At 45.2% G+C, this 57,671-nt stretch carries 37 protein-coding genes and 1 tRNA gene (2 of these 38 running past the window's edge); 17 read left to right on the forward strand and 21 right to left on the reverse strand.

The window, feature by feature from the left end:
* From ESB13_RS07145 to ESB13_RS07155, 3 genes are all read right to left on the reverse strand, one after another.
* Nucleotides 1–1,230, reverse strand: partial view of a SusC/RagA family TonB-linked outer membrane protein gene (locus tag ESB13_RS07145; protein WP_164974119.1) — the 5' end (the start) only. Its footprint begins 2,070 nt before the window's first position; only the first 1,230 of its 3,300 coding nucleotides appear in the window; the start codon lies at nt 1,228–1,230; the stop codon falls past the left edge of the window.
* A gap of 223 nt (nt 1,231–1,453) precedes the next feature.
* Nucleotides 1,454–2,674 carry a FecR family protein gene (locus ESB13_RS07150; protein ID WP_129002324.1) on the reverse strand — a complete coding sequence of 407 codons (1,221 nt, stop codon included), beginning with the start codon at nt 2,672–2,674 and terminating at the stop codon, nt 1,454–1,456.
* Between the two features lie 66 nt (nt 2,675–2,740).
* Nucleotides 2,741–3,328, reverse strand: coding sequence for an RNA polymerase sigma-70 factor (locus ESB13_RS07155; protein ID WP_129002325.1), 588 nt, complete (start codon nt 3,326–3,328; stop codon nt 2,741–2,743).
* Between the two features lie 170 nt (nt 3,329–3,498).
* On the opposite strand from ESB13_RS07155, the gene ESB13_RS07160 reads away from it, so the two are divergent.
* Complete coding sequence (locus ESB13_RS07160; protein ID WP_129002326.1) at nt 3,499–4,092, forward strand: Crp/Fnr family transcriptional regulator; 594 nt, start codon at nt 3,499–3,501, stop codon at nt 4,090–4,092.
* Between the two features lie 61 nt (nt 4,093–4,153).
* Nucleotides 4,154–4,969, forward strand: a complete 816-nt coding sequence (locus tag ESB13_RS07165) for a sterol desaturase family protein (RefSeq protein ID WP_129002327.1) — start codon at nt 4,154–4,156, stop codon at nt 4,967–4,969.
* A 653-nt stretch (nt 4,970–5,622) separates the two neighbouring features.
* Here ESB13_RS07165 and ESB13_RS07170 read toward each other — a convergent pair.
* The 5 genes from ESB13_RS07170 to ESB13_RS07190 form a co-directional block, all read right to left on the reverse strand.
* A complete protein-coding gene (locus ESB13_RS07170; RefSeq protein WP_129002328.1) occupies nt 5,623–6,000 on the reverse strand; it encodes a DoxX family protein in 378 nt (125 codons plus the stop codon).
* A gap of 224 nt (nt 6,001–6,224) precedes the next feature.
* Nucleotides 6,225–8,192: a tail fiber domain-containing protein gene (locus ESB13_RS07175; RefSeq protein WP_164974120.1), complete on the reverse strand. Its 1,968-nt coding sequence runs from the start codon at nt 8,190–8,192 to the stop codon at nt 6,225–6,227.
* A gap of 14 nt (nt 8,193–8,206) precedes the next feature.
* Nucleotides 8,207–10,135, reverse strand: coding sequence for a tail fiber domain-containing protein (locus ESB13_RS07180; RefSeq protein ID WP_164974121.1), 1,929 nt, complete (start codon nt 10,133–10,135; stop codon nt 8,207–8,209).
* A 39-nt stretch (nt 10,136–10,174) separates the two neighbouring features.
* Nucleotides 10,175–12,157 (reverse strand): tail fiber domain-containing protein, encoded by a 1,983-nt coding sequence (locus ESB13_RS07185; RefSeq protein ID WP_129002331.1) that lies wholly within the window; start codon nt 12,155–12,157, stop codon nt 10,175–10,177.
* A 256-nt stretch (nt 12,158–12,413) separates the two neighbouring features.
* A tRNA-Lys gene (locus ESB13_RS07190) sits at nt 12,414–12,486 on the reverse strand.
* Between the two features lie 197 nt (nt 12,487–12,683).
* On the opposite strand from ESB13_RS07190, the gene ESB13_RS07195 reads away from it, so the two are divergent.
* The 13 genes from ESB13_RS07195 (at nt 12,684) to ESB13_RS07255 (ending at nt 34,649) form a co-directional block, all read left to right on the forward strand.
* Nucleotides 12,684–13,310 (forward strand): TetR/AcrR family transcriptional regulator, encoded by a 627-nt coding sequence (locus ESB13_RS07195; RefSeq protein WP_246022463.1) that lies wholly within the window; start codon nt 12,684–12,686, stop codon nt 13,308–13,310.
* Nucleotides 13,311–13,363: 53 nt separating this feature from the next.
* On the forward strand, nt 13,364–14,623 hold the full coding sequence (locus ESB13_RS07200) for a TolC family protein (protein WP_129002332.1): 1,260 nt from the start codon (nt 13,364–13,366) through the stop codon (nt 14,621–14,623).
* Nucleotides 14,624–14,650: 27 nt separating this feature from the next.
* Nucleotides 14,651–15,553 (forward strand): HlyD family secretion protein, encoded by a 903-nt coding sequence (locus ESB13_RS07205; RefSeq protein WP_129002333.1) that lies wholly within the window; start codon nt 14,651–14,653, stop codon nt 15,551–15,553.
* A 2-nt stretch (nt 15,554–15,555) separates the two neighbouring features.
* Nucleotides 15,556–16,470, forward strand: a complete 915-nt coding sequence (locus tag ESB13_RS07210) for an ABC transporter ATP-binding protein (protein WP_129002334.1) — start codon at nt 15,556–15,558, stop codon at nt 16,468–16,470.
* A complete protein-coding gene (locus ESB13_RS07215; RefSeq protein WP_129002335.1) occupies nt 16,467–17,213 on the forward strand; it encodes an ABC transporter ATP-binding protein in 747 nt (248 codons plus the stop codon). The genes ESB13_RS07210 and ESB13_RS07215 overlap by 4 nt, the downstream gene beginning before the upstream one ends.
* 1 nt (nt 17,214) lies before the next feature.
* Nucleotides 17,215–18,321, forward strand: a complete 1,107-nt coding sequence (locus tag ESB13_RS07220; protein WP_129002336.1) for an ABC transporter permease — start codon at nt 17,215–17,217, stop codon at nt 18,319–18,321.
* The gene (locus ESB13_RS07225) at nt 18,318–19,439 is read left to right on the forward strand and encodes an ABC transporter permease (RefSeq protein WP_129002337.1); all 1,122 of its coding nucleotides are present in this window, start codon (nt 18,318–18,320) and stop codon (nt 19,437–19,439) included. Before ESB13_RS07220 ends, ESB13_RS07225 begins: the two co-directional genes overlap by 4 nt.
* Nucleotides 19,440–19,926: 487 nt before the next feature.
* Nucleotides 19,927–21,249, forward strand: coding sequence for a glycoside hydrolase family 28 protein (locus ESB13_RS07230; protein ID WP_129002338.1), 1,323 nt, complete (start codon nt 19,927–19,929; stop codon nt 21,247–21,249).
* Nucleotides 21,250–21,256: 7 nt separating this feature from the next.
* Nucleotides 21,257–23,413 carry a hypothetical protein gene (locus ESB13_RS07235; RefSeq protein ID WP_246022464.1) on the forward strand — a complete coding sequence of 719 codons (2,157 nt, stop codon included), beginning with the start codon at nt 21,257–21,259 and terminating at the stop codon, nt 23,411–23,413.
* A gap of 120 nt (nt 23,414–23,533) precedes the next feature.
* Complete coding sequence (locus tag ESB13_RS07240) at nt 23,534–27,973, forward strand: hybrid sensor histidine kinase/response regulator transcription factor (protein WP_129002339.1); 4,440 nt, start codon at nt 23,534–23,536, stop codon at nt 27,971–27,973.
* 359 nt (nt 27,974–28,332) lie between these two features.
* Nucleotides 28,333–31,560, forward strand: a complete 3,228-nt coding sequence (locus tag ESB13_RS07245) for a SusC/RagA family TonB-linked outer membrane protein (protein ID WP_220399561.1) — start codon at nt 28,333–28,335, stop codon at nt 31,558–31,560.
* A gap of 21 nt (nt 31,561–31,581) precedes the next feature.
* The gene (locus ESB13_RS07250; RefSeq protein ID WP_129002340.1) at nt 31,582–33,405 is read left to right on the forward strand and encodes a RagB/SusD family nutrient uptake outer membrane protein; all 1,824 of its coding nucleotides are present in this window, start codon (nt 31,582–31,584) and stop codon (nt 33,403–33,405) included.
* Nucleotides 33,406–33,500: 95 nt separating this feature from the next.
* The gene (locus ESB13_RS07255) at nt 33,501–34,649 is read left to right on the forward strand and encodes a glycoside hydrolase family 88/105 protein (protein ID WP_129002341.1); all 1,149 of its coding nucleotides are present in this window, start codon (nt 33,501–33,503) and stop codon (nt 34,647–34,649) included.
* 225 nt (nt 34,650–34,874) lie between these two features.
* Here the strand turns inward: ESB13_RS07255 and ESB13_RS07260 are convergent, their stop codons facing one another.
* Nucleotides 34,875–38,465 carry a DUF4450 domain-containing protein gene (locus ESB13_RS07260; RefSeq protein WP_129002342.1) on the reverse strand — a complete coding sequence of 1,197 codons (3,591 nt, stop codon included), beginning with the start codon at nt 38,463–38,465 and terminating at the stop codon, nt 34,875–34,877.
* A gap of 230 nt (nt 38,466–38,695) precedes the next feature.
* Here ESB13_RS07260 and ESB13_RS07265 point away from each other — a divergent pair, with 230 nt between their 5' ends.
* Nucleotides 38,696–39,664, forward strand: coding sequence for a phytanoyl-CoA dioxygenase family protein (locus ESB13_RS07265; protein WP_129002343.1), 969 nt, complete (start codon nt 38,696–38,698; stop codon nt 39,662–39,664).
* Between the two features lie 124 nt (nt 39,665–39,788).
* Here ESB13_RS07265 and ESB13_RS07270 read toward each other — a convergent pair whose 3' ends face one another.
* Nucleotides 39,789–40,520, reverse strand: a complete 732-nt coding sequence (locus ESB13_RS07270) for a hypothetical protein (RefSeq protein ID WP_129002344.1) — start codon at nt 40,518–40,520, stop codon at nt 39,789–39,791.
* A 432-nt stretch (nt 40,521–40,952) separates the two neighbouring features.
* Here ESB13_RS07270 and ESB13_RS07275 point away from each other — a divergent pair, with 432 nt between their 5' ends.
* Nucleotides 40,953–41,969, forward strand: coding sequence for a DUF5694 domain-containing protein (locus ESB13_RS07275; protein WP_129002345.1), 1,017 nt, complete (start codon nt 40,953–40,955; stop codon nt 41,967–41,969).
* Nucleotides 41,970–42,006: 37 nt separating this feature from the next.
* On the opposite strand, the gene ESB13_RS07280 is transcribed toward ESB13_RS07275, so the two are convergent.
* The 11 genes from ESB13_RS07280 to ESB13_RS07330 form a co-directional block, all read right to left on the reverse strand.
* The gene (locus tag ESB13_RS07280; RefSeq protein ID WP_129002346.1) at nt 42,007–42,468 is read right to left on the reverse strand and encodes an SMP-30/gluconolactonase/LRE family protein; all 462 of its coding nucleotides are present in this window, start codon (nt 42,466–42,468) and stop codon (nt 42,007–42,009) included.
* 63 nt (nt 42,469–42,531) lie between these two features.
* Entirely contained in the window at nt 42,532–43,542 is a 1,011-nt protein-coding gene (locus tag ESB13_RS07285) for a LacI family DNA-binding transcriptional regulator (protein ID WP_220399563.1), read from the reverse strand.
* 26 nt (nt 43,543–43,568) lie between these two features.
* On the reverse strand, nt 43,569–44,879 hold the full coding sequence (locus ESB13_RS07290; protein ID WP_129002348.1) for an alpha-L-fucosidase: 1,311 nt from the start codon (nt 44,877–44,879) through the stop codon (nt 43,569–43,571).
* 16 nt (nt 44,880–44,895) lie between these two features.
* A complete protein-coding gene (locus ESB13_RS07295) occupies nt 44,896–46,146 on the reverse strand; it encodes an SGNH/GDSL hydrolase family protein (protein WP_129002349.1) in 1,251 nt (416 codons plus the stop codon).
* Between the two features lie 21 nt (nt 46,147–46,167).
* Nucleotides 46,168–47,427 carry a glycoside hydrolase family 88 protein gene (locus ESB13_RS07300; protein WP_129002350.1) on the reverse strand — a complete coding sequence of 420 codons (1,260 nt, stop codon included), beginning with the start codon at nt 47,425–47,427 and terminating at the stop codon, nt 46,168–46,170.
* 8 nt (nt 47,428–47,435) lie between these two features.
* A complete protein-coding gene (locus tag ESB13_RS07305) occupies nt 47,436–48,701 on the reverse strand; it encodes a DUF2264 domain-containing protein (RefSeq protein WP_129002351.1) in 1,266 nt (421 codons plus the stop codon).
* Nucleotides 48,702–48,724: 23 nt separating this feature from the next.
* Nucleotides 48,725–50,479: a RagB/SusD family nutrient uptake outer membrane protein gene (locus tag ESB13_RS07310; RefSeq protein ID WP_129002352.1), complete on the reverse strand. Its 1,755-nt coding sequence runs from the start codon at nt 50,477–50,479 to the stop codon at nt 48,725–48,727.
* Between the two features lie 17 nt (nt 50,480–50,496).
* Nucleotides 50,497–53,970, reverse strand: coding sequence for a TonB-dependent receptor (locus tag ESB13_RS07315; RefSeq protein WP_164974122.1), 3,474 nt, complete (start codon nt 53,968–53,970; stop codon nt 50,497–50,499).
* Nucleotides 53,971–54,217: 247 nt separating this feature from the next.
* Nucleotides 54,218–55,282: a FecR family protein gene (locus ESB13_RS07320; RefSeq protein WP_129002354.1), complete on the reverse strand. Its 1,065-nt coding sequence runs from the start codon at nt 55,280–55,282 to the stop codon at nt 54,218–54,220.
* Nucleotides 55,283–55,365: 83 nt separating this feature from the next.
* Nucleotides 55,366–55,968, reverse strand: coding sequence for an RNA polymerase sigma factor (locus tag ESB13_RS07325; RefSeq protein ID WP_129002355.1), 603 nt, complete (start codon nt 55,966–55,968; stop codon nt 55,366–55,368).
* Between the two features lie 195 nt (nt 55,969–56,163).
* Nucleotides 56,164–57,671: the 3' portion of a glycoside hydrolase family 31 protein gene (locus ESB13_RS07330; protein ID WP_164974123.1), read on the reverse strand. 838 nt of this gene lie beyond the right edge of the window; 1,508 of the gene's 2,346 nt are visible here — the last part of the coding sequence; its start codon lies off the right edge, out of view — the gene reads right to left on this strand; the stop codon is at nt 56,164–56,166.

Raw genomic sequence — 57,671 nt, forward strand, 5'->3', positions numbered from 1 at the left:
CCAGTCGGTATACGCTTTCTGATCCCAGATAGTAAGATCAGGGGCATTGTCTTGTGTAGGCAGCGCCGCATCGTTGAAGAAGGCTTCCCTTCTTACCGCGAGATACTGCTCCGTATTCATCATGGGCATATAGCGTTGCACACCGGAGAATATTTTGGAGTAACTGACATTAAAGCGTGTAGGTCCTGGCTTGCCACGTTTGGTGGTAATGAGTATTACCCCGTTGGCGCCCCTGGAACCGTATAAGGCAGTGGCATCGGCATCTTTCAGCACATCTACACTTTCAATATCGAGCGGGTTTATCATATATAGCGGGTTTTCGGCAGGAGAATAGCCACCATTTACGGGTGTAGATCCTGCATAGGGGTTCACAGACATAGTAGCAATGGGCAATCCGTCTATCACATACAGGGGATTGGTAAACATATCCGGGTTCAGTACATTCCTGCCGCGCAATTCTACGGTCCTGCTTCCTGCAGTGTTGGCGGAGGAGCTGATGCGTAAACCGGGAATACGGCCAACAAGTGCATCCAGCACATTTACTACAGGTTGCCTTTCAATGTCAGCGGCTTTCACTGTAGCGATATTGGCGGTACCTGTTCTTTTATTGGTAGTACCCAAAACAGTGATCTGCACTTCGTCCAGTTTGTTCTGCGAAAGCATAAGCTCTGCACTATACGACCTGGCGGCAATGATTTCATCGGTTATTTTAACCCTGTGATCTACATAACCGATGTAGCTGATCTTGATCTGATCACCGGGATTCACGGCTACATCAACAGAGCCGTTTCCTGCGGTTAAAAAATCCTTCCGTGTGGTGAGATTGCTGACAGTAGCGCCGCCCAATGGCGTAAAGCCGGCGGTATAAACATACACGCCAATGGTTTCCGCCTTTGCCGGGGCTGCGGCCAGGGATTCGGCAATAGCAAGCGCCGCGTCCTTTTTAGACACCAGGATGTTCTTGTCAATGATCTTGTAAGTGAGGGACTGGTTTTCGAACACCTTGTTTAAAAATGCTTCCAGCCCAATACCACTGGCACGAATGGTAACCGGCTTTGCGGCCGTTAATGCTGTGGCTTTGTACATAAAAACATAATCGGTTTGCGATTCAACAGCAGCGAAAACACTTTCCAGCGAAACGTCTTTGCCGTTAAAGCTGATGTTCTGTGAAAGCCCTTTTGCCGACACCTGCAACATGGCTACAGTAAGGAGAAGAAGTGTTAGCTTCATAACTAACAAAGTTTTGGTTGAGCTACGTATACGCCCATAGGGTACCCGTATGCAGTTAAGGATTTTGTGCATAAATTTGCCAATAGACGCCTCCTCATAAGGGGCGAAATGTTTAAATGAATAAAAAAGCAGTCTCTTACCTGATTGTTTTACCTTCTTTGAACATCCGCCGGAAGTGTTGCAACCACTTCCGGTTTTTGTATATGCCAAGCCTCGCTACATTTTATTTTACATAGAGTATATTTCCTTTCAATTCGAAATCGACATCCATTGTTTTAAGCACTTTCAGCACGTCGGAGAGATTGGTATTACGGTGCATCTTGCCTTTGAAGATGACATGCTCCGGCTTGCCAACATATTGTACTTCTATGTTGTACCATCTCTCCAGTTGCCTCATGATACTGTGCAGATCAGCGCCATCGAAATTGAACAGACCGTTCTTCCATGCCGTTATTTTTCCTGCGTCGATCTTATCGGTTACCACCAGGGACGCGTTAGACTGCGCACCAGGTTTGCTTAAAACAGAGGTTTGTCCGGGTACCAGCACTTTATAATGGGCTGTTTTATGCTGGTGGCTATTATCGGGAACAAGTGTCACTTTTACGGCGCCTGTCAGCAATGTTGTTTGAATGGTTTGTTCATTGGCGTAGGAGTTGATGTTAAAGGAAGTGCCCAGGACTTCCAGTTTCATTTGCTCCGTTTCAACAATGAAAGGCTGCCAGCTCCTGTTGGCGACATCGAAATATACCTCGCCTGTAATTTTAACCCGGCGTTCAGCTCCTTTGAAGGCCACCGGGTATTCTATGGAAGACGCCGCATTCAGCCATACTTCTGTTGCATCGGGCAGCACCACATGAAACTGCCTTCCTTTGGGCGTAGTGATCGTGTTCCTTGCCACCTCGCCTGTAGCGGCAGTAGCATCGTATACCAGTTCGTTATTCTGCAGCGAAATCGTTGTACCGTGCTGGGTGGCAATGGTACCCGCTCCCATAGTGTCCAGTATAAGCTGGCTGCCATCGGACAGGGTAAGTATGGCGCCGTCTTTACCCGGCGGGATATCCTTCACAACGGCTTTGCCACCCGCAAGGGTAGTTATAGGCTTCTGGTTAGAGAGAAAGAAGTAAGAGGCTACTCCTAAAGCCAGTACAAACACAGCGGCCACCCATTGCCATCGACGAAACGCAGGCAGGCGGAATACTTTTTTACTGGCAGGTTTGTTGGCAAGAAAACGTTCCAGCGCCGCGGCTTCATTGAAGCGGGCCATAGACTGCACGTTTTGTTGCACCACATCGTCATTGTTCAGCTCCTCCCATAAACGCCTGTGCGCATCGCTGGCAGCTATCCAGGCATCGAGATCCGCCAGTTCACCGGGCGTAAGCTCGCCTTGCCGCAGCCTGGAAATAAGCGATGCTATGACGAAAGGATCGTTAGACAAAGGGGCCATGTACAATGCTGTTTATATTATTACAACGCGGTAAGCTTACCGTACCAAAAGAACCGGAAAAAAATTTTAATTATGGGAGGAAAGCAAGGTAAATAAGGTAATAACCATTGGCGGCAGGCGCATTCTCAGCAGCTTCATACCGCGGGCTTTCTGGTTCTTCACCGTTTGGAGGGAAAGAGATAGCTTTTCAGCTATCTGCTCGTTTTTAAGGCCTTCTATATAACTCATCCTTACTATCTTGCCGCATTGTTCAGGCAGGTTATCCATTTCGCGGTAAACAGTTCTGAAAACCTCCATTCGTATAAGTTCCAGTTCCTCCTCTGCCGTCATATCGTCCTGTTCATGAAGGAAGATTGCCTGCCGCTCCTGGCTATGCTGCACCTGCTTTAAAAAGTTAAGAGACGCGTTGCGGGTTGCCTTATATAAGAAATCTTTTAAATGCCGGAGGTTCTCGAAGGAGGATTGTTTTTGCCATAACTTTTCAAAAACGTCCTGCACAATGTCTTCGGCATGGCTGGTTTCGCCAACGATTCCTGAGGAATAATGGCACAAGACATTATAATACTCCTTGAATACATAAGAGTAATAGGATATATCGCCAGACGTTAATCCACGTAAAAGCTGCTGCTCGTTATAAGAGGTTTTTCGCGACAAGTTTGCAGTACCATTTTGCTTGAAGCGTAAAAATAATTAAAAATTCAAGCTGCCAAAATCTTAAAAAGAAAGCGCCGCCTGCTTTGTAAAAGAACCGGGCTTTACATTTTTGCACTATTTTCATCCTTTCGGCCCTCCTATTCTTTTAAACGTTTAATTGAAAACCGCAGATGCTTGACTCGGAAAAAATAGAATTCTACCTCCGGCTGTTTAAAGGAATTGATGCAGAACATCTGGAGAAAGTGATTGATGCTACACAGCAAAGAATATTGGAACCGGGTGTCATCTATATCCGGGAAGGCGAAAATAGTTCCAGGCTGGGTTATATAAAAGAAGGTATGATACGCTCCTATCACGTGAATGAAAAAGGTATTGAAACCACCGTACTTTTGAGATGGGAGGAGCAGATCGTTGCTTCCTATGATAGTATCCTTATGCAGAAACCATCGCGTTTTACCTATCACGCACTCGAAAAGACCACCTTACTGGAAGTAGAATATAGCGTCATAGAAAAGCTGCTTGAAGACAACCCGGTATTCGAGAAAGCACGGTACCACTTCGTGCTGGATATGCTTACACAGTCGCTGGAACGCATAGAGTCCTTTATTTTACAAACTCCCGAAGAACGATACCTGCAACTGATAAAAGACAAGCCAGACCTGTTGCAGCGGGTACCCGACAAACACCTGGCTACCCTACTGGGCATTACACCTGTTTCTTTAAGTCGTATCAGGAAAAGAATAACGCAAAAGCTTTCGCATTAATTATCTTTTGTAAACTTCCCTGCGGTAACCGCTGAATAATTTTGTTCTAAATAAACTTTATATGGAACAACTGATTAAAACGCTTGCCGTGCTGTTCAGCTTTACGCTCACCAGGTACCTGGTGCTGGCAGGCATCCCCTTCCTGTTTTTCTATATCCTGCTTTCCAGATCCACCGCTAAATATAAGATCCAGGATAAAAAAGCCGGCAGGAAGCATTTCCTGCGCGAGATCGTACATTCCAGTTCCTCCAGCCTGGTATTCGCCATTATTTCAGTTATTCTCCTGTTCACGCCTTTACAATCCTATACACTGGTGTATACTAACGTTCATGACTATCCGCTGTGGTGGTTACCGGTTAGCCTGGTGCCTAGTCTTGTTATACATGACACTTACTTTTACTGGATGCACCGGCTGATGCATCATAAAAAGCTATTCCGTTTTACACATAAAGTACATCACCAGTCTGTAAACCCCTCACCCTGGACAGCCTATTCTTTTCACATACTGGAAGCTATTGCAGAGGGGCTTGTTCTGGGAGTGCTGGCGTTTATTCTGCCGATGCATAAAGATGTGCTGATACTTTTTACTGTAGTTAGCTTGCTCATTAATGTTTATGGTCATCTTGGGTATGAAATTATGCCGAAGGGCCTTCGCCATTCCTTCCTGTTTGAGATCATCAATACTTCGGTGCATCACAACCTTCACCACAGCAGGTTTAAAGGCAACTACAGCCTGTATTTCCGCTGGTGGGACAGAATGATGGGGACCGAAAACCCAGACTATGTTAAGGAATATGATCGCATACAGGCGAAACGGTTTGGTAGCAAAAGTGGGAATAAAGCCGGGGCTTCCTTTCCGGTTAAGCCTTTAAAATAAGCAGCTATATCTTATGGTAGCTCTTGAGTATACCAATCGTTCGTATATAAAGCGTACTTTCTTATTCCCTGTCCGGGCGGCAACTTCATGAAGGAAAACGGGTGCTCATTGTGAGTAAACTACCGAAAAATGCCGTTACGCAACTGGACATTGTCAAGGCCTCACCGGCTGCTGCAGCCAGGAAACGGCCAACAAACAGGCAAAGAAAGCGATTGAACAATGGGCAGGCATGCAAATTGTAGCCAACCGGCCTTTACAGTACCATCGTTCGGGAATGGTTGGACAGGCAGTAGCTGCTTTTAGCCGCCTGGGGTAAACAGGTGGCAATATTTAATATAATTCTGCCACCAACAGTGATAAATTATAATCAGACTTTTTACCTTTACCTTTTAAGGGTTTAGGGTTGAAAATGGCCTCCGTTTTCCAGCGGAGGCATTCTTATGTTAGCGCGGTATTCAAAATCTCTTAGAAGCAAGGCTACTATGACTATTGTTCTATCGTCCTTACAGCTTGCTTCTATAGTGCCGCCCATCTTTCCTGTACAAACGCGACATCAATACGGTCGCAAGCCAATATTGTTACTGTGATCGTTTCCATAGAGCTAGAAGATAGCTTCCGGCTCCTGCCCAGGTAGCACCCCGGTATGGCTTACTTCAATTTTTCGGAAAGTCGGGCAGTCGCTTTACTTTATTCAATAACATAATAGCAAGCAGGAAGAAGGCAAGGGAAAAGCCAGGCTGCGACGCTTCGAGAAAGCCGTAGCCGCTATGTATCTTTGCAACCAGGGCCGAAATCATACAGATACAAAAACCTACGTAAACCCATTCCTTTATTCGCGCCGGTATGCCGGGGATCAACAGCACAATACCCCCTAGGATCTTAGCTACTGTAAGCTCTACACGAAAGTAAGGCGGGAATCCCATCCTGCCGGTAAATTCCGCCTGGTGTGTTTCTGCAAACCAGGCTGCAAAGAACATAAAGGAAGACATTAAACCAGTTAGCAGCCAGTAGTAGAATTGTTTACTTTTCATTTTTGACGTTTTGAACCAATGACGATCCAACATCAAAAAGGGGGACAATACAATTGCATTTAATTGTTTTGTTGGAAAAGTTATCAAATAACGGGTATGCTTAGTGAATTATCCGGGAAAGACGAGTGATCTCTTTCGGCAAGTAGCTTTTTGAGTACCTGATTTTATCAAAAGAGAGTGCTTTTTTGTAATGATGAATTGCTTTTGACATTTCAAGTACGCGATCATTTTGTTGTAACAGGCAGCATTTTTTCTATATTCTTTTTTTGTTCTTTAAGCAATAGCAGTTGCTGCTTCAGCTTCGCGTTGTTATGTTGAAGATCTTCAATGATTTGCTGCCTTTCCCTGATAGCTTCTGTGAGCACGGGTATAATATCGTTATAGGCAACTGTTTTGGTTTGCATGCTATCATTGGCTGTAAACACCACTTCCGGTAATACCTTTTCCACTTCCTGCGCAATGAAGCCGTAATGGCTGCGTTTATCTGTGTTCATTTTTACCTGGCGGGCAGCCTCCTGGTTCCAGTTGAACATAACGCTCCGTAAGGCCGTTATTTTATCAAGGGCATTGGTGATGGGTTGAATATCTTTTTTAAGCCTGCCATCGGACGTATTCTGATAAGGCCCTGTTGCGGCGATGTCTCCATTTACATGCAGTTTGGCAAGCGGGTTATAGATGCCGATGCCTACATTACTGGCATAGGCAGGATTGGCCGATCCCAGTATAATAGTATTGCTGTTTGTGATTTGCGCAAAGGCGCCGATAGCCGTAGCGTTACTGACTGTAGGATTGGAAGCAGTTATTCCATCGGTGTAACCTGCGTAGTAACCGAGGGCCGTGTTATAGGACCCCGTAGTAACACCGGCTAAAGCATATGCGCCCAAAGCAGTATTGAAGGAGCCAGTTGCTAAATTATAGCCTGCACGATATCCCATGACCGCGTTGTGCGATGAATTACCGGATGCATTGGCTAATGCCTGAGCGCCAACAGCAGTATTATTCGATCCGGTGGTCATGGAGCGCAAGGCATCTGTTCCTGCGGCAACGTTTGAATTACCAGTGGTGTTGGCGGCTAAACCGCGGTTGCCAACTGCTAAGCACGTATCTCCCTGCGTAATAGCCAAGGCACTATCACCGATGCTTATCTGATCATCACTGCTGGTAGCGCGGGAGAAAGCATCGTGTCCTATCATAATATTATAGTTATTACTGGTTTGTGTTAACTCCTGGCCCGCCCGTGTACCAATAGCAATATTGTATATTCCCTGGCCGGCTTTATTCAGCGCATTTAAACCAATAGCTACATTGCCGGAACCAGACGTAGCAGCAGCAGCACCTGATAATATACCAAAGTTATTAGTTCCCAGGGAATTGGTGGGTGGTAAGGATACGCCCTGCCCCATTCCATCACCGGTGGGTACCCAGGTACTACCCGTCCAAATCAGCCACAATGCCCTGCCGGCAAGAACGGTAACATTCTTTGTGTAAAAGCCGGAAGTTCCGGTATTGATCAATAATACCATTCTACCTGGTTCAGCGGACGAAGGCGCCGGAAGCCCGATATTTCTTGACACGGTTGTCTGACTTATCGCCAACACCGTGAAACTGTCTACCGTATTTACGGCATCACCAACCAGGCCATCACTGGCTAAATCAGGCAAAAATTTCACGCCAAACAAGGTAGATCCCTGATTATGCAAGGTGGCAACGGGCGCACTCGTTCTCAGGCCAAGATACCCTTTGGCACTATCTATTATCAACCGGGTAATATTATTGGTTTTCAGAACAAGCGGACGATAATCGGTGGTACCCAGGAAACTACCATTCGCCAGGCCACTATTGCCCCAAATACTCCATTCATTCCCCACTCCCTCCGGCGTCATCCAATTCCAGGCACCGTTGCTCCGCAAATAGAGACCTTTATTTAGTCCCGAAGCGGGCTGATTCTCAAAATAAATCATCGATCCGTCCTTCATGGTCTTCACCATCATGGTGGTGTCTTTGATACGGGGCAGCAGCAGCGTTTGCTTCTGGCTTTCTATCTCCAATGCAGCGGAAGAATCGAAGCGGGTGACATTGTTACCCAGTTTGAGTTGCTGACCGGTAGCTACACAAGCAAAAAAGAAGCCTGCCGCCATCAACACACACTTATAGAACAAGCGGCCCGATGTATCTATTTTTATAAAATCCATATTAATTTTCTTTATCATTTTTTTTGAAGTAACTCCGCTATGCGTTGTAGCTGTTGCTCCATACTTTTCACCTGTTGCTGCATACCGGCCTGCTTCTGTTGCAGCAAAACCAATTCAGGTTGCTGCTCTGTAATAGCCGCTGCCAGCACCGGCACCAACTCGGCATAGGCCACTGTCTTCAGCCGGTTTGCATCCTTGCCGGTGTAGACCAACTGAGGCAGTATTTTTTCAACCTCCTGTGCCATAAAACCGAAATGCGTGAGAGAATCTGTTTCCAGTTGCCTGCGTTTGGTGGCGTTAGCATTCCATTGAAAGACAATCGCCCGTAATGCTTTTATTTTCTTCATAGCCTTTGCCACAGGCCGGATATCCTGTTTCAGGCGACCATCAGAAACCGAGGAAAGCGGCCCCGTGCCCGCCAATATTCCGTTAACATGCAGCTTATATGCGGGCGTATAAGTACCCACCCCTACATTAGTAGCATACTGAGCCGGCTGCGATCCCAGCACAATCGTATTACTATTGGTGAGCTGCGCATAAGCACCGATAGCTGTAGCATTGGTAACGTTAGTGACAGTAGCCGTTGTTCCGTCAGTATAGCCGGCAGCATAACCGAACGCGGTATTGTATCCTGCCGCCACATCAAGTGTAGGTAAGGCGGAAGCTCCAAATACTGTGTTACCTGAAGAAAATACACCGGAGGCCGATTCAAAGCCCATGACTGTATTATAATCTGATGTTGTGCCTGCTACAGACAGCGCTCTTGCCCCAATTGCCGTATTATAACTACCTGTTGTAACCGTATTCAGCACATTATACCCTATGCCTGTGTTACAGTTTCCAGTGGTGTTGGAAAGCAGGGCGCCAGGGCCGATGGCAACGGAACTGTCGCCGGTGTTGTTAAGTAAGGCATTGAAACCTATTGCTATATTCTGGCTGCCACTGGTACCATTAGACAAAGCCCCGGAACCAATGGCGATATTGGCAAAAGACGCTCCATTCATGCGTAAGGCATTTGTACCGATAGCCACATTGCGTGTGCCATACACATTCCGTTGTAATGCATTCATCCCAAATGCTATATTATCCTGGCTAATGGTATTTTCGGCAGCACCCTGCATCATACCTAATGTAGCAGTCCGCACATAATGATAAGGAACTGTAAAATTGCCGGAGCCTACGCCATCACCATAAGTGAGCCACTGGCTTCCCGACCAGATAAATGCCGCAGCAGTGGCAGGATATAAAGTGGTGGTGCCCACTTTGAACGGTATACTTCCCTGGTTAATGACAATAAACACGCGACCTGCTACAGAAGATGTGGGGGCTGGCAGCGTCCGCGTAACGTTTAAGGTGTTTTGAGCAATACTAACTACAGTGAAGCTATCCACGGTATTCAATGCAGCACCCAGGATGCCGGAAGAAGAGAAATCGCCCATCTGTTTCACCCCGAATAAAGTAGCTCCCTGGTTATGCAGTGTGGCCACAGGTTGCTGCGTATTAAAACCTATATTGCCTGTTGCACTGTCTAAAAACAATCGTAACTGGTTATTTGTTTTAAACATCAGTGGCCTTAGATCCTTTGTACCTACAAAATTCAGGTTGCCGATAGTACCCGCATTACCCGTTGACTGCCACGCTCCGGACGAAGACGTAACGGAAGACAACAAGTTCCATGTGTTGGCGGAACGCAGGTAAAATCCCCTTTCGGCACTGACTGCGCTATTAAAATAGATCAGAGAACCGTCTTTCACCGTTTGCACAATAGTTCCCAGATTATTAATCCGGGGCAGCAGTAACGCCTGTTTCTCCGTTTCAATTTCCAAAGCAGCCGAAGAATCGAACCTGGTGTTATTAATGCCAATTTTTAATTGTTGCGCACACAACCTGCCTGTCATTAACAAGGCAAGGCAGAGAAACACTATATAAAATTTTAAATCCATTCGCATATGACGAGTTAACACAATTGAGATAATACTTTATTAACGGGATACCGCCCGCTTTTCCAGTTCATTAATTGCCTCCTGTAACAGGGTAACCTGATTATTCAAGTCGCTTGATTCCTGCTGCAATGCATTTATAAAAGGCTGCTGTTCCTGTATAGCCTGCGTAAGCACCGGAATTAGCGCTGTATAAGCCACTGTTTTCAACCGCAGGCTATCACTGCCGGTTTGTACCACCTCCGGAAAGCTCTTTTCCAGGTCTTGTGCCACAAAACCAAAGTGCCGGAGCGAATCCATAGTAAGCCCCCATTGCATTGCTTTATCCCTTTTCCAGCTATAAGAAACGCCTTTTACCGCCATTAACTTCTCAAGTGCCTGTACCATAGGCGGCAGTTCACGCTTCAACCGTTTATCCGACAGGTTTACAAAACTGCCGGATGCCATCACAGCACCGTTAACATGCACCTTATAAGATGGATTGTACAATCCTATGCCTACATTGCTGGTAAAACCTGTTGCCGTTGAACCTAATATTATGGCCCCCGGCGTATTTACCACTTGTGCAAGGGCCCCCATAGCTACCGAATTCACCAGTTGCCCTGAACTGGATCCGGAAGATGAGCTAACAACACCGTCATTAAAAAATGCCTTGTAACCAAGTGCAGAACAATAGGGATGGCTATTGCCAAGCGAAGGATCGAAAGCGGCAGCCCCCATGGCAGTCATACCTGCACCACGGCTATCTGTCATGCAATACCAACCTAACGCGGTTAGATTTGATGAAGCTGTGTTTCCTGAAATACATGCCCTGTAACCTGCTGCCGTGTTGTTGGCCCCACTAACCGAATAATAGAGAGCAACGGGACCTATTGCCGTATTTGCCTTAGAGGTACCCGGAATATTAAACTTTCCGACACCTACACACTCTATACCGCCGCCATTGTACAGCGCCTGACCACCAATTGCAACTTTATAGCTTCCCGTGGCAACACTTGAGCCCAATACAACACTACCTTCGGCACCGACATTAAGAGGCGATTGACCAATTCCAACATTATTCGTTCCGGTGGTATTGATATTGCGAAGTGCCGTATAACCTAGCGCTACGTTGTTATCTCCCGCTCCAAAGAACATCGCCTCCGTTCCAATGCCCAGTGTGGTTGGCTGCCGATACTGATAACTCAATGAAAAACTCGCCGAAGCTATACCGTCTGCAACAGGCCTCCAGGACGTACCATTCCAGATAAACATGATAGCCGCGCTTGCAGGTATGGCAATACCTGCCATTGTAAAACCGGCTGTACCCGAATTCACCATACAAACAATTCGTCCCGGAACATTATTTGTTGGTGCAGGTAATGTTAATATTCTTCCGGCAGTGTTCTGCGGAATACGGAACAGGGTGAAACTATCCACTGTGTTAGCTGCTGTTCCGATAGCCGCATCAGACGCAAAGTTAGAAAGCAGTCTTTCTTCCAGCACCGTACTACCCGCATTATGCAAGGTTGCACTGGGAGTGAGTGTACCTATACCGGTATAACCCGTAGTACCATCCATCACCATACGTGTGATGTTATTGGTTTTAAATAACAGTGAACGGTTATCTGTAGTTCCTAAAAAATGCTGCCCGCCATCCGTACCCGTATTACCCGTGGTATTCCAGGATGGAGAAGCGCCGGAAGCCGGCAGATAATTCCAATAATTGTTGCTGCGTAAATACAATCCCTTCCTGAGGCCACCGCCGGGTACATTATTATAATAAATCAGTGCACCATCCTTTACGGTTGTCACAATCGTATTGGTATCGTTAATGCGGGGCAGCAATAGCACCTGCCGCTGGCTTTCTATTTCCAAAGCTGCTGAAGAATCACGCTGGGTAATATTATTACCCAGCTTTACCTGCGCACTGGCGGCCGGCGCCATGCAAAGCATGACAATAGTGACATTGGCTGATAACAGCAGGGTATATAACCATTTGGAAGGCATCTTCTTTCCCCCGATAATCCCGTAAGCTTCTCGCATTAAAGCAGGTATTGTTGTAAAAATCTATTAATAAGCCAAAGTTAGGATGCTCATAGTGGGAGGGATATCAGAATAAAATCAAAAAAATGCCTGATAACTTACATTAGGCAAAGATGGCATCCAGGATGTTCAACAAGCGTTTAAAGCATGAGAAGCTCCAAATTCTCAACTTGATCCCTCGTATAGCTTAGGACGGGATACGGGAAAAATAGGTTAAGCATAAAAAAAGACCACATCGCTGTGATCTTTCTTTTCGTGATTCCGCTGGGACTCGAACCCAGGGCCCATACATTAAAAGTGTATTGCTCTACCAACTGAGCTACGAAATCATTCCCTGTCGACTTAACCAACTGTTTTTCAGCTGATTTATTTCGTTATTGGGAGTGCAAATGTATAGGGTATTTCGTTACCAGCCAAGTAAATTTTCAAATAATTCAGAAAGTACACTTTTAATTAGCTAAAAATTGCTGGCATCAGTGGGAGGCATATTTAATCAAATGATTAAATTCAATCAAACTGCTTATTTTTGTTCCGGAATTACAGGAATATGCCGCAAAAGGAAGTGAAAAATATAGCAAAAGATATTAGCACGGAAGAGAAAATAATGGAGGCGGCCCGTAAGGTGTTCACTCAAAAGGGATATGCTGCCACCAGGACGCGTGATATTGCTGAAGAAGCCGGAATTAACCTGGCCCTGCTCAACTACTATTTCCGCAGCAAGGAAAAACTGTTTCAGCAGGTGATGGGAGAAAAGCTGCAGCAACTCTTTGGTGTTATACTTTCGATAATAAACAATGAAGCGCTTTCGCTGGAAGAAAAAATTGAAACGCTGGCAGAGAATTATATCAACCTGCTGATTGAAAATCCGGAATTGCCCCTCTTTGTTCTTAGCGAGATCAGGAATAATCCTGATGAATTCAAGAATAAGGTACAGATTCAGAAGATACTCGCCCATTCATCGCTAGTAAGGCAGCTGCGGGAAAGAAAACCGGATACGGAGCCTATTCATTTTATAGTGTCGCTACTTGGGATGACTATTTTCCCTTTCATAGCAAAACCGATTGTTTTTTCAGATCACACTAATTTCAATGCGCTTATGATAGAAAGAAAGAAACTTATTACAGCCTGGTCTAAAGCCATCCTGGACAGCTAATATATTTTTTTACCTATTAATTAATCAAATGATTAAAACAGATAATCAACATCATGTGTAAACATATATTCATCGCAGCTTTTCTATGGTTGTGCCTGTTAAACAAGACGGAAGCACAATCGTTAACCATCGGGCAATGTTACCAGCTGGCTCAAAAGAACTATCCGTTAATAAAACAATATGCTATTATTGACAAGGCAAGAGACTACTCGCTATCGAATGCCTCTAAAGGTTACCTACCCCAGCTTACTGCAGGCGGACAAGCGACTTATCAGTCGGATGTTACCCAAGTTCCTATTTCGTTGCCCAATGTATCCATTCCTACCCTGAGTAAAAATCAATACAAGCTGTATGGGGAGGTTTCGCAGTCTATCACCGACCTGTTCACCGTTAAATATCAGAAAGAGCTTATTAACGCCAATACAGCGGTTGAAACGCAACAAACAGAGGTAGAATTGTATAAGCTTAAAGAGCGCATCAACCAGCTTTATTTTGGCATACTGCTTATTGATGCCCAGGTATTACAGACCGAGATCATGAACAAAGATCTGCAGTCGGGCTTAAACAGAAATAGCATCGCTATAACCAATGGCATTGCTTTAAAAAGCAGCGGTGATGTTCTTAAAGCAGAAATGCTGAAAACAGAGCAACATATTACGGAGCTGAAAGCTACCAGAAAAGGATACAGCGATATGCTTTCCTTGTTCGTCAATGCCCCTGTTAATGAATATACGCAACTGGTGAAGCCCCTGCCCGATTCACTGGTGCCGGTGATCAACCGCCCGGAATTGAGATTGTTCGCTATTCAAAAGAAAACCTTTGAAGCACAATCCAAACTTGTCAACACCAAAACGCTGCCTCATTTCAGTGCTTTTTTACAGGGAGGTTATGGCAGGCCTGCATTAAACATGCTGAACAATGACTTTGATGTGTTTTATATAGGGGGGCTGCGACTATCGTGGAACCTGACCAGTTTTTATACCTACAAACAGGAAAAGCAATTATTATCGTTAAGCCAGCATTCACTGGACATTCAGAAAGAAACCTTCCTCTTCAATACCAACGTTGTTTTGAAGCAACAGGACAATGAGCTGAAAAAGCTGCGGACGCTGATTGAAAGCGACAGGGAAATTATAAGCCTGAGAAGGAATGTAACCTTATCGGCGCAAAATCAACTGGAATATGGCATTGCTACGACAAATGATTATGTTACTTATGTTAATGCAGAGGACAGGGCGAAGCAGGACCTTATCTTACACGAAGTTCAGCTTTCACTGGCTATCTATAATTATAAAACTACTACCGGTAATTGATCATCAACAACTTCAATCAATAAGATCATGAGGCATATTTCAACAATAACATTTTTAACGGCCGCTCTTTTGTTTAGCGCTTCCTGTAGCAGGAACCAGGACAAATTTGATGCATCCGGCTCATTTGAAGCGGAAGAAACGATCATCTCGGCTGAAGCCCAGGGCGTATTGAAGGCTTTTGACATAGAGGAGGGTATGGACTTACAGGCCGGTCAGCATATAGGCTATATCGACAGTGTTCAATTGTATTTAAAGAAAAAGCAGCTGGAAGCACAGATTGTTGCGGCTATAGGCAAAAAACCCGACATCACCGTTCAGCTTTCCAGTTTGCATGAGCAATTAAAAACTGCAGAAACAGAGAAAATAAGAACCCAAAACCTGGTAAAAGGCGACGCTGCCACTCCGAAGCAACTGGATGATATTAATGCACAGGTAGTGGTGCTTAAAAAGCAAATTGAAGCACAAAGATCTTCCTTAACTATATCAAGCGAAGGCATCAACAAGGATGTTATTCCTTTACAAATACAAATAGAGCAGTTGGAAGACCAGCTAAACAAATGCACACTCATCAATCCTGTTAACGGAACAGTACTTACCAAATATGCGGAGGTCGATGAAATTGCGACAACAGGTAAGCCGCTGTATAAGATTGCAGATCTTTCGGAAATTATTCTCAGGGTTTATATCACAGGCGATCAACTGGCGCTTGTAAAGCTGAATCAAAGTGTAAAAGTTTTAACCGATGACGGCAAAGGTGCTTACAACGAAGCGCAGGGCCGTGTCAGCTGGATAAGCAGTAAAGCAGAATTCACTCCCAAAACCATACAAACCAAAGACGAGCGGGCAAACATGGTATATGCCATTAAAGTGAAAGTAAAGAATGACGGCAGGTATAAAATAGGCATGTATGGTGAGATCAAATTTCAATAACCATGGCAGACGTTGTTTTAAATAGTATTTCGAAAACTTATAACAAAGGGGCCACCAGGGCTGTAAACAATGTTTCTTTCGAAGTAAACAAAGGAGAACTCTTTGGATTAATTGGCCCCGATGGAGCAGGCAAAACAAGTATCTTCCGCATATTAACCACCCTTTTACTGCCTGATAATGGAACAGCTTCCGTAAATGGCTATGATGTAGTAAAAGACTACAAAATCATACGCCGTAATGTGGGTTATATGCCAGGCAGGTTTTCGTTATACCAGGATCTGACAGTAGAAGAAAACCTGAATTTCTTTGCTACTGTTTTCAACACGAGTATAAAGGAAAACTACGAACTGGTAAAGGATATATATGTTCAATTGGAACCCTTTAAAAGCAGGAAGGCAGGCAAACTTTCGGGAGGCATGAAGCAAAAACTGGCTTTGTGCTGCGCGTTAATCCATCGTCCAACGGTGTTATTTTTAGACGAGCCTACTACAGGCGTGGATGTTGTTTCCAGGAAAGAATTCTGGGAGATGCTGAAGCGGCTGAAACAGCAGGTTATCACTATCCTGGTTTCGACTCCCTACATGGATGAAGCAACGCTTTGTGAAAGGATCGCCTTATTACAGAACGGAGAAATATTATCTATTGATAGTCCGCAGACCATTACAGCTCAATTTTTGTCAACACTGTATGCTGTCAGATCGGACAATATGAGCAAGCTGTTACATGACCTTCGAAAGCTCTCCCTGGTTAAAAGCTGTAACGCTTTTGGCGCCTACCATCACATTGCGTTTCAAAACAATGATCCGGGATGGGCGCAGCAGCTTATCCCGCTCTTGGAAGCGCAGCAGCATACTAATATAGAAGTCAAAAGCATTGAACCCACTATCGAAGACTGTTTTATCAACCTGATGAAATGACAAACGAAATAGTAATACAAACCAATAAGCTCACCAAACGGTTCGGCGATTTTGTCGCTGCCAATGAAATCAGTTTTGAAGTTTACCGTGGTGAGATCTTTGGCTTCCTCGGCGCCAACGGCGCCGGCAAAACTACGGCAATGCGTATGTTATGCGGGCTATCGAAACCCAGCTCCGGAACAGCCACCATTGCAGGATTCGACATTTACAGGCAAACAGAGGAAATAAAGAAGAACATTGGCTATATGAGCCAGAAGTTCTCATTATACGAAGACCTCACGGTAACCGAAAATATCCGCTTTTTTGGCGGGATCTACGGCCTGTCGGATAAACAGCTGAAAGAAAAAAGTCAGGCTCTGATCAACACCCTGGGGATGCAGCATGAAGCAAAAAAAATGGTAGGCTCGTTACCGTTAGGCTGGAAACAAAAGCTTGCCTTTTCTGTTGCCATTCTTCACAATCCAGGCATCGTATTCCTGGATGAACCTACGGGTGGTGTAGATCCTGTTACGCGAAGACAGTTCTGGGACCTGATCTATGATGCAGCCGACAGGGGCATCACTGTGTTTGTTACCACACACTATATGGATGAAGCGGAATATTGCAACCGTATTTCTATGATGGTAGACGGCGAGATAAAAGCGCTGGACACCCCGGCAGGACTAAAAACGAAATACAGCGCCAGTTCTATGGACGAGGTCTTTTACAAGCTGGCAAGGGAAGCCAAACGCAAATCGGACTAACATGAAACAGTTTATCACATTTGTAAAAAAAGAGTTCCTGCATGTATTTCGCGACAGGAAAACATTATTAATACTTTTTGGGCTTCCAATTGTACAAATCGTTCTATTCGGCTTTGCTTTAACCAACGAGATCAAGCACTCCAGGATTGTAGTATGTGACTATGCCAGGGATAATGCCTCACAGCAGATCATCAACAAACTTGAAGCAGGTACTCAATTTGTGATAGAGCAATCGTTACTAAGTCACGACCAGATAGAAAGCGCTTTTAAAAGTGGCAAGATAAAGCTGGTGGTTGTATTTCCTGCCCACTTCTACAGTGATCTGCAACACTTCAACAAGGCACAACTGCAGCTTATCACCGATGCATCGGACCCCAATACCGCGAATACACTCAGCAGCTATGCCTCACGTATTGTTATGGATTACCAGAATGAGCTGGCCGGGCAACACACGATCCCTTACCGTATAAACACCGTCATAAGAATGATCTACAACCCGGAACTGAAAGCGGCGGTTAATTTTATTCCGGGCGTAATGTCGCTGATATTATTACTGGTATGTGTGCTTATGACGTCGGTTTCGATTGTAAAGGAAAAAGAGAATGGCACGATGGAAGTGCTCCTGGTATCTCCATTTAACCCTATCCTGGTCATTATTTCAAAAACAATCCCTTACCTGGTGCTGTCACTGGTGAATCTTTCGGTTATACTATTGCTAAGTGTATTTGTACTGGGGATGCCTGTCAACGGCAGTATTACACTCTTATATTTAGTAAGCACCTTATTCATTATTACCGCACTTTCGCTGGGACTTCTGATCTCGAACAGTACAGCATCGCAGCAATCGGCCATGTTAATTTCGTTGATGGGAATGCTGATCCCTTCCATCCTGTTTACCGGGTTTATGTTTCCGCTTGAAAACATGCCTTATGCTTTACAGCTCATATCGAATATTGTGCCTGCAAAATGGTATTATATCATCGTGAAATCGATCATGATAAAGGGGCTGGGATTTTCGGCCATATGGAAGGAAACACTGATTTTATCGGGAATGACAGTGATCCTGCTTTTTGTCAATATCAGGAAATTTAAAATCCGGTTAGCATGAGAACGTTACGATTTTTACTGCAAAAGGAGTTCAGACAGATCTTCCGCAATAAAGCGTTGTTGCCTATTATATTTTTTGCGCCGATCATACAATTGCTCGTACTTCCGCTGGCAGCTGATTATGAGATCAAAAATATCAACATTACCGTTGTTGATAATGATCATTCCGGTTTCTCACAAAAACTGATCTCAAAGATCGCTGCATCGGGCTATTTTAAATTAGCGGATTATGCCGGAAGTTTTAACGCAGGATTTCACCAGATGGAAAATGACAAGTCGGATCTGATCCTGGAAATACCACAGGGATTTGAACGGAACCTTGTTCGTGAGAATGAACAGAACCTGTTTATTGCCATTAACGCGATCAACGGCGTAAAAGCTAATTTGGGAGGCGCTTATCTTAACCAGATCATAGCCGACTACAATGCAGATATACGGCTTAAATGGATGCCGGCTTCCAAATTCAATCCCATGCCTGCTATCGAGGTCACCACTTCCAACTGGTTTAACCCATCTATGAATTACCGGTATTATATGGTTCCTGGCATACTGGTGATATTGGTTACGATGATAGCGTCTTACTTGTGTGCTCTCAATATTGTTAAGGAAAAAGAAGCTGGCACTATAGAACAGATTAATGTTACGCCCATCAGGAAATACCAGTTTATACTCGGAAAGTTAATTCCTTTCTGGGTGATTGGGATGTTTATTTTTAGTGTGGGCCTTTTTGGCGTTGGCTGGCTGGTGTATGGCATAGTACCGGTGGGCAACCTGGTTTTGCTTTATGGCTACCTCTCTGTTTACCTTATTGCGTTACTGGGGTTAGGTCTGCTGATCTCCACTTATTCGGAGACGCAGCAACAAGCCATGTCGGTTGCATTTTTCTTTATGATGGTGTTTATATTGATGAGCGGCTTGTTCACGCCTATCGAGAGCATGCCACGCTGGGCATATGCCATCACACAGTGCAGTCCCGTCACTTACTTTGTTGAGGTGGTACGTATGATTGTATTAAAAGGCAGCAGCTTTGAAAATATCCGGTATCACTTTCTTATCATGACCGGGTTTGCAGTATTGCTTAACAGCTGGGCGATTCTGAATTATAGAAAGACAAGCTAATAATGACCGGATTCGCTTTTATTTCAGCCGTTCAAGGAGTAAAGAGGAAAAATACCTGACGCTCCTCATTTCAGTTGAACGGATCCATGTGTCGAGGCGAGCTTTGTGCCCTGTCCAGAGTCGCTTAAAATATTCAGTTATCCGGGCCGGGACATTTTACCTGATCATCTTTTAAAAACGGTCCTATTTGCAGCCTGGACAACGTGGTATATTCTGGTTACAGCAGTTATTTACAGCGGGAATGGTACTAAATTGAACCATTTCCGGACAAACGCAAACCTTTTCCTCCCCCCCTATCGATAGTTTCGTAGTCTGGACAACCAGCAACCTGGCTCCGGAATGACCGAATAGTTTGCTTGCCCTGATGTGCCCGTAATTGCTCATTACCTGCCTTGCATCGGGTACCGGCTATAACTAATTATCCTGTTTGTTGTCAACGGTCGGACGTGTATTGAAAACACATTTTGAACATAGTTTATAGTTATATATGAGACGAGCACTAACATTATTTACACTTTGCTTGGTTACCATGGCCGGAACTTTTGGCCAGGATGGCAAGGTTACAGAGGGGCGAAAATCACCGGATCAGGCAGGCAGGCGATATGATATTATTCAAGGGGGGGCTGTTGGCGATGGCAAAACGCTTAATACGAAAGCTATCCAGCAGGTTATTGATGTATGCGCCCGCGATGGTGGCGGTACTGTTGTATTTCCAAAGGGAATATATTTAAGCGGCGCTTTGTTTTTGAAACGAGGCGTAAATGTAACGCTGGAGAAAAACGCTGTACTCAAAGGTTCGACCAATATTAACGATTATCCCAAACTAAATACCCGTATTGAGGGTCATTTTGAGCCCTGGAGAACTGCATTGCTCAATGCTGATAGTGCGGATCATTTACGCATTACGGGCGCAGGCACGCTTGACGGCAGCGGCGAGCCTTTCTGGAAAGAGTTTTACCGCAGGCGCGATGCAGACAAAAGTACGACCAACCTGAACGTAGAGCGTCCACGACTAATGTTTATCCAGCATTCCAAAGATGTAAAGGTGAGCGGTATCACTTTTCTTAATTCAGGCTTCTGGAACCTGCATCTTTTCCGTTGCGAGAATGTAGTGGTAGATTATTGCCGTTTTCAGGCGCCCTCAGGCCCCAAGCCATACCATCAGGCCCCGAGTTCGGACGGTATTGATGTTGACTGTTGCCGCGATGTGGCCATCCGTAACAGCTTTTTCTCGGTTGGTGATGATTGTATTGCCCTAAAGGGTTCAAAAGGGCCTTTTGCCATGAAAGCGCCCGACGGGCCGGTTGAGGGAGTAGAAATCAGTGACTGCATTTTTGAAGCGGGTGGTGGCATTATAACCTTTGGAAGCGAAGCCACCGTTGTCCGTAATGTAGTAATTGAACGTTGTACTACATTGGGTCCAACTATTCTGAGGCTTAAATTAAGGCCTGATACGCCTCAGCAGTATGAGAACATCAGCATCAATGATATTACCATGGTTGACGCCGGTGCTATTTTCAAGGTAACACCCTGGACCCAGTATTTTGATCTGAAGGGCCAGGCAGCTCCCAGGGCGCTGGTGCGTAATGTAAAAATCTCGAATGTTCACGGCAAAGGTTATTCACTGGGGGAAATAACAGGACATGACCAGGCTACCATCAGCGATATTGTACTGGAGCATGTAAACCTGGAACTAGCCACAACAGATCTGCTCCTGGGTAATGTTCAAAAACTGCAGTTCAAAGATGTAAAAGTGAATGGAAAAGCTTTGGCTACGCCTGATACAAAATTATCTGTCGGTAAAAAATAATGAAACTATGGCTCGTATTAAATGTTTGTCAAGAATAGCCTTGTTATGTTGGAGTGCTTCTTTTTTGCTAACCAGTCAATTACCGGCACAGTCGGTCATAGACCGCAAGGCATTGGTGGAAAGGCATAAGGTAGTAAACACCAGTGCAGATACACTTGCATCGCTAACAGTAGGCAATGGCAAATTTGCATTCACTGTGGACGCTACCGGTTTACAAACATTTCCGGTTGCCTATCAGCAAGGCGTTCCACTTGGGACACAATCGGAATGGGGATGGAATAGCTTTAAGGACACACTGGGTTATAAACGCGAAGAGGCATTGAGAGCCTATCAACTTAATGGCCGCGAGATATCGTACCTCGTTCAGCGTTCTTCTGAGGGTGGCCGCGGAAAAGAGGCAGCCGACTGGTTCCGTTCAAACCCTCACCGCCTGCAATTGGGCAACCTGGGGTTTGAGATATTGAAGAAGGATGGCACCACTATTTCAATCAACGATATTCAAAACATACGCCAGGTATTGAATCCGTGGACGGGAGAGATCAGCAGCAAATTCTCTGTAGAGGATATTCCCGTGGAAGTTATCACCTATGGTCATGGCGCTGAAGATGCCATAGCCGTAAAAGTACAATCAGCACTGATTAAAGCAGGGCGATTGAAGCTGCGGTTGCAATTTCCTTATCCGACAGCGGGCTGGGCCGATTTTGGCACCAATTACAGCAACCCGGACAAACACAGCTCCTCCATTATCAGCAGCAATGCTACCGGCGCCTGGTTGAGGCATCGTCTTCAAACGGCGGATTATTCTGTTGGACTGGGATGGAAAACAAGGGGTACGATCGTGCAAAAAGCGCAGCATGAGTTTTTGATCACACCAGATAAGGCCAGCACTACGTTTGAATTAACCTGTTTGTTTACGCCTGAAAAAAAGGCCAATAAGATCCCATCGTTTGATGCCACGCAAAACTCCAGCAGGGAAGCGTTGTTATCATTCTGGAACAAAGGCGGTGTCATTGATTTTTCCGGCAGTACCGATCCGCGTGCATCAGAATTAGAGCGGAGGGTAGTGTTATCACAATACCTGATGAAAGTGCAGGAATCAGGTTCTTATCCGCCACAGGAAACCGGGTTAACCTATAATAGCTGGTACGGCAAGGCGCATCTTGAAATGACGTACTGGCATCTCACGCATTATCCTTTATGGCAAAGAACAGAATACCTGGAAAAGATAATGGATTGGTATGCAAAGGTGGCACCCTTCGCGAAAGAAATTGCCAGCCGCCAGGGATTTGAAGGTATACGCTGGCAGAAAGTAGTGGATAACACCGGAGAGGAAGTACCTTCTTCTGTTGGCGCGTTTCTTATATGGCAGCAGCCACATTATCTCTATTTCGCAGAATTGATCTACCGTAATAAAAAGGATAAGGCCACTCTTGAAAAGTATAAAGACCTGGTTTTTGCAACCGCCGACTTTATGGCATCCTTTCCCTGCTATGATAAGGAAAAAGGACGTTATATTCTTGGCAAAGGTTTGATCCCTGCACAGGAACGCTTTAAAGCAGAAGATACTTATAATCCCACCTATGAGCTGGTTTACTGGCACTGGGGCCTCGAAGCTGCGCAGCAATGGCGCGTGCGTCTTGGTTTGCCCCGTAATAAGAAGTGGGATTCGGTATTGGCAAAACTCTCTCCTCTTCCCGAACAAAATGGCGTATACCTGGCTGCGGAAAGTGCACCCGATTCTTATACCAATCCTGAATTCAAAACAGATCACCCCAGCATATTGGCCGCTTATGGTATTATGCCTAAAACCAGTATGATGGATACTACGGTGATGCGTAAAACTTTTGAACTGGTATGGGACACCTGGACCTGGCAGGATACCTGGGGATGGGATTTCCCGATGACTGCTATGGCAGCCACCAGGCTGGGCTTACCGGACAAAGCCGTAGATGCTTTATTTATGCCTGTTAAAACGAATACTTATTTAAAGAACGGACATAATTACAAGGACAACAGGTTAACGTTGTATATGCCCGGTAATGGCGGTCTTTTAACGGCCGTATCGATGATGGTTGCAGGTTATGATGGTTCGACGCCAATGCCTGGCATACCCAAAGACGGCAAATGGAAAGTGAGATGGGAAGGGTTGACTAAAATGCCTTAGTTACAAGCGTTCTCCGCAATCCCTGATTCCGGGATTGTGGAGAACTGCATTGAACTTATTATATTTACCAGAGTTTAAAACAGAAATCTTTCCTATGTTTAGGCCCGGTAATTAAATGAAATGAAGTTTGCTTCCGTATATGGTAAAACCGATGTGAGATATGTGAGGTGTTTTTTCGTTATACTCTCTCTTTCCATCATCAATGCTTATGGTCAGCACAAATACAAGATAGAACAGTACTCTACAGAACAGGGACTTTCGCATCGCCGTGTGAACTGCCTGTTTAAAGACAGAGAAGGTTTTATGTGGTTTGGTACGTGGGATGGTATTAACCGTTTTGACGGCCATTCGTTTGTATCTTTTAAATCTACTCCCAAGGACAAGTACCAGTTAGGCAATAGCAGGATAGGCAGGATACTGGAGGACCAGTTGGATCATTTGTGGATCCAGGCTTATGATTACCAGATCTATCGATTTGATAAAAAAACACAGCAGTTCCTGCCGCTATCTTCATTTATCGCTGCTGCTGCGAGACGTAAAATTGAATTCAACAATATACTTCAGGCAGCTAACGGATGGGTATGGTTCCAGACTAAAATGGATGGTATTTTCTGTGTTTCCCAGACTGACATGTCAGGAGAACATATCATTCAGTATGCAACACAATCAACTACAGACTACTTTTTACCTTCGGACACTATCAACTTTTTTCATATTGGCAGTGAAAACCGTATTTGGATAGGGACATCAAACGGCTTGGCTTGCCTGGAGGCATCTCCAAGCGGTATTTTCAAGAATAGCAAAACAGTAACCTGTGCTATTGCAAATGGCATGAGTGTAACGGCTTACGAAGAAGATGCAGGACATATTTACTTTGGTGCGGCCAATGGCAACCTATTTCTTTTTGACAAAAAGACGAAGCGTTTCTCGGCAAAGAAGATCACATCGGGTACGGTAAATGGCCTGCTCAGTTCTAAAAAAGCTCCTGTTCTTTATGCGAGCTCTTCGCTGGGAGAAGTGATCAGTTTGAATACAACCAATCAACAGTTATCGGTTTCCCATTATCAATATAAAGAAAATCTTTCTTCGCTTTACGAAGACAAAGCAGGCTATTTATGGATAGAACCTGAGAAGTCGGGCGCTATCCGTTATCATCCGCAAAGCCGTTCGTTCCAACTATTTTCAGTAAAAACCGAAGAAGCACTCAGTGACATCAATAACAGGTTCTTCTGGGTGCTGGAAGATTATAAGGGGACTGTATGGGTAAGCATGAAAGGAAAAGGGTTTGGTTACTTTACCTCACCGGGTAAAACACCGGAATATAGTTTACCAACGCCTGATGGCACCAATTATCAACTTCCAGCCAATATAACGGGGCATTATTACGACAAAGCCGGTATTCTCTGGCTTACCACACGGGAAGGCAAACTTATCAAGGTAGTAATACAGGATAATGATTTTGAGCAGCAGCGCCTGCAGGACCAGGAATCTGCGAAATCCGGTAACGAGGTAAGAGGGATGAATTATGACCGGCAGGGACGTTTGTGGGTAGGATTAAAAACAGACCGGTTAGCTGTTTATCAAAATAATGCACGTGTAACCAATTTATTTGAAAATGAGCCGCCAGGCGGCATGATTGGCGTATATGCCATTTTGCAGGACAGCCGTGGCCATTTCTGGTTGGGAACGAAGGATCACGGCTTGTATAAAGCTGTGCCTGTTAATAAGGAAGCAACCAGGTTTCGTTTGACTCATTTTGAGTCGCATAAAAACGTTCCTGACAGTTTACCGTGTAACCAGATATATTCAATCGTAGAAGACAAACAGGGAAGGATATGGATGGGCTCGCTCGATAACGGGCTTGTATTAATAGAGGAAGGAGCTCACGGGACGAGATTTATTCAAAGCGGTAAAGCTTTTGATAAGTATCCGAAAGGAGGCTATCAGAATATCCGGAGTATGTGTATCGATAAAGATGGAAACATATGGATGGGTACCACCAATGGTTTGCTTGTGCTTGATGCCAATGAAAAGCATTCTACTGCTTATCAATACAAGACTTACCGGACAATTCCCGGAGACCAGGAGAGTCTTGGCAACAATGGCATTTTGTTCATCTACCGTGATACAAAAAACAGGATGTGGCTGGCCACTTCGGGTGGTGGTATTTGCCAGGCAACAGGCAACAACCCTCTTCAATCATTGCGTTTCCGGAATTATACCACGAAAGACGGCTTGGCCAATGACTATATTCTCAGTTGTACAGAAGATAAACAGGGGGATCTATGGCTGGCCACAGAAAACGGGCTTTCGAAGTTTAAACCAGAAACCCAGACATTCAGGAACTATGATTCCTATGATGCCCTGCCTCCTACCATAGATTTTTCGGAAGCGTCTGTAGCCAGGATCACTTCCGGCAACCAGCTATTCTTTGGTACTGTAAACGGTTATATTTCTTTTGCTCCGGATAAAATAGCTGCCAGCCGCATTGAGGCAGACATGGCCTTTACGGGGGTACAAATCAACAATGAGGATGCAGGCCCGAGAAATAACGAGGAATTGCTGAAAACCGATATCAATTACACGCCGCAAATAACGCTGAAGTACAACCAGAATATCATCAGTATCTTTTACGCCATACTGGATCACAGAGGGAGCGGCGACCAGCAGGGCTTTGCCTACCGGTTAATAGGCTTTGACACGACCTGGCACAATAACCTGCAATTCAGGAAGGCTACTTATACGAACCTTCCCTCGGGTCATTATGTATTTGAGGTAAAAAGCCTCAGTAAAGATCTTTATAGCAACCAGCCTTATAAGCGCCTGGAGATAACTATCCTGCCTCCTCCCTGGAAAACTTGGTGGGCCTATCTCCTATATGCCATTATTATTGGTGTGATCTTGTTTTTTATCCGCCGGTATACGCTTGCCATGATCAGGCTGCGTCATGACATTGCGGTGGAGCAGAGACTTGCAGCGCTGAAAATGCATTTTTTCACCAACGTATCGCATGAATTACGTACGCCTTTAACCTTAATAGTAAACCCTTTGGAACAGGTGGCGCGGAAGGGCAACCTTACTCCTGAAATAGCTTCTTATATAGAAGTCGCCCGGAAAAATGCAAGCAGGATGGTAAGGTTCATTAACCAACTACTGGATTTACGTAAGGTGCAGAGTGACAAGGCTACATTAAGGGTAACGAAACTGGATATCATATCCTTTGTAAAAATAGTTACGGATCATTTCAGGGAAGCGGCCAGGGGGAAGCGGATCGCTCTTGAAGTAATATGTGATGAGAAGGAAATAACGGTTTGGGGGGATGCTGAAAAGCTTGATGTGGTTGTGTATAACCTGCTTGCCAATGCGATCAAATTCACACCGGAAGGAAAATGTATAGAGGTAGTTGTGAAACGTGTTCCCGGGGAGGATTGTGTAACCATTGCTGTTCATGATCAGGGACCTGGCGTTCCCGCAGAAAACCTGGAGGATATTTTTGAATTGTTCCAGGAGGGAGCGCATGCGAACACGAGGGAACTGAAAGGAAGCGGCATTGGACTGGCGCTTTCCAGGGATTTTGTACATCTTCACGATGGCAAGATCTGGGCGGAAAACAATGCAGATGGCGGTCTTACGGTTACTGTAAAGCTAAAAACCGGTGCCGCTCATTATAAACCAGAGGAGGTATCGCTGGCGGACCCGAATCCTGTAAACTTAGTTGTTGAGAAACCTATTGAACAGCAGATCCTTTCTCAGATAGAAAGTAATAGTGTAACAACACACCGCGACGCACCTATTGTACTGCTGGTAGAAGATAATGATGAGCTGCGTGCTTTCATCAAGGTGCAATTAAGTGAATATTACCGTGTGGAAACTGCAAAGGATGGTGAAGAAGGGCTGCAAAAAGCCATACAGCTACTACCTGACCTGATAGTAAGTGATATCATGATGCCGAAAATGGATGGTATTCAAATGCTGGACAGGCTTAAGCATGATGCCCTTACCAGCCATATACCTGTTGTACTGCTGTCGGCCAAATATTCTATAGAAAGCCAGATGGAGGGTTTGCGTTATGGGGCGGATTACTATATCACCAAACCTTTCAACACTGCGTTTTTAATTGCTTCGATCGATAATCTTTTAGAGCAGCGAAAGCGTCTTTTTGAAGCATTGATCGATAAAAAGAAAGCGATAGAGCTGAGTCCTGAGCCAATTGTAGTGACATCGAGAGATGAAACTTTTCTCAGGGAGGTTATCAAGATCGTAGAATCCAGGATGGACGATACGGAATTTAATATGGACGCTGTTGCTGAATCGATGGCATTGAGCCGTACTACGTTTTATAAGAAGTTTAAAAGCTTGACCACTTTAACACCTATGGAGTTTGTGCGTGATATGCGGTTACAGCGGGCGAAGCAATATCTTGATGCCGGTGGGCACAATGTATCGGAAGTTGCTTTCCACACCGGTTTCAGCAATCCTAAATATTTCAGTACATGCTTTAAGGAGAAGTACCATATGTCGCCATCGGACTATTTGAGATCAAAAAATACACAGGCTTAATGCAGTGATTGCTTGCATCCACAAGCACATACATAACTCACTGGTTATCAATAAATATATTTTACCATGTACGCTATCAAACCATTTCTGCACAAACCTGAACCTCGCCATACGTGCATGTTTATAGGTTTGGGGGGTTAATGATGCCGGTGGCTGATACTTCTGATCCGCCATGACAGGGCCTCGTTCCATCATAATTAAAAACGATAGCCATATGAAGTTAAGTTCATGCCGGGTACCTCTGTACCTGTTAGGCAATACCGGATAACTACTGCCGATTGCGATAGACATTCATTTCCTTTTTCCCAGACGATTGATTTTTCACTTTTCAAAGTTCAGCAACCAAAAACGTAAACAAAATGGAAAACAAAGAGAAAACGATTGCTTTAAAATCCATGCTATTCGTTGCCTCCCTCTTGTTGTGCGGGGCTCTTTTTTCTCAAGGGCGCATCACTGTTTCAGGGACGGTAGAAAATAAAACCGGCGCGATGTCCGGTGTTAGTGTAACCATAAGCGGAAATGACAGGGGAACATTGACAGATTCACTGGGTCATTTCAGGATTGTTGTTCCGGGTGAAAACACCATACTTAGCTTTTCTTTTGCCGGTTATGCCATTCAAAATATTAAGGTGGGCACACAGCGCACCCTGCATGTAAAACTGGAGCAAGAGGACAAATTGCTTGATGAGGTTATTGTAATTGGTTATGGTACGGCCAGGAAAAAAGATCTTACCGGCTCTACTGCCTCCGTAAAAGGGTCCGAAATAGCACAGATTCCTGTAACCACTGCTGCACAAGCTATTACCGGCAAGATGGCCGGCGTTAACGTAGTAACCCAAAGCGGCGCTCCCGGAGCCGACATCAACATTTTAGTACGTGGCGGTACTTCCATAACACAAAGCAACCAGCCATTATATGTGGTTGATGGTTTCCAGATGGAAAATGGTTTAAGAAACATTGATGTGAACGATATTGCAACTATCGATGTAATGAAAGACGCGTCCGCCACAGCTATTTATGGTGCGCGTGGTTCCAATGGTGTTATTTTAATTACAACCAAGTCTGGTAAAGCAGGCAAAACGCAGATCAACTACAATGCCTATATGAGCTATGAAAAGCTGGGCAGTAAACTGGCTATGCTGAATGCAGAACAGTATGTTGACTACCAATACGAGTTTCAAACGCTTGCCGGACGTCCGGATAAATGGACTAAAAATTTCGGCGGCGATGTAACCGATCCTAATTTTTATACCGGTGCAGCCAATTATATCAAAACCAATTATGGATCAAGGCCTACGATAGACTGGCAGGATGTAGTGTTTGGCGGTACGGCGTTGCTGAAAAATCACAGTCTTTCTGTTAGCGGCGGCAACGACAAAACAAAAGTGTTATTAAGTGGTAACTACACCGGACAGGATGGTCTTATTGCCAATCATAATTTCGACAAATTCAATTTACGCGCCAAGCTCAATCATAAAGTGAGTGACCGTGTACGGGTAGACTTCAATACCAATTTCAATAATACCAGGATCGATGGTGGCGGCTCTTTAGGTGGACAATTGAAATTAAGTTTATTGCAGCCTGCCACCGGTGGTATCAGGTTTACCGATGAGCAACTGATAGGAACCGATGTGAGTGAAGAAATGCAGGCTGATGACTCGCAATATGATATTTATAACCCCATCATTACAAACGAGGCTGTTACCAAATCCAAGTTTACGCGCCAGTATACTGCCAATGCAGGCATTGAAATAGATGTTCTGAAAAATCTTACCTGGCGTAGTGCGGGAAGTTATATGTGGCAGCAGGAAAGAACCGATAACTGGGATGATGGCCGTACCAGGAATGCACAAACAACATATGGTGGTCCGTGGGGCAGCAGGGATAATGCTGAAAAATTCTCCTGGCAAATCACCAATACACTTACCTGGAAGAAAAATTTCGGGCTTCATGGAGTAACTGCCCTGCTGGGTCAGGAAACTTATTATAGTGAGTCGATGTTCCTGAAGAACACTTATTCCGGTTTTGATGCAGACAACTTTGGCCTGAACGATGTAGCGGCAGCTTCCACACTTTATTCCAAATCGTCAAGCAAAGGCCGGTATGGCATGGTTTCCGGTTTTGGACGTGTGATGTATAATTATGCCGATCGGTATATGCTTACGGCAACATTCCGTGGTGACGGTGTTTCAAAGTTTGCTGTTGGACATCAATGGGGCGGGCTGCCTTCTATGTCGGCAGCATGGCGTATATCTGACGAGCGTTTCATGCGCAACATCCGCAGCATCAACCAGCTGAAATTACGTGCCGGTTATGGCACAACGGGCAACTGTGATATAGACGATTATATGTACGTAACATCGTACGGCGGCAGCTTTTATGCAATCAACAACAAGCAGGTAAACACGCTTGTACCTGGCAGTACCTTAGCCAACCCCGCACTTAAATGGGAGAAAACAACGTCTACCAATATTGGCCTTGACCTGTCGATGTTTGGCAGCCGCATCAACTTCTCCGCTGATTTTTATAACCAGCAAGCCGATAATTTATTATTAAAAGTTCAAATTCCTACCTCTACCGGTTATACCTACCAGTTCCAGAATATTGCCTCTATACGCAACAGGGGTGTTGAAATGGTATTGAATACAAGGAATCTTGTTGGAGAAGGTCTCAGATGGTCAACCGATTTCAATATATCCTTCAACAGGTCCAAAGTACTTCAACTGGATAGCCGTAAAAGTTTTATAACCAGCTATAACAACAATGCCAGTTTCCTTATTGAAGTAGGCAAACCTTTAGGTCAATTCTTTGGATACTTATATGACGGTGTTTATACGACTGACGACTTCACTCAGAATGCCAATGGTACTTACACGCTGAAAGAAGGTGTTGCACGTCCTAAAGGAACTGCAGGAGTCATTAAACCCGGCGATGTCAAGTATAAAACGGTAAAAGGAGAAACCGATGCCAATAAAAATCCTGTATGGTCAACAGAAGACAGGACTGTTACAGGAAGTGCACAACCCAAATTTACCGGAGGCATTACCAATACCTTTACCTATAAAGGTTTTGACCTGGGTGTGTTCATGAACTTCAGTTATGGCAATAAAGTATTCAACATGAATACACAGCGCTTTATAGGACCTTACCTGCCCAATCAGAATACGCTGGAAGCCATGAACGGCCGTTTCCGCCTGATCGATCCCAATACAGGTAAAGAAACCACGGATCTGGCACGCCTGGCCCAGTTGAACCCTGGCCAACATGCCAGCAACGCTCTCTGGAGTCTGAATGCTCCCAACAGTAAAGTGATATCTGATCCAATAGATTATTACCTGGAAGATGCATCCTTCCTGCGTCTTAACACCATTACACTAGGATATTCATTGCCACATTCCCTATTACAAAGAGCCAAAATAAGCAATGTAAGGATCTATGGTACGCTCAACAACATTCATTCGTTCACGAAATACCGCGGTTATGATCCTGAAGTATCTGCCACATCAAGTGCGCTTACAAGAGGGGTAGATGATTCTGCTTTCCCCAGGGCTAAGAGTTTTGTGTTCGGGTTAAATCTCACATTCTAATAACCGTTTAAAACATTAGAAATGAAAAAAGCTTTTTATTATATATTAACACTGGCACTTGCAGGCGCTACACTTACCTCCTGCAAGAAATGGCTTGACATGCCATCGGAGATGGCATACGACAGTGAAACCACATTTGCTTCTATTTCCAAAGCAGAAAAGGCTGTGCTTGGGGTGTATCCTTATACTTTCAACAGGGAATTATATTACCAGTTTGGTATGGGTACAGACGAGTGCATTTCCACCGAAGGGGAAACAAACTCTAAAAACAAGTTTTCCAATTATGTTTATTCGGCAGACATTGTGCCTTCGGATGCTTATGCTTCTATGTACAGGGCTATTGAATATTCCAATGTATGTATTAAGAAGTTAAGCGCCATGAAAGGCAGTTCGGATGCAGAGGAAAAGAAAAGAACCATGCTGCTGGGCGAATGTTACGCCATGCGCGCTATGAGCTTTTTAAATGTGGTAAGGTTTTACGGAGATATCCCCTATCCTACTACTCCGGTTGAGGAAGCTACCACCTTTTATACTTCACGTGTTAGCAGAGACACTATTTATGATGGATGTGTAGCCGATCTTCAAAAAGCAATTTCGCTTTTACCCTGGAAAAGTGAAGGCATGGTACCTACAACCGAGCGTTTCACAAAGAATGCCGCTTACGGTATACTGGCGCGTGTAGCTTTATATGCAGCAGGTTATTCTTTAAGATGGGATTTAAAAACCTATAGCCAGGGGAGTGTAAAACTGGCTCAAAGATCAGATGCCGCCAGGATAAAAGAGCTTTATCAAATTGCATCCGACGCCTGCTCTGCTATTATATCAAAAGGTGAAAACAGCCTGGTATCAAGTTATGAGAATATATTCCGCGACCTGGTAAACGGCAGGTTCAATGCTGAATCGATACTGGAATTTGGTCAATTTGGTACAGAGGTAAATGGTTCTGCAAATGGTTATACCAATGGCATGTTTATTCATACCAGCTCCTTCTTTGGCAAAAGTCAGCCTGCGATGGGGATATTCCCGGCGTTGTGGTATGATTTTGATCCCCAGGATCAGCGTCGCGATGTTAGTATCGCTGGTTATGGTATCACTTCTAAAAATGAGCGCCAGCTGAACTCTTATGGAGCAAACACCATAGGCAAATTCAGGGCTACGTGGAAAAGTTCGCAAGGTACCGCGATCAACAAACGCGATATCAACTGGCCTTATTTACGTTATGCCGATGTATTACTGATGTATGCCGAAGCGCAGAATGAATTATTCAATGCACCTACTGCAGAAGCAAAATCAGCCTTTGAGAAAGTACGGACCCGTGGTTTTGGCGGAGACGCTTCTAAAATTGGCACCACACCCACCAGTTACCAGGGTTTCAGAGATGCCATTATCAATGAAAGAAAACTGGAGTTGGCCTTCGAAGGATGGCGCAGGACCGACCTTGTACGCTGGGGAATTTTGTATGAATCGCTGACACAGGCCAAACAAAACCTCATTGATATGGCCAATAAAACCGGCAAGTATGCTAATATCGACAGATACAGGGCTTACAAGTTAGTAGCTGCCACTACTTTCAATGATCCCGTGGTTGGCGTGTCGTACATTGGTTTTAAAGATGCGCCTACCGCCACTGAAAAAGCGCAGTTAACAGCCAATGGATATACGTTGCTGGATATGTATAGTGCAACAGCTGCTTCCGGCAGTGGCCAGGCTTTGACTGCAGATGCAGCATGGGTGAAGGCCATATTCAGAGGACTTGAAAAAAACAAAGTGGAATTATTGCCTTTAAGTACACCAACTATTGACGCGAACCCGGGATTGGCAGGCCAACAACATCCATTGTTCTAGTATAAAAGGCGCAATGCTTTTCCTGATCCGGCTTACAGGCAGGGGATTTGACTCCGGTCATCCCCTGCCTTTTTTTATCCTTTAAATAATTTCCTATGACCTTTCAATTGAATTTAAGAAGTATATGCGTGGCAGGAAGTTTTCTGGCATTGGCAAGCTGCTCTTCCACAAAAAAGCTTTCCGCTCCGAACGAAGTTATTACGGTGATGGAAAAAACGAATGGCTACTTTATGCATAAATGGCCTGATGCTGGAAAAACCATCATCACCAATAAAGAACGCCCATCCAATATCTGGACAAGAGGCGTCTATTATGAGGGATTGATGGCCCTGTATGCTATTGACAAAAAGCCTGCTTTTTACGATTATGCCAACCAATGGGGAGAGAAGCACCAATGGGGGTTATCACGTGGAATAGAAACCAGGAATGCTGATAATCATTGTGCCGGGCAGACCTACCTGGACCTGTACATGATAGATAAGAATGAAGCTTATATTAAAGACATTAAAGCATCTATAGACCTGATGAAAGCCAGCGACAAGATAGATGACTGGTGGTGGATAGATGCTTTACAGATGGCAATGCCCGTGTTTGTTAAGCTTGGGGTTTTGTATAATGACACCAGCTATTTCAGCAGGATGTACGACATGTATGCTTATACGAAGTATAAACATGGTGGCAACGGATTATACAATGCCCAGGATCATTTGTGGTGGCGTGACAAGGATTTCGTTCCTCCTTATAAAGAACCTAACGGAGAAGATTGTTACTGGTCGCGCGGGAATGGATGGGTTGTTGCTGCGCTGGTAAAAACAATGGCAGCGTTACCTGCGAGTGATAGTCACTATGCGGAATACAAGCAGGATTACCTGGATATGATACAAGCATTGGTTCCCTTACAGCAGCCGACCGGTTTATGGACCGCCAGCTTACATGATAAGAACCATTTTGGCGGTAAGGAGATCACCGGGTCAGCACTCTTTGTTTACGGTATGGCCTGGGGTGTAAATAATGGTTTACTGGACCGGAAAACTTACCTGCCCATTATCACCAAAGGCTGGAATGCTATTGTCAAAGATGCTGTGCATGCAGACGGTAAACTGGGCTATGTGCAAGGAACAGGTAAAGAGCCCAAGGACGGGCAGCCTGTTGGTTTTGACAGCACTCCTGATTTTGAAGATTACGGATTAGGTTGTTTTCTACTGGCCGGCAGTGAGGTTTATAAACTGGCAGGAGGAAAATAAGACTTAATACAATGCTGCGAAACGCTTAAACGACTTTCCTCTTCACCCTTTAACTAAAGAGGCTGTATCAAATGTGAAGTGTCCCCGAAAAGTGTCTAACTTTTAGGGGGCACTTCAATGATGCGGCCTCTTTTATTTGGAACCGGGTATACGTTTAAGCCATTTGCGGCACCCCGGAGGTAGCCAGCTCTGCGTTTGTATTCACAGTGGCTTCTGCTTTTATGCTTATGGGATGAGCGATACAGCCATGAGGCCGATGACCACATCATTGGCGACGGTTTTGAGCTCTAACCTATCCAGTTCCTTATTTATATCAAGCGGCATATCCAATATAGTGGCGGCACCGCCGTCGATGGCGCGAGTCGTATATCCTTTGACCGTTGTGTGTTGGGGGAATCCGGCAAACACCTGGCCGGTTTTCAGGCTAATCCTGGGCGGGCGGGGCAATTGTAAGTTGAATGCTGCGCCGTTATCTTCATAGTCTTGTTCGATGGGGCACCAGTTGTCTGGGTTTTTAAGAGAAAGTTTAGTAAGAGAGCCATCTTTATAGTACACTGTTATGCATCCGTTTTCGAGCTGGCTTTGCATGGCGTTGGTGCTACCTGCGAGCAGCAGGTACAGGTGACTGTTCCTGCCATTTAATGGAATGGTTACCGCATGAGGATAGTTATCCCATTGAGAGGTGTAGATGATGTTATCCAGGTTGTTATCTGCCGGTGTAGCGAATACAATGCCTTGCGGTATTTTAAAGGTATTGGCACCGGCGGCGGCGGCCCGGAAACCACTGTCGTTTATGTTTACGTTTACGAGCGGGTAACACCAGTTGCCAATGCCCTGCAATGGCAACTGCAATGTTGGGGACTGGGGCCTTGGAGAGCGGTATTGGTTGTTGAAAATATTTGTAAGCTTATCGTTAAACAATTGGCTGAGGTTTACTGTGGTACTTGTTTGCGTTGTTGTGATATTCCAATTTACGAGGGTAGTATCGAACCTGGCGCCGTCCGTACCCAGCCATTGGATGCTATTGGTTCCAGGCACCAGCGATGCAGCGGGAACCCGGATGGCTATTCCTTTATCATTTGCGGGAATAGAAAGCTTTTGAGCATAGAGCTTGCTTCCGGCATTCACCTGCAGCGTTCCCTGCAAAGTGGTGCTGGTATTATTCTTAATAGAAAAAGTTAAAGCATTTGCCGGTTGTTGCTTTGCTGCGACGATATCTACCGGGTTTCTAATGCTGAGATCTACGGGGTGCCACCATTTGAGATCACCCTGTTTCAGCAACAGGAAGAATGTACGCTGGTCTTGTCCGCCGGTGGGCAACGCCTGTAACCGGTTGGGTTGCAGCTGCGGGGTTTGCAAGACCTGCTGCGGATCGAAGACCTCAAGGATTGCTGCATCTGTAGTGTGGCAGGCAAACTTTTGCTGCAGGATACCCACAGTATCGTAAGCCGGCTTTTCGGGCGCGTTACCTTTCCACCGGATGACGATATGCCAACTGGTTGCTGCCGGTGCAGTGAGCCTGATAGCCGGTCCGCCTACCTGAACGAGCTGTTGCCATTGTACGGGTTTTCCGTTTATCATTACCTGCTGCACCTGTGTAGCGGGCGCATTCAAGGTAAGTTTAAGATGCAATGTTTTGGAGAAAGCAGCGGTAATGGTATAATCGTCTGTACCGGCTGTTCTCCGGAAGCTGCATTTAACATCGGGAGTTTGCAGGGCTGCGTGTTTCCAATGGGCGGGGAAGCCGGGATGAATGGCAAGCGTATCGCGAAGGGCATCGGGGACGATGCCAAACAAACCTTCGATGAGCGTTCGCGCGGCCATGCCAATGGGGTCGGCAAAGTCGCGATACAATTCGCCGCGGGCTGCGTCGTAACGTGAGAGCTGCTGGAAGCCGCCGGGGCTGGCGCTCATGTACATCGATTCTACGAGTGCGCTTTTCCACAGGCGGAAGGCTTCGTTTGAGCGGTTGCCCTGCCAGTAAGCCAGGGCGGTGTGCAGGTTCTCAGCCAGCGCCACGTTATTTAAAGACCAGGTATATGGCTGCCAGTTTGAGGTAGACAACAGGTAATAAGCCTCACTGGTTTCTCCATTAATTTTTACCGGTATGTGTGGGATATGAGTGTCGATATAACGCAGGCTTTGATATGCCTGGAAGGCATCGGGCACACGGGAGTCGATGGCGTGATAGATCGTCCACAGCGCTGCTGCGGGATGCAGCAGCTGGTTTCCCAATGCGTCTTTGTATTCGGCATACCATCCTTTGCCGGGCATCCAAAGCGTATTTTGAATAGCCGCATAAATTTTATCTGCTTCCTGCTGGTAAGGCCTGGCATCTTCGCCGATCAGTTCAGCAAGGCGGGCCGCTTCGCGGTTTGCAAAGTAATTGTAAGCGGTGGAATGGGTTACCGCTCCCCCACTATACTGTAATGCATCGCTGGCCCATATGCAGCAATAGGCATCGTACAGGCCATCGTTATTGGTGTCAAAGTTTCGCTTTTCCCATGCCAGGTGCCGTTGTAAGAGGGGCCAGCTTTTCTTTACATAGGCAGTATCACCTGTCCAGCTGAAATGCCGTAACAGCTGATCAACAAATACCAGGTTCATATCGTAATGATGCGGTTTGAATTCGCCGTTGGGATTGCGGCAGATATAACCGCTGCTGAACATAGACGTTCCCAGTTTTTCCTGCTGGCGCGCGAAGTTGAGGGCGGTATCGGGCACTATGGGGCCGGTTTCGGGGGAGGTTAACTGCGACAGCGCATAACTGCTAAAATGAGCCCTGGCCCTATCGTGCCAACCCAGCGGATCGGCAACATAAGCTCCGCGCCAGGCATTGAGACGCATACGCCAGGCTACTGCACCATGCAGAAAGGTGGGGGATTCCCAGATACCATCTGCCGCCATGCTTAAAGCACCACCCAAAGTGTTGATATACTCATCCGGGGTATTTACCATAATTCTATCGGCCAGTTTTTTACGGCTTTGTTCTGCTTTGAGAAAAGCGCTTTCCAGCTTATGATAAGGTGTGGGTTGTGGTTCGGGTTTACCGATAAAGAAATATTCATTCTGACCGGGCACCAGGGTTAGCGTACCGGCTAAAGCGGGCGCTGTACCGGGTTCCGTTTTCAAGAAGGCTGAGGGCGTTTCCTGCTGCGTGGCATCTGCCTGTTTTAAGGTGGCACGCAGGGGGAATGCTGCTTCCAGCAACTGTTCTTTTCCAAAGCGGATGGCGGCTGTATTAAGTGAGACGGTTATTTTATTGTCTTTACAATATGCGGGCTGGAGGTAGAAGGAGGATTCGGGATCGGCACCGATATCACCGTCGCGCAAGAATTTTTTCCCGGTAGCGCCGCCGTAGGCCCAGCATAGTGTAACGCCCTGGGGGATTTGGCTGGCGTTCAGCCTGATGAGCAAACCTTCTCTATCATCTGCGGGTACAACGGTAAGCGAGAGCGATCCTTTTCCTAATAAAACATCCTTTATATGATACAACATACTGCCGGGGCGATAGGTTGTTGTGATGTCCTGTGCATTGATGAGCCATTTGCTTTCGTTGTTGTACATGATACCCAGGCGCAAGCAGCCTCCCATTCCGGGCAGATACAATGCAAATTCGGGGAGGTCGCCGGCTTCTACGCGGAAGGCGGTATTGGTTCCGTAGAGCGCACGGTTAAAACGTTGTTTGCCATTTACTTTTACGAAGTCGCTGTTTTGAGGGCGGTAGTGCCAATTGGATGTAACCTGTTGCTGGGCCTGGATACCGGGGAGATAAAGGAACAACAGCAGAGAGAGTTTAACCAGTTTATCAAGCATCGTTTATAGCGTTTACTGTGCGCTATAAAAATAACATCAATAGACCGATATTATGTGTGTTTGGCAACAGTTATATTGTATTCGCCGGCAGCCATTCATCCCTAATTCTGCGACCGACCGGGTTGTTTCATTTATTATGCCGCTAATGCCTGCTGCATACGCCTAATTATTTTCCGGTGCATTCATCCTACATCGATATTATTTAGTATTTTAAAGGATAAAAATAACCCGTGAATACCTTAATCGATTGCAACTTCCTGCCTGTTTTCTATGCGTATCATCATTGTAAAAAAACAGCCAAGCCTTTACCTGACTATGACAACTATAGCAATGTAGAAGAGATATGGATGAACTTTTATGGTCTGGGCAAGTTTGAAACATACCAGTTTGTTTACCAGCATTGTTCCGGTATAGATCATTTCCGGGAATGGCTGATTCAGTTAAAGGGAGAAAAAAAGATACGGGAGTCTGCTGCTGCATTCAGCCGGTGGCAACAGCAACAGGCCGGGAGCGTTACAACAAATGCCCCTAACCGTATACTAAGCACCGAACAGTTGAACAGCTGGAAGCGTGATGGCTATCTACGGATTAGTGATCTTATAGAAGAAGATTTATGCGATGCAGTTGTTGCTCTTATCTGCAGCCACATGCATATCGATCTATCGCGCCCTGCGACCTGGTATACCCAGCATCCCGATTGGCATGGGTTGATGGTGTTGTTATACCAGGGCGAAAGTACTGAGTCTATCAGGTCGCATCCGAAGCTAAAGCAACTGTTTGCCGAGTTGTACGATACGCCGCATATCATTGCCAAAACAGAAAAGGTAAGTTTTAACCCGCCTGAAACGTCTACATGGAAGTTTGCGCACAGCGAACTACACTGGGATATAGATCTTAAAAAAGACAACCTGTATTATATCCAGGGACTTGTTTACCTCAATGATGTTCCTGAAAACAGAGGTCCCCTGAAACTGGTGCCTGGCTTTCACAGCAAGTTTGAAAAGTTTATCGCTGGTTATCCCGACCTTCATTCCGCAACTCAAGCCATGTTACGCTCTGTTTCGGCGATACCTGTTCCGGGTAAAAAGGGTGATGTAGTGCTTTGGTTACAGACACTGCCACATGCAGCCAGTGTCAACCGATCGGACATGCCACGTTTTGTGCAATATGTAAGTTTTTCCAAATTGGAAATAGGATAGTATGGTTGGGGGCTACTCCATCCCCTTTATGGGATAAGGACTGTGTTCGCTTAAGGTAGCTCTTAGGTATCTCTGGTGTTCGTATTTAAAGCGTAGTTCTTCGTAGATGGGCGGGCCGGGTGTTTTATGGGACTATAAAACTGCCGGAGGGCTGAAAATTGTTTCCGGGAATGTTTCCCTGATGTTTTCCAAGTGTTTTGGGGGCTGTTTTTGGGAATGGAGCGCCGATTTGGCGGGTTTTGGGCATGACAAGGCCTTCCATTGGAGGGAGATGGCAGAGTGGTTGAGCGAATGTTCCTGTTGTTTGTATATGTCCGGTAATAGCGGGTGGGCTGCCACGGGGTGGTATGATTACGGGCCATTGATTGAAGGCGGCTCCAATGACAGTTACGGCAGGGGGCTGTGGTGCTGCCGTTTGGGGCAGTACGGGCTTTGTAAATACCGGTTTGGTTTTCAGTGAAAGTGTTGCTGCGAAAGGAGAACGCAGGGGTTTCCTGTTGGGGTTTGCGGCCTCCAGTTTACGGAGGTAACGGCTGATAGTGAATTGCAGGACTTTGTTCACTTGTTGTATATCATATTCTTTGCAGAGCATATGCTGGGCTACGCCCACCAGCTGTTTGTAGTGGGGATAGCTACGGTGCTGTTGCGGAATGCGTTGATAGAAAGCGCTGGCGAGCTTAGCTGCCAGCGCCAAACGGGCGGCGCTTTTGCGGCTTCCTGCGAAAACGGGGTCGGAGCGCCAGCGTTCGGCGGTGAGGTTGCTTTTCATACGTACACAGCCAACGCCGCATCTCTTGTAAAAAGAGACGGGGTCTATGGTTTTTTCCCAGATAACGGGACCTGTTTGTTTGGCCATGCTTTTTGTTTACGCGCCAATTGTACTGATTTATGTAAAACAAAATTCAAGTGCTGCATAGTGGAAAGGATTTTTTTTCAAATTGGAGAAAAAGAGTAAGAATGATATAATGGTCCCCGGTCTTAGGACCAATAGCTGAGTTTTCTTCGCTTTGATAACATGGAATTGAGTTTAGCGTTTGAAGTAGTGTTACAGGGTAAAAAAGCAGAAATTAAACTTTTACCAAATACAACCAAATGGTAGAATAAAAAAAGGGTAACGGTAAGATTTTAGCCGATTAAAAGCATACAATTTTCTTTAATTTCAATATATTAATCCTTTGTAAACCCATACTGCCAGCATGTGGCTGAAATAAAGAGCTGACAACACCTTAACTAAATAAGAAGGCACAAAAACATGAAGTATCTCTTTTTTTTAATTTTTCTCATCCCGATGAGCGTTAAAGCACAGGATATTGATATTTTACTGATAGGTGTTTCTCATGATTATAGTAAATATCCTGCACAGGATTTTTCCGGCATACATAATAAAATCAGAAAGTTCAAGGCCGATGCCTTTTTTGGTGAGTTTTTGAGCAAAGAAGACGAGCGGCTAGTGATGGATTATTGGTGTAAAGAGCCAAATATCAACCGGCTAAAAAAGCTTAGGAGCAATCGAACTATAAAAGATGAATTACTGCCGCATACCATTGACAGCTTAAAAAAGCTATCCCTGCTGCAACCCAATGATTATCGTATAAAAGCTGATCTGGCCCATGCTTATTACCTTGATCAGGATGTTGCAAACGGCCATTATCAATTTTGGCAAGTTTATCATTTCCTGCAGCAACAACCTGATGCCCAACTCGAAAACTATGTCGAAAAATTGCTTAGCCCCCAGTTGGATACCACCGGGCGAAGTATGAAAAGACTGAAGACTTCGGAATATGCTTTTATAGCATTCCCGATGATGCGGGAGTCAGGAATCAAGGAATTGCTTTCCATGGATTGCCAGGACTACGATTTGAATTGGCAAGCATCCTGGGGAGCATTCGACGCAGCATTCACTTTGTTCAGGAAAGATATCGCTGATTCCGTTAAACATCATTTACAATCAGCTTTGGCCACTATTAATAATGGTTTTGAGAAATATGACAATATCGAAAAGTCTTCCAATGCTGTAACGGAATGGTTGAACACTGCTGAGGCCTCCGGGATTTCCGCCTCGGGAGATTTTTACCTGCCCATTATGTATAAACTGAAGGGCTTTCCTAAAGACGAAATGTTATCAAAAATACATTGGTGGATAATGAGGAATGAAGGAATGTGCCATAATGTTGTAAACAGGGCGAGAGTGGCAGGTGCTAAAAGAGTAATCGTTATTGCGGGAGCCAATCATAGAAAATACATGCAGGACATTTTCAGGACTATGCCCAATATAAGAGTGAGGAACATTAATGAGGTTGACTAGAAATTCATTCGAAGATATTTGAGAATAGCAAATAGCGCTATTTTACGAAAACTGAAAATGCCGGGCATGACGGTGTAAACATGCCCTTTGTACGCATCGGTATCCTATAAATTGCAGTTGAGGCAGTGATAAACAGATCAGTACGGTCTTTACCACCAAAGCAAACATTCGCAGTCCAGGGTTCTTTTACTTCAATATGGCCTATCAGTAAACCTGCCGGACTATAAATTGACACACCTTTCCCGGTTAAATAGATATTTCCCTTGTCATCCAATGTCATTCCATCAGATCCCTGATCGATGACCAGCTTCTGTCCGCTGAGCTTACCGTTAGATTCAATGGTATACCTGTAAGTTTTATTCCGCTCTATATCTGCCACATACAGATATCTTCCATCGGCCGAACCTACAATGCCGTTTGGTTTCGCTACATCATCAGCCACCACAACCGGTTTTTTCCCTTTTCCCGGAGGCAGGTAATACACTTTCTGCCCTTCTATTTCCGGCTTTTTCCTGGTCCAGTAATCGCGTTGATAATAAGATTATTGGTAACAGTTTTATCATCAGGCGGAATCACGGATAATTAAATCCGCCATAAGCGACTTGGTCACCGCACGCCATTCTGATACATTTTTTTTCAGCATCCCCATCAGCAAAACCATCGCTGCACGTCCCATATCCTCGCCCGGTTGATTTACAGTTGTTAAAGCAGGTTCAACAATATCGGCGCCATAAAAATTACCAAAACCCACCACCGCTACATCTTTGGGAATAGACAACCCCAGGCGTTTAATAGCTGCGATAGCCTGAATCGCAGCCTGGTCATCAATCGCGAAAATGGCGTCCGCAGGCGTCCCGATGTTAAGCAACCCGCTGATGTTTCTGAAGAATTTTATTGCATTTGAATCATAGGGTATAATTAGTTCGTCGCATACCGGAACATCGTGTTGTTTTAAAGCGTCGAGGTAGCCATTTAACCGTTTTCTGCTGGTGACCATATTTTGAGGCCCGCTCAAATGTGCAATCCGGCGCTTGCCCGACTTTATTAAATGTGCTACCAGGGAAAAAGCAGCATCATAATCATTTACAATAACCTTCGGCGCAATCATTTCGTCGCTACCGCCATTCAAAAAAACAACAGGAATGCCACGACGAATAAATTTCTTGATATGTTCAAAATTCTGTGTTTCTTTTGACGGCGCTACCAATAAGCCATCTACCTGGCTCGACAGCAACATCTGCGAGTGATGGACTTCCGTTTCATAGCTATTGTTAGAAAAGCTGATCATTACATTATAGCCCAGCCTGGCTGCTTCCTGCTGAATACCAACTGTGACTTGCGGATAAAAAGAGGAAGTAAACTCCGGAATAAGAACACCAATAGTATGTGTTTTTTTCTCAATAAGATTAATGGACAATATGTTCCGCTGGTAGTCCATCTTTTCGGCCATTTCCAATACATTCCGGCGGGTATCAGAACTGATGTTTGGACTACCGGTAAGCGCCCTCGACACGGTAGATTTTGAAATATTGAGGTGCCGCGCTATATCGTAAATAGTGACCTGATTTTTCATAATAGGTATATCGAATTAAGCGTTAATCAGAAATCCAGCTGAATAATGAGATCCATTTCATTGACCGGTATATGATCCAGCTCTATCAGTACCCCATCTGCCTGTTGCATAAATTTAACCGGGCGTCCATCGCCATAAACAAATGCTTTGCGAACAGGCCGGTTCACCCCTTTCACGAAAACAGAGTGGTTGCCCGTTTCCAGAATATGGATATACAATTGCCGGTCTTTGGCAGTAACTGTTCCCCACTGCTGCTGCGGCGTTACCCGTCCCCGGGTACCGTAAATGGTTACGCCGTTCTTTTTCATCCAGGCGCCAATCCGGGCGAGCGTGTCGGTAAATTCAGGCTGAATCTGGCCGCCAGGCATAGGGCCAATATTGAGTAAAAAATTAGCATCAGCCCCCGCAGCGTTCACCAGGTAATGGATCAGCATTTTTACAGATTTATAGGAGGTATCGGTTAAATTGAAGCCCCACGATTTATTCATCGTCTCACAGGTTTCCATGGGTAATACTGATGCCTGCGCTCCACCAAAGCCTGAAGTATTGGCGCCCGGCAAATCTTTTTCAAACATCTGGAAATCTTCGCCCGGCAGCGGCGCCAGGTGGTGATTATTGCCCACCAGGCACTGCGGCTGCAACTGGTGAATGAGGTCGTAAATCTCACGCATATGCCAATCTATACGAACCTGGCGCGTGTCTTTCGGATATTGGTCCCAATAACCATCAAACCAGATACCGTCAACCTGTCCGTAAAGCGTTAACAGTTCGGTAAGCTGGTTTTTCATAAAAGAAATGTACTCATTCCAATTGCCCCGCACAATACGGCCCGTGCCCTTACCAGTGTTTCCAGTCCAGTACGAATAGTCGTCACGCCGCCAGTCTAATAACGAGTAATAAAAAAATAATTTTATCCCCTGCCTATGGCATTCATCCGCCACCTGTTTAACCACATCTTTTTTATAAGGCGTATGCGTTATATTAAAGTCGGAATACCTGGTAGGCCACAAGCTAAACCCGTCGTGATGCCGGGTAACGAGCGTAATATATTTCATACCGGCGCTTTTAGCGGCAGCTACGTAACGGGCAGCATCAAAGCCTGCCGGATTAAAAGCCTCCTGCAAACGAGTATAATTTTTTACGGTGATGTTTTTTTCATGCATCACCCATTCGCCGGCACCGGGTATGCTGAACAATCCCCAGTGAATAAACATACCAAAACGCATATCGCTGAACACCTTGCGGCTGGCCAGATTCTCCGCAGTTGGCGTGTAAGTTTGCGCATGCGCCGCTTTACAACAAATGATAGCCCCTATAACAATAAGTATCTTTTTCATATACAGGTAACAGTGTTTACAGCTTTTTTCCAATAATCATCACGTTGCCAATGTAAATACGGGAAGGCTGATAAGATTCAATACCATAAACCGACGAGTGACCATTAATGAGCTTTGCTTTGTCAATTACACCGTCATCCTTTTTAATAATTACAGTATGTACTGCATCTGTCAACGGCCCTACCAGGTAAAAACTGCGGCGATAAAACCAGCAGTAACTATCAAAACGGCTACGGACTACCGGTTTGCCGCCATCCACACTAACAACAACCGCACCCGTAGCGGATGGACCTAATATATCCCCAATACCCATATAGGTGCCTTTAAAGGTAATAGTGATGCTGTCTTTGGTATCAACAGCATACATCAGGTTAGGATATGCTTTTAAATATTGTTGTAATTCCTTTTCAGCTGTTACTGTTTTCCATCCCGGTGTTCTCTGAACCTCGCCAGGTTGAACAATAGCCGTTTTTTCAAAATTGGCCGGGTAAAGCGGCCTGGGAAATGCCGTCGTTTGAGGATCGAGGTTTATGTTTTTGAAAGCAGCTATGATCGTGTTGGTATAAATGGTGTGCCCTGCTGTTGCCGGATGAGTGCCATCGTTAGTAAAAACTATTTTCCTGCCGTAATCTTTACCTGCCTCGCCGTGAAAAACCAACTCATCTTTATTCAGCAGCTTTACCACATCGTGCTGTAAGTTAATAGAAGGCAATTTATAGTGAACTGCTATCCGTTCCATCAACCGTACCGATCTGGGTAAACGGCCGTGCTGCAGGTCTTTCAGCATAGGCTCATAAATGGTATACAACAGGCAGATATCGGTTTTTTTATTATTTCGTTTAATCTGCCTTATAATGCCCTCAATGGCATTACAAACCATTAATGAGTCGCCTTCAGCATCATTTACGGCAAACTCTATGAATACCAGATCGGGCCGGTGTTGCAATATTTCCGGCCCTACCCTGAAAGCCCCTAGTGCCGAACCGGTGCCCCCCACTCCCGCGTTAATAGCGGTGATATTAGAATGAGGATAATTTTCTTTAAAATATTGCTCTGTTTGTACACGGTAACCTGCTGCCTCGGTTATACTCCCGCCCAAATAACCGATTGTTACAGGCTGGTGCCGTTCCAGTTTTTGAAAGAAATGGGGCAAGCCATTTCTGGCTTGCAACACCATGAATGTATCAGCACCAACCTGGCTGCAGGCATGTTTCCCCCCAAACACTGCTAACAGTGAGGCCAGCCCGTAAAAGAGTTTAATTTTCATTGGTAAATCTAAAGTGATGAATTACTGTAACACTACAGGCTCTTTGTTTACTAAACGCTGGTATCTAAGCAAAGCCTCGAGAAAATAATAATCCGCATAAATGAGCGGTACATCTATTTCTCCATTATGTGGAATGCTGCCAACGCTATGTTTTAACACCTGAAAGCCATTGGTGCCAGGTTTAGCCCGGTAAACATCTGTACTTAGGCTGCTCAGAATAGATACTGCCATTTCAAATAATTTCTTCTGGTTTTTTCCTGAAGCGTAAGTGCTCAATTCAAGCAGTGCTGAACTGGTGATGGCAGCCGCAGATACATCACGCGGGATCTCCTTAAACTTAGCAGGCTGATAATACCATTTCGGCTGGTAACCTGGCTCCCCTGCATTAAAATCCCAATAGGGAATATGATCTTCAGGGAGATTGCTATGCTTCATATAAAAGTCGGCCATTCTGAGAGCGGCATCCAGAAATTTTTTATTACCTGTTTCACGATAGGTCATGGTGTAGCCGTAGAGCCCCCAGGCCTGCCCGCGCGCCCAGGCCGAATTATCAGAAAAGCCCTGTGCCGTTTCTTTGCTCAACACCTCGCCGGTTTTTGGATCATAATTGACAACATGATATGAACTGAAGTCAGGCCGGTAATGATGTTGGAGCGTAGTTTCAGCATGTGTAACCGCTATGTTGCGGTAAGTGCTGTCGCCGGTAGCTTTTGATGCAAAAAACAGTAATTCCAGATTCATCATATTATCAATAATAACCGGGTAGTGATACGTATGCTGCCCATCCCAGGAATGGAATATTTCCCATGATTTAATGGCTTTGACTTTCGGATTAAACCGGGTAAGCAACGATTTTGCACTTTGTACCAGGATGTTTTTATAGGCTGGATTTTTGGTGATGCGATATGCATTACCATAGCTGGTATACATCATAAAACCAATATCATGATGCGCCGTGTTATACTGGTTTTTTTCTAAAGATTCCGTCCATTTAATCGCCTCAGCCTTCCATTTATCTTTTTTGGTATACTCATAAACGTTCCAAAGGCAGCCTGGCCAAAAGCCGCCGGTCCAGTCTTTTATATTGGTATAACTTGGCCTGCCGCTGCCATCGGCACTCCGGGGATATTTGGTTAGGTCGGTAGAAACAGCCAGTAGTTTGGAGTACTGCTGTTCGGCCAGTTCAAAATCGCCGGCTATGGTATTTTTGTCAAGCCCGGAAAAGCCTGTGATAAGCAGTGCCAGTGCTACTGCAGGTATTAACAAGGTTACTTTTTTCATACTATTTTTTAATAATGTGCTGCGTGATCATTTAATACTGGTTTACCGGCCCATACTTTTTGTGCTGTCCATTCGGCTGGCGGGCTAACCCAGAAAGCATCATCAGCGGGCAGGCCAAGTGCCAGGAAACCCTCTGTACAGATATACAAACTACCGGTAGATGTGTAAGGATCTGCGACCATGCGCTGGCTGCCACATATACCTATCTGAAGCCAGCCTTTACTATCAAAATTGTCTTTGTTGCTGAACATACGTTTCATTACTGCGGTAATGGCGCAACGCACCTGGGCGGGCGAAAGCGCTTCCGGCAGCTTATGTTCCAATGCCAGTTGCGATAAGGGCTGAAAGGCCGCGGTGCGGTAAGTCATGGAGCGGCCAATAACAGGATAGGTACCCTCAGGTGATATCATGCGCTCCAGCAACACGCCGTACCGCTGCATACGCTTCAGGGCTTGTTCATACTCCTCGCGGCGTATCATGCTCCGTTCTGCATTGATGCGCAAAACATCGGCTAACATGGAATGAATGACGTAGCTGTTGTAGTAATCCATTGCAAAATCGGGCCCATCGGCATACCATCCGTCTCCTTTGTACCATTCCTGCATTTTTCTTACACCAACCAGTACGCGCAAGGGCTCGTGCTCGTGGCGAACATAAAGCAGAAAAGTTTCTACCATGGCCGCAAACAGCAGCCAGTTGTTGTAAGCAGGAGTAATGCGCCGCAATTGTTTCAGTTCATTAATAAAACGTTCTTTCGTTTCCTTATTCAACGGCTCCCACAAACGTTCCGGCGCGCGCAAAATGCCCTGGCAGAGATGAGCAGCATCTACCAGGGGCTGCGGCAGCTGGCGAAAGTTAAGATAATCAGGCGCGTTGGGATCAACCGCATTGGCCATGCCCTGCAGGTAATACCCGTGCAGTATTTTGCGCACATTGCCTTCTGCGGTACCATCGTCAGGCAGGCCAAGCCACGGCGCCGCGCCGCAAACGGTACGGCCGAAAGCTTCCAGGTAGCTCACTTTCTCTGCTACTGTGTTATAATCACCAGGTTTTTCAAGCGGCATATTTGCCTTCAGCCTGTTTTTGCTGAGGTTCTCTAAAACCGGGGTGATTATTTTTTCCAGCAGGCCTGCCCAGTAAGCCCTGTCGTTCCCTTCAATTATAGGGCCGACGGGCCGGGCGATAGTATTTTCGTACGCAAAACCCTTCACCTGCGGTAGCAATATACCTGCTCCGCCAACCGGTAGTGTTTTTAAAAATATTCTTCTTTGCATCTGATAATTTGTGGTCTGTCGTGTTAGTTTATCCAACCAAAGTTTTGCTCAAGCGACGGGTTCATTACAATGTCACTTAACGGAATAGGCCAGGTATAAATGTAATCGGCTTTAAATGAGTAACTGGCTACATTTCCACCCCAGACCTGCTTGCGGCCGTTGCCTGTAAAAAAGACATTATCTTTCCAGGCGCCCCAACGCAACTCGTCAAAATAAGTAACACCCTCTATCGGAAATTCTACCCTGCGCTCATTGCGTATTCTGATGCGCATATCATCCTTGCCTGTTACGGTTGTTGCGGCATTTGAATTAAGCAAAGCCACCCCTGCTCTCCCACGCACCTGGTTAACCAGATCAATGGCATCGTTGGTAAGGCCTTGTTCGTTCAGGGCCTCAGCCCACATTAAAAGCACATCGGCATAACGGATAAGCGGTGCATCGACCGGCGCATAATCACGGCTGATGATTTCAGATGTTCCGGTGGCCACAAACTTTCTGTACATATAATAAAAAAAGTTTTGGGTATCGGTTTGGAAATCGCCGTTTACAAGCGCCTGGGCACGGTAAGGCCATCGCAGGTACGATGTAGTGGGCGTAGTAGTATTGCTGTAAGCTCCGTCGAACGCAGCATAAGGTGTAATTACGGTGGCCTGCAGGCGTGGATCGCGGTTTACATAAGCCTGCTTAATGCGGGCCTCGTTACCATTGGGCAAATACAGGCTCATTTCCGCGCCGCGGTTTTTAGCTGCCGTGATTTCTCCGGCTGTTAGATTATCCCTTAGAAAATAAACCTCTCTTTTTGCCGGAGTGAGACTCGTATATCCGGGGAGCACAGCATCCCAGTTAAATCTGGAACCGTCTCTGTTTTCGTACAGATCCACCAGGTTGGGCGATGGCATAAAATAATTCCAGGCAAAGCCCTGGGCCGAACGGCTTGCCACAAAAACCTGAAACGAACCGCCGGCGTTGGGCTGACTAATATTCTGAATAGAAAATATCATTTCAGAACATCTTTCGTTGGCAGTAGTAAACAAAGTAGAATAATCGTTAAACAACGCGTATCCGGCTTTCTTTACTTCATTAAAATCGGCGGCTGCCAGATCCCATTTTTTCAGATACATATATGCCTTCCCGCGAAGCGCATAGGCTGCCCCTTTTGTTACATGGCCGTAATCTGCATTTCCGGACGCATAAATTGCCGGCAGGTTTGCTTCATTGATGCAATCTGTTAAGTCGGTAATTACCTGGTTCCATACCTGAGCTTCGGTAGAACGGGCTTTTGTGGCTTGTGCTGGTGTGAAAGGCTCCAGATAAATAGGAACGCCCTTATATAGTTGATTCAGTCGTGAGTAGAAATACGCCCTGAGGAACTTGCATTCGGCGATATAGCGTGCTTTTTTGGCTGCCGGAGAAGGTGATTTTTCCGGAATGTTCTTTATCGCATCATTAGCGCGCTGAATACCTTCGTAAAAGTTTTTCCAGAAGGTAGAAAACACGCCGTCGCCGGCAGTAATGGTACCGTTAAGCAGCGGTTCATCAAACCGGCTTTGAGTGGTAGAACTAAACCTGTCTAACGCATATATTTCAAAATAAAAACCATTACTGCTATTGCCCATTCCCAGTCTTAACCCATTGTAAACACCCGCCACTCCCAGATCAGTTAAATTATCTGATGTCCACATGGTGGCAGAAGAAACAGCAGAATAGGGGGTTCTATCAAGATAATTCTTTTGGCACGCGGTTAAAAGCAATGCACAAAAAATAAATATTTTTCCCATAATATTTTATTAAAGAATCAAAATGTAACGTTTAAGCCTAAAGTGAATTGCCGCATGGTTGGATATCCCAGACTGGGGCCTATTTCAGGATCAAGTCCCGGATATTTGGTAATAGTTAGCAGGTTTTCGCCGCCGGCAAAAATCCTGATATTGCTTAACCCCACCTTTTTTAATTGACTGGCCGATACCGTATAGCCAATCTGGAGGTTTTTTAGTTTAAGATAAGAGGCATTGTACAAAAAGAAATCGCTGGCATATGTATTCTGCGGGTCAGTCACCTTTAACCTCGGGAACTTGCCGTTAATATTATTGGCAGGATCGGCAGGATTGGCTTCGTTATAGTAATACCTGCTATCTGCTACCAAAGAAGGTACAGCCTTGCCCAACCCTACGATGGATTGATTTAAGTAAAGCGCATTCCAGTAATAAAACATGCCCAGGCTGCCTGCCCATATCATAGACATATCAAACCCCTTGTATGATAAGTTGGCGCTTAAGCCATAGTTCCATTTGGGATTAGCCGATTTACCGGTATAGTATTGGTCGCCGGCGTTACCATATATGCCATCCCCTTTTCTATCGGCATAAATTAAATCGCCATACCATATTTTGGTTTTATCAACACCGCCCGACGGTTGAAAAGTATAGCCCGCCGCTACCATCTTTTTCAACCATTCAAGGTCCTGCGGCGTTCGTATCATTCCATCTTTGGGGCCGCCATCTTTGTTAACCGTACCATCAGATTTGTTATAGCTTCCATCGCCTTTATATACCTGGAACAGGAAAATTGAATTGATGGGGTATCCTTTGGTAATTTGACTCGGCCCGTTAGTGACTGTACCGGAATATTGTATAACAGAATTGGTATTATAAGCAATATTGCCTTTAACATTATATCTTAAAGCACCGGCCCTTACATTATAGCTTAACGTAAGTTCAACACCCTTTTTTAACACGCCGGCGAGGTTTAAGGTAGGCGCTGCACTGGTACCTGCAATATTCGGTATTTGTGGTACGGCCAGAATATCTTCCGTTTTGCCGCGGTACACATCAATTTCAAAAGAAAGCGCATCTCTCAGCAGGGTTCCATCCAGGCCAAGGTTGATGGTGGTAGTGGTTTCCCAAAGCAATCCCGGATTAGGGAATTTGGTTTGCACCAAACCATTTCCCAGCTGGCCGTTAAATGAATAAGGCACCGAATTATAAGTTGCCTGGTAATCGTAATTTCCCTGCGAAGCATTGTTGCCCGTTCTACCCCAAGATCCCCTGATCTTCAGATTACTCACATACCTGTTAATGCCTTTCATGAAACGCTCAGAGGAAATTTTGTAGCCGCCGGAAAAGGAAGGAAATAATCCCCAACGGTTCTTCGACGAAAACCTGGAAGATCCATCATTACGCACTACGGCCTGAAAAAGATAGCGATCTTTAAATGTATAATTCAACTGGCCGAAATAAGAACGCATGGCGTAATCATTTTCGTCACCTGTTGCGCCAATTAGGGTAGTTCCGGCATTTAGGGTGGTTAAGCTTGGATCCAGAAGTCCCTGTTTCGTAGCATTAAAACTATAGGTATTAAAATATTGCTGATTGTAGCCCGCTAATGTACTTATACTGTGGTGTCCCGCCACTACGGTTTGATAGCGCAATACCGCATCCAGAATAACGTTGTAGCTTTTTGCAAAAGAGTAAAGCGTTGTTAGCTGACCTGGGGCAACCGGCGCAGTACCCACAATGCCGGTTGCAAAATTTACTTTGGAATAAGGCTGCGTATATAAACGTCCCTCCGTACTTGAATTATCGTAATGCGCTTTTGTTTCGAAGGTTAAACCTTTAACAATATTGAGGTTGGCAAAAACCGTAGTATTAATACGCGACAACCTGTTTGCTCCTCCCTGGCTATACAACCACGAAAGCGGGTTATTGGCCGTAGCCGATTCTTCTGCGGCAGCAGGGAAACCATAGTTGCCATTATAATATGGGTAAATACCCGGAACACTCGATGTGAGGTATGCGAACGCGGTGGGCAGGTCATTCACGCCAAACTTCTGAACATCGCCGAAAGTTTGCGTTCCTACAGTAAGAATCTTTGCAATTTTTGTTTGCAGGTTCACACGCAGGCCGTAGCGATTGGCGCCTGTATTTACAATGGTGCCAGGGTTTTTAAGGTATTGTAAGGATAGCAGATATTGCGAGTTTTCATTCCCGCCGTTCAATGCAAGGTTATGGTTTTGCATAGGTGTGGTTACGCTAAATAATTCTTTTCCCCAATTGGTATTGGGATAGGCAATATGGTTAGGCACCCCGTTAGCATTCAAGTCATCCGGGTTGGCAGCGGCATTACGCCATAAATCCATGGTAGCTTCTGTATACACCCTGGCCTGTCCTATATTGGTGTAGCCTTCGTTAACCAATTGCATAGCCCGCACATAATCTGATACAAATTCAGGGACGTTATTGGGCTTTGATCTTGAAATGAGCGTACTGTAACGTACCGTCGTTTTATTTCTGGTACCTTTTTTTGTAGTAATTAAAATAACCCCGTTCGACGCAAGAGAACCGTAAATAGCAGCCGTTGCGGCATCTTTTAAAACCGAAATACTCTCCACGTCATTTGGGTTTACGGCATCCATTGAGCCCACAATACCATCTATTACCACCAGCGGCGCGGTGTTATTGGTAGTACCCAGGCCACGAATGTTAATGCTCGCACCATCATAACCCGGCCTGCCGGTACTTTGGCGCACATAAACACCTGATGCCAGGCCCGCTAATGCTGTTGACAGGTTTGTAACCGGCCGGTTCTCTAACTCCCGCCCATCAACCGTGGCCACCGCCCCAATTACATTTACACGCTTTTGAACACTGTAGCCCACTACAATTACATCGTTCAGGTTTCCTAATGATTGCTTCAAATTCACATTGATTAAAGCAGTCTTTCCAACTGTCACCTCCAGATTTTCGTAGCCCACAAAACTAAAAACCAACTCTGTACCTTCTTTAGGTACGCTTAATGTATACGTACCGTTGAGATTGGTGGTTACGGCTATAGCGGTGCCCTTTATTTTTATAGTCACGCCGGCCAGCGGATCACCTGTTCTTTCATCTGCCACCTTGCCCGAAATTTTTATGGGTGCAGGTAGTTCGAATGGCGCCGCAACGGCTTTTGATACCGCCGCACTAATGGCCACCACATCGCCGGAGGCATCGAACGTCAGTTGTAAAGGTGTAAGTATCTGACTCAAGGCTTCGGATAGCGGCCTGTTTTGCACATAAACGGAAACCGTCTTTTTAACATCTATCAGTTGATCGCCGTATACGAAATTAACGTGGTACTCATCCTGGAATAATTTAAGCACCGCGCCCAACTCCATCCCTGATACGTTGATAGAAATTTCCTTATTAAGGATAGCCTGCGCTTTCCCGTCGTAAGCCATGGCATGACCAAGAAGCGTGAAAATTATGGTTAACTGTAAAAACGTAATTCTCATAATTTTTAGCAGTAAGTATTTATATTTCATAATTTTGGCAAGAGTTATTACTGGTTTAATAATTCAACAAAAAGCCCTTCACGCGTCCTTGCAAAAGGTTGTGTTAAATGATTACGAAGCATTTATGGGCTTTAAAAACCAATCGGCGGTACGGCAAATACCGTCGATTTTCTTTTTATTTACTGCTATGTAATTTTTCTTTTCATATGGCGTGTTTAATAATTGTAGTGTTAAAGTGGATGAGTAATCAGTTTTTCCGGATAGTTATTTCGTGATTGTTAAAACTGCAGGTGGCGCCAACCGCTTTGCAAAGCAATTTCACTTTTTCGTCTAAAGGCAGGTCAGACAATGATGCCGTAACGGTTAATTGATCGAACTGCCTGCTGTTATAAGTAATCTTTACATGGTAAGCAGCCTCCAGCTTCTCAATCACCTCGGGAATGGTAGCCTTATTAAATGAAAACTCCTTTTGGGCCGTTTCTTTTGCCAGAAGCATAGTTGCGATAACGGTATCTTTCACCAACGCAACCTGTTCTCTTTCCAACACAACCTGCTGATGCGGCAACACCAGTACGCTGCGTTGTTCTGCCTTTGCTGCAGGTTGCTTTGTAAAAACCATCACCTTACCGGTGTTGACCACTACCTTAAAGCTTTTCTCTTTGGCAAAAGCCCTTACTCTAAAGCTGGTTCCCAGCACTTTGGTGACCATATCACCACTGTGCACTAAAAAAGGCTTTGCGGCATTTTCATGCACCTCAAAAAAAGCTTCGCCTTCAAGAAATACTTCGCGGGTGCTGTCTAAAAAAGCATTGGGATACCTTAAAGACGAATTGGGCTGAAGTACCGCCACGCTACCATCGGTCATACGAATCACGCGGCTTTGGCCCGATTTGTTGGTAAACGCTATCCATTGCAACGCAGCAGCTTTTGAGGTGAATTTTGGCTGATTATATTGTGTATAAAATAATAAAGCGCCTGCTGATACCACAAACAGTACCACTGCTACTTTTAACCAGTTCATAAACAATGGGCGTACAGGTCTGCGTTCTTCTGTTTCGTGGCGGTAACCGTACTCTTTTACAAATGTCATTACATCGTGTACGTCGGCATCAGTAACAGGTGGAGAAACAGGTTTTATACTGATGGCCAGCAATATTCTGCGGGCCTGATCTACATGAACCTTCCTACCGGGAAAATCCGCTAGCCATTGTTCCCAAAAATCGTTTTCAACCGGGGTTGGGTGTAACACCCAGGCTATAAAAAAATCGTCCTGTAAAAAATCTTCTGCGTTGAAGTTTTTGTAGTCGTCCATGAAGCGTATAATTGGTTCTTGTAATGATAGAGGCTACTATCATCAAAAAATACCCTTCAAAATCAAAAAAGATAATTATATTTTTATCTAATTGATAGGCAAGCAATAAACACCAGCAAAAGCACCGTCCACTCACACCGGAAACTTTTATAGGCCTTTTGCAACAGGTTATTAACGGATTGTTTGCAGATATTCATGGTTTCTGATATCTGGTTGAGATCGAGGTTTTCAAAAAAGCGCAGATACATCACCTCCTGCTGACGCGGGGGGAGACCGTTTAAGATAGTCCGGATTTTTAAGCTCAGTTCCGCCAAGTCGGCATCCGCTATCAGCTTGGATTCAATAGTAAACTCAATCGAAAACCGGTGCCGGTTTTCTTCCAGTTCCTCGTTGGCCTTCCACAAAGCACTATCGTTAATAATGCGAAGCCGAACGCATTTAAATAAATATGCTTTAACGGCCTGTACCGGATTCATACGGTCGCGCTTACGCCATAGGTCAAGAAAAACCTCCTGCACACAGTCTTTAGCCAGGTGCTTATCCTCACAAATGCGGTAACCATATGAAATTAAATGTTTGGAATACCGCCCCATTAAAATATTATAAGCATCCTGATTGCCGGCAAGATACAAATTCCATATTTCAGGATCTGTTTTTGAAGACAGTTCAATGGCAGTGGCAATCATATATAACTCGGTAACCAGTATTAAATTATACCCTTACAACAATAAAGGTACAATTTAATACCTTCCGCGTTATTTGACAAGTTTAACAAAAAATATTAGTTCTTTGAACCAAACATAAAACGACTTTCAGCTTACCTGTTTTTTTATCACATTACCTTAAAAAACCGGCGTACTGCCGCCGGCCGTAATGAGCATTTAGTAAGTTACCTTTATTTGATAACTACGGTGCACGTCGGCATCGACCTCACATGCTAATACACCACGGCTCACGTTGTACTTCCACCCTTGTAACATTTTTCCGTTTACAACCACAGCGCGTGGCCTTACCGGATGATAAAATTCCAACTGATAAGTCCGGCGCCCGCGCATCCCCTGGTAGGCGCCGGCAACCGCGGCCATTGTAAAGTCGATAGATTTGCCTTGCTGATTACAGCTGAACCGGGTGCTGGCAATAGCTCCTGTTTCATAAGCATGGGTTTCACCATCGTCTTCCAGTAACGTAAAATTACTTCTGCCATGCGGATATATCTTAAGCATAAGGGTATCAGGCGGTAGCGTATCAATGAACTGCGTCTTAGGCTGGTAGGGAATAATGGCCCCTGCTTTAATAAAAAGCGGACCGCCCGCGTACTCAGGCCACTTACACGATACCTGCTGGTTGCCTGTATATGTTTTATTAGTCCAGAAATCAATCCAGGTTCCCTCCGGCAGATCAATAGTATCCGTGAAAGCTGCGATTAAGAAATTTTCGCCAAACAGGTATTGCTTTTGGGCATTGGCCAGCTTTTCGTTATGAGGGTATATTAACGGCATGGGGCGTGCCATGGGCATCCCGTTTTGGGCAGCCAGCAGCGCATACGAATAAATGTAGGGATTCAACTGGTAGCGCAATTGATCGTAAAAGCGGAAAGCGGCTTTATCCTTTTCGCTAAAATAAAATGGATACACTGTATAAGCCCAGCTATTCAACTGTACCCATGGCAGAAAAAAACCCATGTGCATACCAGGAATCAGCGGGTCCACTTCGTCCAGCACATCGCATGAGATATTGCTGTTACCACTCATGCCCAGGTTAAACAGATCTACCATTGTGGCTGCCGTGCCGCCATTATCGCCCAGCGTGCAAGCGCCGTAATGCTGTACACCTGCATAACCGCCGCAATAATGCTGAAAACTGCGCTTACCCGTATGTTTCAGTAAAGTTTGCTGCAGGTTTTTTAACAGCAAAGTCTGGTTAAGCATGTGCATCTCATCATCACCGCGCCCATTGTAATAAGCTCTTTCAGGATGCTGATCAAGCGTTCGGGCCGGGTCGAGCTTAAAGCCGCTGACACCCTGGTCTACGAACTTCGTAAGGTGGTTAAACCAATGCTCCTTACCCGAGGGCAGCTTATGTTCACTAACCTTCAGCCGGTCTTCCTCTTCAATAGAAAAATCATGGTCGACACACATCCAAAGCGCCACTTTATAACCCATGTTATTCAGCCGGCGAATAAACAACGCCCTGCGGTTATTCGTCCACGGTAACTGGGCTACAAACTTGTCTTTATTCCAGTCTTTACCAGTGCTAAAATCATAATACTTAGCCATCCACTGCGGCTCAAGCCAGTAAATATCGCAGGGGATCTGTTCCTGGCGGAAACGGTAGGCATTGTCAAGCACATTAAACTGGTTTTCCATATTATTACTACCAAAGGCCAAAC

Origin of the sequence: Filimonas effusa (assembly GCF_004118675.1) — a bacterium.
Taxonomy (GTDB): Bacteria; Bacteroidota; Bacteroidia; order Chitinophagales; family Chitinophagaceae; genus Filimonas; species Filimonas effusa.

What these genes read in the sequence shown, in the direction of transcription:
- ESB13_RS07150 (WP_129002324.1), bottom strand. Translation starts at nt 2,674, where the DNA reads ATGGCCCCTTTGTCTAACGATCCTTTCGTCATAGCATCGCTTATTTCC.
- ESB13_RS07160 (WP_129002326.1), top strand. Translation starts at nt 3,499, where the DNA reads ATGCTTGACTCGGAAAAAATAGAATTCTACCTCCGGCTGTTTAAAGGA.
- ESB13_RS07165 (WP_129002327.1), top strand. Translation starts at nt 4,154, where the DNA reads ATGGAACAACTGATTAAAACGCTTGCCGTGCTGTTCAGCTTTACGCTC.
- ESB13_RS07170 (WP_129002328.1), bottom strand. Translation starts at nt 6,000, where the DNA reads ATGAAAAGTAAACAATTCTACTACTGGCTGCTAACTGGTTTAATGTCT.
- ESB13_RS07175 (WP_164974120.1), bottom strand. Translation starts at nt 8,192, where the DNA reads ATGGATTTTATAAAAATAGATACATCGGGCCGCTTGTTCTATAAGTGT.
- ESB13_RS07180 (WP_164974121.1), bottom strand. Translation starts at nt 10,135, where the DNA reads ATGGATTTAAAATTTTATATAGTGTTTCTCTGCCTTGCCTTGTTAATG.
- ESB13_RS07185 (WP_129002331.1), bottom strand. Translation starts at nt 12,157, where the DNA reads ATGCGAGAAGCTTACGGGATTATCGGGGGAAAGAAGATGCCTTCCAAA.
- ESB13_RS07200 (WP_129002332.1), top strand. Translation starts at nt 13,364, where the DNA reads ATGTGTAAACATATATTCATCGCAGCTTTTCTATGGTTGTGCCTGTTA.
- ESB13_RS07205 (WP_129002333.1), top strand. Translation starts at nt 14,651, where the DNA reads ATGAGGCATATTTCAACAATAACATTTTTAACGGCCGCTCTTTTGTTT.
- ESB13_RS07210 (WP_129002334.1), top strand. Translation starts at nt 15,556, where the DNA reads ATGGCAGACGTTGTTTTAAATAGTATTTCGAAAACTTATAACAAAGGG.
- ESB13_RS07215 (WP_129002335.1), top strand. Translation starts at nt 16,467, where the DNA reads ATGACAAACGAAATAGTAATACAAACCAATAAGCTCACCAAACGGTTC.
- ESB13_RS07220 (WP_129002336.1), top strand. Translation starts at nt 17,215, where the DNA reads ATGAAACAGTTTATCACATTTGTAAAAAAAGAGTTCCTGCATGTATTT.
- ESB13_RS07225 (WP_129002337.1), top strand. Translation starts at nt 18,318, where the DNA reads ATGAGAACGTTACGATTTTTACTGCAAAAGGAGTTCAGACAGATCTTC.
- ESB13_RS07230 (WP_129002338.1), top strand. Translation starts at nt 19,927, where the DNA reads ATGAGACGAGCACTAACATTATTTACACTTTGCTTGGTTACCATGGCC.
- ESB13_RS07235 (WP_246022464.1), top strand. Translation starts at nt 21,257, where the DNA reads ATGGCTCGTATTAAATGTTTGTCAAGAATAGCCTTGTTATGTTGGAGT.
- ESB13_RS07240 (WP_129002339.1), top strand. Translation starts at nt 23,534, where the DNA reads ATGAAGTTTGCTTCCGTATATGGTAAAACCGATGTGAGATATGTGAGG.
- ESB13_RS07245 (WP_220399561.1), top strand. Translation starts at nt 28,333, where the DNA reads ATGGAAAACAAAGAGAAAACGATTGCTTTAAAATCCATGCTATTCGTT.
- ESB13_RS07250 (WP_129002340.1), top strand. Translation starts at nt 31,582, where the DNA reads ATGAAAAAAGCTTTTTATTATATATTAACACTGGCACTTGCAGGCGCT.
- ESB13_RS07255 (WP_129002341.1), top strand. Translation starts at nt 33,501, where the DNA reads ATGACCTTTCAATTGAATTTAAGAAGTATATGCGTGGCAGGAAGTTTT.
- ESB13_RS07260 (WP_129002342.1), bottom strand. Translation starts at nt 38,465, where the DNA reads ATGCTTGATAAACTGGTTAAACTCTCTCTGCTGTTGTTCCTTTATCTC.
- ESB13_RS07270 (WP_129002344.1), bottom strand. Translation starts at nt 40,520, where the DNA reads ATGGCCAAACAAACAGGTCCCGTTATCTGGGAAAAAACCATAGACCCC.
- ESB13_RS07275 (WP_129002345.1), top strand. Translation starts at nt 40,953, where the DNA reads ATGAGCGTTAAAGCACAGGATATTGATATTTTACTGATAGGTGTTTCT.
- ESB13_RS07285 (WP_220399563.1), bottom strand. Translation starts at nt 43,542, where the DNA reads ATGAAAAATCAGGTCACTATTTACGATATAGCGCGGCACCTCAATATT.
- ESB13_RS07290 (WP_129002348.1), bottom strand. Translation starts at nt 44,879, where the DNA reads ATGAAAAAGATACTTATTGTTATAGGGGCTATCATTTGTTGTAAAGCG.
- ESB13_RS07295 (WP_129002349.1), bottom strand. Translation starts at nt 46,146, where the DNA reads ATGAAAATTAAACTCTTTTACGGGCTGGCCTCACTGTTAGCAGTGTTT.
- ESB13_RS07300 (WP_129002350.1), bottom strand. Translation starts at nt 47,427, where the DNA reads ATGAAAAAAGTAACCTTGTTAATACCTGCAGTAGCACTGGCACTGCTT.
- ESB13_RS07305 (WP_129002351.1), bottom strand. Translation starts at nt 48,701, where the DNA reads ATGCAAAGAAGAATATTTTTAAAAACACTACCGGTTGGCGGAGCAGGT.
- ESB13_RS07310 (WP_129002352.1), bottom strand. Translation starts at nt 50,479, where the DNA reads ATGGGAAAAATATTTATTTTTTGTGCATTGCTTTTAACCGCGTGCCAA.
- ESB13_RS07315 (WP_164974122.1), bottom strand. Translation starts at nt 53,970, where the DNA reads ATGAGAATTACGTTTTTACAGTTAACCATAATTTTCACGCTTCTTGGT.
- ESB13_RS07320 (WP_129002354.1), bottom strand. Translation starts at nt 55,282, where the DNA reads ATGGACGACTACAAAAACTTCAACGCAGAAGATTTTTTACAGGACGAT.
- ESB13_RS07325 (WP_129002355.1), bottom strand. Translation starts at nt 55,968, where the DNA reads ATGATTGCCACTGCCATTGAACTGTCTTCAAAAACAGATCCTGAAATA.